Source organism: Cobetia crustatorum, assembly GCF_000591415.1.
Classification (GTDB): Bacteria; Pseudomonadota; Gammaproteobacteria; order Pseudomonadales; family Halomonadaceae; genus Cobetia; species Cobetia crustatorum.
Genome location: NZ_JEMF01000010.1, coordinates 1 through 57671 on the forward strand (window position 1 = coordinate 1; position 57671 = coordinate 57671).

Sequence of the window (57671 nt, forward strand, 5' to 3'; positions counted from 1 at the left end):
CGGATAGATCAGATGCGGGTTCTTGATCTGGGGATTGGCACGCCAGACTTCCGGCCACAGCCAAGGTTCACGCAGAAAGCGGCCTGAAATATCCCAGAGCGTGTCACCACGCACTACCACGTAGGTAGACGGTACGTTGTCACGTACCGTTGCCGCCTGTGCCTGCGACATCCCTGCGCTTGCCCCCAGCACCGTCATGCCGAGGAGTGCCGTGAAGACGGCATTGCCGACCAGTCGTTTCATGCCCATTCATGCGTCCCTTGCGTTATTGCCACCCGCCACTGTCGGTGGCGATGATCTTTTTCTGAAATCCGTACCGTGAACCCCGCCTAGCCCCGCATCCCTGCGCCTGCTGGCACATGAGATCAACCCTGACTATTGCCGCGATAGTAGCAGCATTGACGGCCATCGGTTCCGTTCCTCGCTTGTGCACACTACAATATCAGTCAAACCCTTACTGACAGCACAACGGTAATTACACCAGTCATGGCCAAGCGCGAAATTCTTGAATTCCCCGATGAGCGTCTGCGCAACGTTGCCGCACCAATCGAAGCGATTGATGCTGAACTGCAGACCCTGATCGACGACATGATCGAGACCATGTATGACGCACGAGGCGTCGGTCTCGCAGCCTCTCAGGTCGACGAGCATCGTCGTCTGATCGTCATTGACGTCAGCGAAGATCAGTCCCAGCCGCTGGTACTGATCAACCCTGAGTACACGCCTATCGGTGACGAGAAGGAGCCAATGCAAGAAGGCTGCCTGTCCATCCCCGAGTACTATGCCGAAGTGTCTCGCTACTTGAAGGTACGACTCAAGGCACAGGACCGCAACGGCGACGCTTACGAGCTCGAGGCCGATGGTTTGCTGGCGCACTGTATTCAGCATGAGAATGACCATCTGCAAGGCACACTTTTCGTCGACTACCTCTCTCCGCTGAAGCGGGACCGAGTGATGAAGAAGATGCAGAAGCGCCATAAGCTTCAGGAAGACTGATCCACTCTAGTCGGCGCCATTGCCGGCCTGGGTAGACATTCCGCACGGAGGCCTGAGATTTTTCTCTGCCTCCGTGCGCGTCATTACTGATCCGCTATTGCGGGTACATCATTACTGCTCCGCCAGCACCTTGAGCCCGGTATCAACCGCGCTCCCCATACGAGAGTTCTTGCATGTCGAAAGCCCTGCGTATCGCCTTTGCCGGCACCCCGGACTTTGCCGCCGAGTGCCTGACCGCCCTGCTGGGTAGCCAGCATCAGGTCGTCAGCGTCCATACTCAGCCGGACCGCCCTTCTGGCCGCGGTCGAAAGCTGACCCCCGGCCCCGTCAAGCAGCTGGCACTTGAGCACGAACTCCCCGTGCATCAGCCGCTCAACTTCAAGGACGATGCCGACCGTCAGGTACTGCGCGATCTCAACGTCGATATCATGGTGGTCGTGGCCTACGGGCTGATTCTGCCGCAAGCGGTGCTCGACATTCCTCGCCTCGGCTGTCTGAACATTCATGCTTCTCTGCTGCCACGCTGGCGTGGTGCTGCGCCGATTCAGCGTGCCATTGAAGCGGGCGACAGCGAATCCGGTGTCACTATCATGCAGATGGATGCCGGGCTAGATACCGGTGACATGCTGTTGATTCGTCGTACACCCATCACCGCTAGCACCACGGGTGGCGAGCTGCACGATGCACTCGCTGCTCAAGGCGGCGAAGCGATCGTCACGGCACTCAACGCGATTGCAGAGGGGAATCTGCCAGCCACGCCACAGCCCGAGGAAGGCGTGACCTACGCCGCCAAGCTATCAAAGGCTGAAGCTGAATTGGACTTCACTCGCCCGGCAGCTGAGCTGGATGCACGCATTCGTGCTTTCAACCCCTGGCCAGTAGCCTGGACGCGCCTTGAAGGTGAGCCACTACGCCTGTGGCTGTCACGTACAGGTGGACAACGCCTCGATACAGCCGTGACGCCAGGCGTGCTGCTTGCCCCCGGCAATGACTGCCTGCGTATCGCCTGTGGCGATGGTCATGAGGTGCTCGAGATCACACGAGCCCAACTGCCCGGTGCCAAGCCGCTCGCCGTCAAAGACCTGCTTAATTCCCGTGCTGCGCGCTTTCCCGAAGGCCTTGCCCTCGGCGCCAGCCACTCCCCAGATACTGATTCCCAGACCGAGACTTCCGCATGAGCCAGTCAGACCGTCCGACCGCCAAGGGTGCTGGCAAGAAACGCAACTCTCTTCCGCCTGCCCGCATCAAGGGTGGCGGACAAAAGCACGGCGGCGCCCGTCGCCAAGCCGACAATGCTCCTGCATCCCCGGGCGCGGCGGTTCGCGTCGCCGCCGCTCGGACATTGGCACCGGTTCTGGCTGCACGTACCTCACTGAACATGGACAGCCTGCCGTCTGGCGTTGCTGGCCGTGATCAGGGCCTCTACAAGGCGCTGTGCTTTGGTGTCTGCCGTCAGTTGCCACGTCTTGATGCACTGGCTGGCAAGCTGCTGAAGTCATCGTTCAAGTCGCAGGATCAGGACATTCATGCCCTGCTACTGCTCGGCCTGTATCAGCTGCTCTATATGCGCATCGCACCTCACGCAGCCGTCGGTGAAACTGCCGGTGCTGCACGTGGTCTCGGCAAGGGCTGGGCGACGGGCGTACTCAACGCCTGTCTACGTCGCTTCCAGCGTGAGCAGGAAGAGCTCGAAGCTGAAGTCGATAAAGATCCTGCCGTCGCGCTATCTCACCCGCAGTGGCTACTGGATACCTTCCAGCGCAACTGGCCGGACGACTGGCAGGCCATCGCCGAAGCCAACAATGCTCAGGCACCGATGACATTGCGCGTCAATGTCGCCGCCATCAGCCGTGAGGACTACCTCGTCCAACTGGCCGAGGCCGACATTGATGCCGTCGCCTGCCCGTTTGCCGAACACGGTGTCACTCTGACTGCTGCTTGCGATGTCAGTGCACTGCCGGGCTTCGAAGAAGGACTGGTCAGCGTGCAGGATGAGGCCGCTCAGCTAGCCGCTCAGTTGCTGGCACCGGCCGTGACCGCCATCAACCCCGAAGGCGAAGGTGTCCGTTTGCTCGACGCTTGCACCGCGCCCGGCGGCAAGCTGGCTGACATGCTGGAGCGTTTCTCGGCACTGGACGCGACTGCTATCGATATCGACGGCGAGCGTCTCGAGCGCGTGGAAGAGACGCTGGAGCGCCTGGAGCTGGGCGCCGGCGTCGTGTGCGCTGATGCTTGCGAGCGTGACTGGTGGGACGGCGAAGCCTTCGACGTCATTCTGCTCGACGCGCCCTGCTCCGGCAGTGGCGTCATCCGTCGTCATCCGGACATCAAGCTGTTGCGTCGCCCGAATGATATCGGCGATCTCGCGCGTCTGCAGGGCAAGCTGCTGGCCAATCTGTGGAGCATGCTCAAGCCGGGCGGCACACTGGTCTACGGCACCTGCTCCATCATCACGCAGGAGAATGCACGCGTGATGGACCGCTTCCTCGCGGGTACTCCGGATGCCAAGGCCGAGACCATCCGCGCCGATTGGGGCCGTGTCTCGGGCGCTGGTCGCCAGATGTTGCCGCAGGTAAATGGTCACGATGGCTTCTATCTAGCGCATATCACCAAGGCCAGTGTCTGATCTAGCACTTGTAGATCTAGCACTTGAGAGAGCCGCTGAGATAGCAATGGGCGCGCGGATCTAGCGTTCGCCCCAGTTTCACACAGCATCGTATCAGACAGCCGCGCCTCGACTCCGAGCCGCGGCTGTCTTCCGTCTTGGCACTGGTCTATCCTGTGCCGACTGAGAAACAGCGGACGAGCCGGACATGAAAATCATCATTCTGGGTGCAGGCCAGGTCGGCGGGACGCTCGCAGAGCACCTCGCCCACGAAGAAAATGACATCACGGTAGTGGACACCGATAGCGAGCGGCTGCGGGAACTGCACAACCGCCTCGACATCCGGACCGTGACCGGGGCTGCCAGCTATCCGCAGGTACTGCGTCAGGCCGGCGGTGAAGATGCCGATATGCTGATCGCGGTGACCAATTCAGACGAAGTCAACATGATCGCCTGTCAGATCGCGCATAGCTTATTCCACACGCCGACCAAGATTGCCCGTGTGCGCTCTACGGCCTACCTGACCCGCAAGGGGCTGTTCTCACACGATGCCATCCCGGTCGACGTGCTGATCAGTCCTGAGCAGGTGGTCACCGACCACATCCGCCGCCTGATAGAGTACCCCGGTGCGTTGCAGGTACTGGATTTTGCCAATGGCGTCGCTCAGCTGGTGGCAGTCAAGGCCTACTACGGCGGCCCATTGGTCGGTCAGGAGCTCGGTTTCCTGCGCCGCCACATGCCCAATGTGGACACACGCGTCGCAGCCATCTATCGCCGCAATCGTCCGATCATTCCGCGCGGTGACACGGTCATCGAAGCTGATGATGAGGTGTTCTTCATTGCGGCGCGCAAGGATATTCGTACCGTAATGGGTGAGTTGCGCCGTGTTGATCGCAACTTCCGTCGCGTCGTCATTGCTGGCGGTGGCAATATCGGCGAGCGCCTGGCGGAAACGCTGGAGCATACCCATCAAGTCAAGATCATCGAACACTCGCTGGCACGCTGTACTGACCTCTCCGAAAAGCTGGACCGCACTGTCGTCCTTCACGGCAGTGCCACTTCCAAGCGACTGCTGCTGGAAGAGAACATCGAGGACTGCGATATCTTCTGTGCGCTGACCAACGACGATGAGGTCAATATCATGTCGTCGATGCTGGCCAAGCGCCTCGGTGCCAAGAAGGTGCTGACCCTGATCAACAATGCTGCCTATGTCGACCTGGTGCAGGGAGGTGAGATCGATATCGCCATCTCGCCTCAGCAGGCCACCATCGGCGGTCTGCTGACTCACGTGCGCAAGGGTGACATCGTCAATGTCCACTCGTTGCGACGCGGTGCAGCAGAGGCCATCGAGGCGATTGCTCATGGTGACGAGCGCTCGTCGAAAGTGGTTGGGCGGCGCATCGAAGATATCAACCTGCCGGATGGCACCACCATCGGCGCCATCGTACGGGGCAAGGAAGTGCTGGTGGCTCACCATGATCTAGTGGTGAAATCCAATGATCACGTTATTCTGTTTGTGGTCGACAAGCGCCGCATTCGCGAGGTAGAGCGGCTCTTCCAGGTCGGGCTGACCTTCTTCTGATGCCGGCCATTACTCCTGACATTCGACGACATCTCCCCCTTCTCACGCGCAGCGGAGGCGACTCATGAGTTTGCGCGTGATTTATCGCATTCTCGGCATCCTTCTGATGCTGTTCAGCGTGACACTGGTGCCGCCGATGGTGATCTCGGTCGTGTTCGAAGATCGCACTCTGAGTGCCTTCGCCATCGCGATGGGCATCACTCTGCTGACGGGGTTTCTGCTCTACTATCCCAATCGACGAGCGCGTAAAGAGCTCAGAAACCGTGATGGATTCCTGATCACGGTACTGTTCTGGACCGTACTGGGGGCTTTCGGGTCACTGCCTTTCCTGCTGGCAGAAGACCCGAATCTGTCGGTCATCGATGCCATGTTCGAGTCCTTCTCAGGGCTTACCACCACCGGTGCGACGGTGATGACCGGTCTCGATCTGCTGCCTCACTCCATTCTCTATTATCGCCAGCAACTCCAGTGGCTAGGCGGCATGGGGATCGTGGTGCTGGCAGTGGCGATCCTGCCGACACTGGGCATCGGTGGCATGCAGCTCTATCGTACCGAGATCCCTGGCCCACTGAAGGATTCCAAGCTGACGCCGCGCATCACCGAGACGGCCAAGGCGCTGTGGTATATCTACGCTGCGCTGACGCTGGTGTGCTTTGCCAGTTACTGGGCAGCGGGCATGAGCTGGTTCGATGCGCTGGGCCACAGCTTCTCGACAGTCGCCGTCGGCGGTTTCTCGACACACGACGCCAGTATCGGCTACTTCGATTCCGCCACTATCGAGATGATATGCGTGTTCTTCATGGTGGTATCCTCGATCAGCTTTGGCCTGCACTTCGCCGCTTGGCGTGAAGGCCGCATCAGCCATTATCTGCGTGATCCGGAGACACGCTTCTTTCTGATTCTGCTGCTGATATTGAGCTGCGTAACCATCGCTGGCCTGCTACTCACCGGCAGCTACGATGACAGCAAGGCACTGCGCCACGGGCTCTTTGAGGCAGTATCAATAGCAACCACCACTGGCTTCGGTGTCGCCGACTTCACCGGCTGGCCTGGTGTACTGCCGATGATGCTGTTCATCGCCGCCTTTATCGGTGCGTGTTCCGGCTCGGCGGGCGGTGGCATGAAGGTCATTCGCATCCTGCTGATCCTCAAACAGGGCGCGCGGGAGATCTATCGCCTGATTCACCCCAACGCCATCCTGTCGATCAAGGTTGGCCGCATGCGCATCTCGGAAGGTGTCGCTGAGGCTGTATGGGGCTTCTTCTCCGTCTATTTATTATTATTTGTTCTGATGATGCTTGGCATGCTGGCGACAGGTCTCGATCAGGTCACTGCCTGGTCAGCGGTCGGGTCGGCACTCAACAATCTGGGGCCAGGCCTCGGTGGAGTCGCCACCCACTTCGGCGATATCCCGAGTGCTGCCAAAGGCATTCTGATAATGGCCATGTTGCTGGGCCGCCTCGAGATCTTCACCATTCTAGTGCTGTTCGCACCCGCCTTCTGGCGTCGCTGACACCAGCATTCAGACAATAAAAAATGCCTCGCCGGAAATTCCGACGAGGCATTTTTTATACGATGTCATCTGAAGCGCAGGGAGTTGTACACCGTATGTTACTCGCTGCTGTCGCTAGCTTCACGTCTGGCCAACAAGCGAAGCATCGGCGCTGTTGGCTCCAATACATAGTGAATACGGCTAGCACGATAACAATCGTTAAAAGCGTCAAAATAGTCATCCAGCACACTCGCAGCGGCCTCCTCCCCTGCCTGACGCAATAACTCTGCGGCCACCTCTGCCGTACATAGATGTGCTTCGGAAGCAGCCTTGCGCAAGTGATAGCGGGTGAGCCGTTGGGAGTGTAGCGGCAATACCGGCAAGCCATCCAGATAAGGGCTTCTGCGGAAGATGCGTCGCGCTTGACGCCAGGTGCCATCAAGCATGATGAAGACGGGTATACGGGGCTCGCCTGCCGACGTATGTGTCGGCACACCTTCACCCACCCCGGCAATCGCATTTATATCCACCACACGATCGGCATAATCGGGTTGGTCATCGGGGAAGATGATGAACGGCTGGTAACGATCATCCTCCAATAGCGCCAACAATCGTGGGTCTGGCTCGACGCGATACCAGCTGAAGACGTCAGTACCCTCAAGCACATCGCCAATCAAGCGTCCGGTATTGGTCGGCTTGTAGTGCTCCAGCGGATGCGTGATCAACCAGAAGCGAATACGTGACTCAGCCTTGACTCGATAGGGGCACAGGCAGTTGAGCTGCGGCAGACGGCAAGCCTCACAGCGAACTACCTGACTGCCGCGCGCCTTGAACTCACGCCGCGGATGGCTGCCTTGCCACTCCTCAGGCTCGCCGCTGGGCAGTGTAGTGATGCCACTCCTACCCTTCGTATCAAGGTCGTCAGGAAAGGGACGGTCTTCGGCCAGAGCGGTCGGCGCGGCATCTGCCAACGAGGAGCGGGAATCACACATGATGAGCGGTCAGAACCAAAGAAAAAGGGACGCGCATTCTAGCATGCGTGTCCCTTCTTTTATGGCCTCATAGGACCATGCCGCCATTGCCCAATACAGCCATCATCTCGGCTCGTACTGCATTCATCGTCGCAGTTACACCTCGTAGCGATGCTTGCTACCGGTGACAAACTTCGGTGGACGCCGCTTCCAGTAACCCGCCAGCAGCGAGCCCGACACGTTGTGCCAGATGGAGAAGATGGCGCCGGGCAGTGCTGCTGTCGACGAGAAGAACTGGCTCGCCAATGATGCTGCCAGCCCGGAATTCTGCATGCCGACTTCGATAGCGATGGTGCGTGAAGTGCGTTCATCCAACCCACACAGCCGCGACAGACCATAACCCGCACTTAGGCCAATGGCGTTATGCGCGACTACTGCCAGTGCCACTAGCGGGCCGAGCGTGGCGAGACGACCGACGTTAAGCGACACCACGATAGCGATGATGAGCACTATCGCCAGCATGGCCAGACTCGCCAACGCCGATTCCCATTCACGGATCGCGTCGCGAGCGAAGTGATGCACGATCACCCCGAGCACAATCGGCGCGACCACCAGCTTGGCAATGCTCAGCAGCATACCGGTGACAGGTACGTTGATATCGGCACCCAGCAACCACCAGGTCAGCAGCGGCGTCATCACGATGGAGAGCAGTGTTGAGGCCATGGTCATCGACACAGACAGTGCCACATGGCCACCCGCCAGCCAGGTCATCACGTTGGAAGAGGTCCCCCCGGCAGTCGCACCCACCAGCACCATGCCGACGGTCAGAGCTGGATCTAGCCCCAACATCCGCGCAATCAGGAAGGCAGCCAGCGGCATCACGGTGTATTGCAGCAGCAAGCCCAGTGCGATCGGCCATGGACGTCGTGCCACGCGCATGAAGTCTTCGCGTGACAGCGTCAGACCCATGGCAAACATGATCAACGCCAGCAGTGGCTGGATGAAGTCCTTGAGCGCAACAAAAGGCGTCGGCGCAATCACGGCGATGCCTGCAAAGACCAATGCCCACAGGGGGAAGAAGCGATTAAGCGTCTCGAACATACTCTGGATTTCCGGTCGCCGAAGGAGCCTCGCCCTTCAGAATGACTGGCCTCCCACCCACGGAAGGCCTGAGGCCGCGCATCATAACGTATCAGGCAGGCCAAGATGACCCTGATACAACCAATGGCGCACAAGACGCGGCAGTGCCTGACCAGCATTCTCGGCGAGCGGCAGTACACCGGGTTCGGCGAGTTCGTGAGCATCAGGATCGACCAAGATGATCGGCGCATCCAATGGTGCCGCTGCATACAGGTTGGAGGCCGGCATCACCTTGAGTGACGTCCCGACGATCAGCAGAAGATCGGCTTCGGCTGCAAGCTCCTCGGCAATTGCGTAAAGCGGTACTGCCTCGCCGAACCACACTACATCCGGACGTAGCTGACTTCCCTTGTCACACAGGTCTCCCAATCGAATGCCGCCACGAGGCAGCGGATAGCGCAGACCATAATCGACACTCGAACGCGACTTGAGAATCTCACCATGCAGATGCATGACCTCGCGGGAACCCGCACGCTCGTGCAGATCATCAATATTCTGAGTAATCACCGACACACGAAAGCCGGCCTGCTCAAGCTCTGCCAGTGCCTTGTGGGCAGCATTGGGCCGCGCACGCCTCACTTGAATACGGCGATCATCATAAAAGCGCAGCACCTGTTCCGGATCGCGCCGAAAGGCCTGTGGTGTCGCGATGTCCTCAAGCCGATGCTCCTCCCACAGGCCATCCTCGGCACGAAAGGTACGCAGACCACTTTCCGCACTGATGCCGGCACCACTGAGCACGACCAGATGACGTCCGTGCCGTGCTCCCGGGTCCTTGAAGCCTTCACTCATCGTCATTCTCTCTGCTGGTGAGTCACGTAAATGAATAGCGTGGATAATGACAGCTGGCAGCACCTCGCTCAGTCATCGATGAAATCCTGACTGCGATCAATGCCAAAGCGACGCTTGTTGCGATACGGATAAACATCAATCACACGACCAGCCAAGATGGCATCCTGCAGCCCTTGCCACCAGCTGGCTTGAAAGATTTCCGGATGTAACTCGTAGAAGAGCTTACGTAGATCCATATTCGCAAACAGAAAAGGACCGAACTCCTCGGGGAAGATGTCGTTGGGCCCGACTGAGTACCAAGCTCGCTAGCCAGTTCCTGTTCAGGGTAACGTGCCTCGGGAATCTCACGGAAATTGCACTCCGTCAGATAGTTGATCTCGTCATAATCATAGAAAACGACTCGCCCGTGACGGGTGACACCGAAGTTCTTGAGCAGCATGTCACCAGGGAAAATATCCGCCGCCGCCAACTGCTTGATGGCATTGCCGTAATCATTGAGTACTGCTCGCGTTTCCTCTGCATCGCACTGCGCCAGATAAAGATTGAGCGGCGTCATCATGCGCTCGGTATAGCAATGGCGGATCAGCACCTTGTTGCCGCGCAGGCTGATGGAAGAGCCACAGACCTCCAACAGTTCGGCCAGACACTCTGGGGCGAAATGGTCACGCCCCACCACAAAGTTGGAGAATTCCTGAGTATCCGCCAATCGCCCGACACGATCGTGACGTTTGACCAGTCGATACTTCTCACGCACCTGATCACGACTCATGTCCTTGCCGGGTGCGAAGCGGTCCTTGATCAGTTTGAACACTAATCGATAGCTGGGCAGCACAAATACCGCCATCACCATGCCACGCACACCTGGTGCGATAATGAACTGATCAGAACGGCTTGCGACATGTTCATTGAGGCCACGGAACAGCTCGGTCTTGCCATGTTTATAAAAACCGATAGCGGCATATAGCTCGCCGATGGGTTTGTCCGGCATCAGAGTCTGCAGGAAGCCCACCACCTCACCTGGTACCTCGATCTCCACTTGGAAATAGGCGCGAGTGAACGAGAAGATGATCGAGACTTCTTCTGGCTCGATAATAACGGTATCAAGATAGACACCGTCACGCTCGGTATGCAGCACAGGCAGTACTAGAGGTAGAGTTTCACCACTAGCCTCAATACGCCCCACCAGATAGGCGCCCTTGTTACGGTAGAACACGTTGCGCAGCACCTCGAAAGCTGCATCTGGTGCATCGCGGACATGTGCCGGTAGTGCATCGAGCAACATCTCGGCCCCGAGCGTGACATCACGCCCCTGATGCTCGAAAGCAATCCCTAACGGAGCCTCGCACAGCACGGATTCTAGCGCACAGGCCCAGTTACCCTTCACGGGGACGCGGTGGCTGATGCTCAATCCAGAATGACGGGCGGGCTCCTGCCGTGAAGACGACACAAACATCCAGTCATCACGAATGTGGCGGTGGGAGAACACATTACAGAAGATGGAATTGTAGAACGTCTCGGCCAGCTTGTAGTCAAGCCGCTGGTCAATCAGCGCCATGTAATGCTGCTTGGCGTCGGTCCACAACGTGCACTCGCTCAGCCGTTCAGGCTCGAAAGCACGTCCCAGCCGCTCCATGGTGGCAGCCACTTTCTCGTCATACAGGTTGATGCGCGCCGCGGAGGCTTGTTGCGCTTCTCGCCAATCAGCCTCAATGAAACGCCGCCGCGCGTCACTGGAAATATGCTTGAACCGCGAGCGATATTCATCGAAGCCATGCAGTACCGTCGCCGCTAGTCGCTGCCCTTGCTGTCCATTGCCCCGCTCGTCACTATCGTAATCGCTGCTCATGTCCAATCCCCCCTGCCCTGTCGACGCATCCACGCGCCGCGTCAGCCTCAAGCATGCGAGGTCGCGCGCCATCAGGCGAGACGACAATGGTCGCGGGCCTGTCACCGTTCAACGCATGGCAAAACGCCACCTCGCAGCAAGCGAGATGGCGTTTGATCAAGCGCAGACAGCAGCACCCTCAGTGTCATATCAGAACAAGAAACTTAAAGCTCGCGCCCCAGTGCCATATCGAGACCGACTGCCGGTTGAACACGACGTTCAGCCTCGAAGAGGTCCTCTTCCATGCTGGCCTGCTCGGAATTCATGTCCAATACATCGATACGCGAGGCATTGAAGCGATCGCGCTGGTCATCCAGGCCCGCGAAGTCGAATAACTCACGATCCGCCAGATGCGATGGCGCGACGGAGGTCACGGCATGGAACATGGTTTCCAGACGCCCCGGATACTGACGCTCCCAGTCCTGCAGCATATCCTTGACCACCTGACGCTGCAGATTCTCCTGAGAGCCGCACAGATTACAGGGAATGATCGGGAATTCACGCGCGGCGGAATAGGCCTCGATGTCGGATTCACGACAGTAGGCCAGCGGGCGAATGACGATATTGCGCTGATCATCCGAGAGCAGCTTGGGCGGCATGGTCTTGAGCTTGCCACCGAAGAACATGTTGAGGAACAACGTCTCGAGAATGTCATCGCGATGATGGCCAAGCGCGATCTTGGTCGCTCCGATTTCCTGAGCGAAGCTATAAAGTGACCCACGACGCAAGCGCGAGCACAGCCCACAGGTGGTTTTCCCCTCCGGCACCTTCTCCTTGACGATGGAGTAGGTGTCGCGCTCAAGGATGTGATATTCGACACCCACTGACTCAAGCCAAGCGGGTAATACATGTTCCGGGAAGCCAGGCTGCTTCTGATCAAGATTCACTGCTACCAGGCTGAATTCCACCGGCGCATTGCGCTGCAGGTTCATCAGGATATCCAGCATGGTATAGGAGTCCTTGCCACCGGACAGGCACACCATCACCTTATCACCATCACGAATCATGCCGTAATCAGTGATCGCGGTACCAACCTGACGACGCAGCCGTCGCTGCAGCTTGTTCAGGTCGCGCTTGTTGGTGGCACCGGATGTGCCACGGGAGTCCGCACAGGACTCGGTATCAGATGGGGGCATGGCAGTCAGGACAGGCAGTTTGGGAGGGCGCATAGTCTAGCACTCGCCAATGGTGCGTCACAGAGGCAGTCAGGCAGGAAGTCCAGCTTCTCACAACGCACAACGCCCGCCGAAGGCGGGCGTTGAACAGATTCATTGGCAACTATCTGAGGAGTGAAAGAAGGCGCAGAAGAGAATAATGCACCCTGCCTCAAAACAATCGCAGCACTTCCAGGTAACGAATCACCACACCGCCAAGCATTACGAGAATACCGAAGCGTTGCAGACGGAATTCAATAGAGGTCAACGCCAGTTTGCGAGACCAGAACATCAATACACCGCGTACATCCTGCGTACGACGGATGTAGTGGCTGTAGGAAAACAGCACAATGGCAAGACCGAGAATCAAAAGCGTGTTGGTCGCGATCAGCATGTCGCACCTCGTGGGCAAGAACCCTAAGTCGTCAATAAAGGCATCAGACATCTGAGGCCTTATCTGAAACCGGGCTTCGAGCACATGCCCGAAACCCGGTGGCCACCACCTGGCGCAGTGATGGCAATCCTGAGATGCCAAAGCATTCTCAGGCCTGACTGAAACTGACTGACAGCAGGTCCGTGTCGCGGGTGGCCTCTGCACACTGTCGCCGCTTCGTTATGATTATCAAGACTGCTCGGTGTTGCATCCTGCATGGCTGGCCGCGTTGCTGGCCTGATCGTGCACTGGCGTGTAATTCGGATCAACCTCACCCTCTTCAATGGGTGCGTTGTATAGCCTCAGTGTGGCCAAACCAACCATTTGTAGCCATTGGACATTCCGGCAACAGACCTTGGGTTAATATCCAAGAGGCTTATGCCAGCCCCTCCCGGGTTTTCATCGATGGCGCTGATAGCATCAGTCGCTGTGCTATCAACGCGCTGGTGACCGCATCACCCAAGGCGGTGTGCCGTCCGATTACCGGCACACCGAGTGCTTCAGCCATGGAATCAAAACGCAGATCAGGCTGAGACTCTGGCTGCACACGACGGCAACCTTGTAAATAATCACGTGCTAGATCGTGACGCTGATTAGGCAAATCAAACCCCAATCGCGGGCGTAGATGCCGATTGATTACAGCAACATCAAAATCTATACACCAGCCAACTAGAGGACGGTTGCCGATAAACAACAGCAGGCGCTTCAGCGCATCACCCAGAGCCTCACCACCGTGTAGATCAATACCGCGCAGACGATGAATACGAATCGAGTCGCCCTGCAGGCTATTGGGTCGCTGAAGATGTAACGAGAGTGCATCGGATGTTTGGATGCGCCGTGCATCGAAGCGTACCGCGGCTATCGATACCAGCTCGGCGCAGCCAATCTCCAGGCTGGTGGTTTCACAGTCCAGTGCCACCCGCTCTCCTCTTCGCTCATCGCCATGCCAAGGCCTGAACAATTCGGCAAACTCGCCATGTGCATGCCTGCGGCGATCAGTGGCGCGTCGTAACTGCTGAAACATGCAACCTCCTTGGGCCAGATGCCCAGTATCCCACTGAGGTATGAAGCCCAGCAGTCGATCAACAAGTCTCTTAATATTCGAGATGGTAACGATGGGTCAGGCGTTGCTTGAAGTCCTTCACTCGACTCAGGGCATCGCGCAACAGATCACGCTCCAGCGATGACAGCGACTGGGTGATGATCAGGTTGGCGCTACCTTCATCGACTTCACGAGCACGACTGTCTGATCGGTGACTCGCGTCCGCCTGAATGCCGCTTGAGCCTGATGTCATCGAAACTTCATCCAGATGGCGCAGCTGTTGACGCAGGCGTAGCTCAGCAAACAGCGATAGCGACTCGGTAAGGTCTTCACTATCGCGGGCCTCGATACTGCCGTCCGCGACCAGCGCGTCCAATCGAGAAAAGGTATTAGTGGCCATCACGCCACGCTCCAGCGCTATCGTGCGCACACCATGCACAATCGGAAAGATGCCGCCTTTCTTGATATCGATACCATGCCGCGGCGTGCGTAACGAGCCAAACAGTGTCAACGGCGTCGAAAAGCGCAGCGCCGCACGAGCGAAATTCGATAACAACAACTCATCATGGTTAACGTGACGCACCAGATGGCTGCGCAGGCTCTCGACCAGCTCACCATTGCCGCCGCTCGCGCGCGCATCAAAGACGATGGCCAGATTCATCAGCGCTTCGCCGTCTCGTCCCGCACACCAACGGGCGATCTTGCCACGCCAACGTGATTCCGTAGCAACCCAGTCCGGATTGGAGACCATCACATTGCCCGGACATGGTGGGTATCCCAACCGTGCGAGCGCAGCGCTGAAACTTTCCATGACCGCTTCGCACTCAGGCCACTGATCGCCATCGGCCAGAATCAATCCATTGTCCTGATCAGTCTTGAGCAGCTGCTCTGCACGCCCCTCACTACCCATCAGCATCAGACAGCACGATTCTCTCCGCACCTCGGCGACCGTCATCACAAAGGTACGCTCGACAAGGCGCCCATTGAGCGCGCTGAGGAGCGCCATCGCATGACGTAGATGTACGCCCTGCAGCACCAGCGCACGTACCAGCTCAGGTAGACGAGCACTGGCCAGTGCGAGCGCTTCCATATCGCTGGCACGCTCGATCTCCAGACTCACCAGCTGGCTACGATTGGAGAAGAACCCCAGTACATCAGTAAGCTCGATCACACCGACGACCGGTGAATCCGATGCCAGTGATTCCTGTACCACGACCCTCGCGACACGATGCCGCGTCATCTGGACCAACGCTTGAAAGAGGTAGTCCTCGGCCGTCACTGCCACCAACGAAAAACTACCCAAGGGTGCCAGTCGATGCGTCGAGGCGAGCCCTTCCAGCACGAGCGCGTTGAGCAAATCCGTGCGTGTGACAACACCGTAGCGCCCTTCAACCTCAATAATCAGGCTGTCAGCACGTGCTGCCTCCAGCGCCCTCACACCCTCATCTATGCTGCGGTTAGCCGCCATCACCAGTGGCGGTCGCATGCAGTCCATCACGCGAGCCAACATGAAGTCTGTCTGGTCATGGCTCGTTCCCAACCGCGTATCACGATAAGCGGCCAATAGCCGTGCCTTGTCACGCAGACTGTGCTGAAAGAAGTTGCCAAAATCGGGACTCTCGGCACACAGCTGATGAAAAAGTGCCGCTGGCACCTGATAGCACAGAGTTTCCTGTTCACAAACAAAGCGCGTGCGGCATTCACCGTTGAGCAAGGTCAACGCACCAAAGAGATCTCCCTGGCTGTAATGGCCAATGCGCAGACTCGCCCAGGCATCGCGCCCCTCATGAGCAGCCTGTTTCAACTCTGCAGCATCCGGAAGCGGCGTCTCGGACGCCAGCTCTACTACTTCACCCTTGTAGATGATGTAGACGGCGTCACCTACCGCGCCAGGCGTCAGCGGCTGTGCCAGTGTTTCGAAATAGCGCAGATCAACACTCTCGGCCAACCGCTGGCGGTTGCGTGTATCCAGCAGACTGAGCGGGGGTTCATTAAACGGGATATCAACAAGTGTGGCTTGCATGACACGAACTCCACCTATGCCCATCCAGCGCGGCGCTGCACAGGCCACCAAGCCACAAGGCCCACCTGCATAAGCACGGCGGGGCCTTGGGATACGTTCATGGGCCTGTCTTGTACGAATCACTCTGCATCGCATAGACAGGCCCTGCTACCGTCGATCAGTGATCCACTGATGCCCCTGCCCCGCGTGGGATACGGATATCCTCGACGATGTGCTGGATGTACTCGGGCGGTGGCGGTGTCGCCTTGCAGACCAGCACCGCGACGATGAAGTTGAGTATCATCCCCACAGTACCAATGCCTTCCGGCGAAACACCTAGCAGCCAATGCTCAGCCGTGTTCAGCTCTGGCGAGATGAACTTGAAGAACACGATATAGCTGAAGGTAAAGACCAGGCCGACCAGCATCCCTGCGATCGCACCTTCCTTGTTCATCCGTTTGGAGAAGATGCCCAGCAAGATGACGGGGAAGAAGCTCGATGCAGCCAACCCGAAGGCAAAGGCCACGACCTGGGCCACGAACCCGGGCGGATTGATACCGAAATAGCCGGCAATCACGACTGCCACCGCTGCTGCCAGTCGCGCTGCCAACAACTCCTGCTTCTCGGTGATATTCGGCTTGAGCGTCTTCTTCAGGAGGTCATGCGAGATTGCCGACGAGATGACCAGGAGCAACCCGGCCGCTGTCGATAGCGCGGCGGCCACACCACCTGCGGCTACCAGCGCAATCACCCAGGCCGGCAGATTGCCGATTTCAGGGTTGGCCAACACGATGATATCTCGATCGATATAGACCTCGCTCTCGTTGTCGGTGGGCGCATTGCTCAGCAGACGCTCGCCATACTCTCCGCGTGCTCCCTGACTGGCTGACGCGCCTCATAGGAGGGTTTGCCGACAAACGGATCACCACCGCGCATCTGGATGATGCCATCACCATTTTTGTCGACCCAGCCGATCAGTCCGGTGTTTTCCCAGTTGTAGAACCATCCCGGCAACTCTTCATAAGCAGTCTCATTGACGGTTTCAATCAGGTTGACGCGAGCAAAAGCCCCCACAGCCGGCGCAGTGGTGTACAGCAGTGCAATGAAGAACAGCGCCCAGCCCGCAGAGATACGCGCATCACGTACTGTCGGAACAGTGAAGAAACGCACGATGACGTGAGGCAGGCCTGCAGTACCGCACATCAGCGCAGCAGTAATGAAGAAGACATCAATAGTGGATTTTGAGCCCTCGGTATACTCGCGGAAGCCAAGGTCAGTCACCACTTGATCCAGCTTATGAAGCAAATAGACACCAGTATCGTTGCCCTGTGCATCTACCAATGTGCCGCCAAAGCCGGTTTGCGGAAGTACATGCCCCGTCATCATGATCGACAGGAATACTGCCGGCACCAGGAAGGCAAAAATCAGTACGCAGTACTGGGCGACCTGGGTATAGGTGACGCCTTTCATCCCACCGAGTACGGCATAGAAAAAGACGATCGCCATGCCTATCATCACGCCGACGTTCACATCGACTTCAAGGAAGCGGGCAAACACGATACCGGTACCGCGCATCTGACCTGCCACATAAGTAAAGGAAATGAAGATGACACAGACGACGGCAACAGTACGTGCGACGCTTGAGTAGTAACGATCACCCACAAAATCCGGCACGGTAAACTTGCCGAACTTACGCAGGTAAGGCGCCAGCAACATTGCTAACAGTACATAACCGCCGGTCCAGCCCATTAGATAAACGGAGGCGTCATAACCGGAGTAGGCAATGATCCCTGCCATGGAAATGAAGGAAGCTGCAGACATCCAATCCGCCGCCGTTGCCGCTCCGTTGGCAATAGGATGCACCCCACCCCCGGCGACATAGAATTCCTTGGTAGATCCGGCTCGCGACCAGACCGCGATACCGATATAGAGCGCAAACGAAGCGCCCACAAACAGATACGTCAGTAATTGAACATCCATTGGCGTTGTCCTTGGCGATATCGATCATCTTGTTATTGTGTAAGACGAGACGCGAAATATGCCCTATTGCTCATGCACGTCGAAGCGCTCATCAAGCTTGTTCATTGAGCGGGCATACATGATGATTAGCGCGAGGAAGAAGTAGATCGCTCCCTGCTGAGCGAACCAGAATCCCAGTTTGAAACCGAAGAAATGAATATTATTGAGCACATCGACCAGCAATATCCCACATCCATAGGACACGACAAACCAGACCACGAGGTACCCCATGATCAGCTTGATATTGGCAGCCCAGTAGGCCTTGGCATTCGCTTCTTTCATGACGAAATTCTCGCGTTGTTATTGTGGTTAGTGACAGATTAGCTAGCACCTTATCGGCACATTGCCGCTAGATGTCACTCACGGTGCTTTTTCTCGGTCGCTTGATATCCCCTGCCATTACCGTTGCTTTTTAAGAAACACGAAGACTCGTAATTGACAGTAGACAAGTCAGATGATGACTGCAGGCTGACTTTAGTCGCGAGCGTTAGCCATCTCTTCTTTATTACTTGGCAAAGCATATTAATTACACATATATCAATAAGTTACACTATAACCTAAAGGCGCAATCCCTTGGTCTATTGGCCAAATGAGTAAGCATGAAACCGAGGTCATCCCACACACTACTACTTGAGAGCGTGCTATCCCTTGGTAATCCTTACGTGAAACAAGCGCAATTTTCTGCCTGATATGCTCGAAGGCCCTGTCTCTGACTGATATGCGATGAAGCTGGCAGGCAAATACGAGCAGCTTCAGTGCCTTTGGTAGGATGCAATGCTTGGGCCTCGTGGCACGGCCTGCGTAGAATGGCGCTTCCAGAGAGGAGAGCGACATGTTCCAGGGGTGGTGGCTGATTGCAGTGGCACTCGCATATATTGCGGTGCTGTTCACGATTGCATGGCGCGGGGATCGTAACGCCAAGAAAAACGGGTCACCTAATCGGCGACCAGCGGTCTACAGTCTGGGGCTAGCAGTTTATTGCACCAGCTGGACCTTCTACGGCAGCGTCGGTCAGGCAGCGACCAGCGGCTGGGCCTATCTGAGCATCTTTATCGGGCCGATCCTGACCTGCCTGTTATTCTGGCCGATCCTGTTGAAGATGATTCGTGTCGCCAAGCGACAGAACATCACCTCGATCGCTGACTTCATTGCCTCGCGTTACGGCAAGACACAGTCGCTGGCCGTCTTTGCTTCATTAGTGGCACTCATCGGCACCCTGCCATATATCGCCCTGCAACTTAAGGCCGTTTCCAGCGCCTATCAGGTGCTGACAGACACCAGTGACGTGACGCGTACGCCGTGGCTAGGCGATACCGCCTTCTATGTTGCAGCGATCATGGCGCTGTTCGCGATCCTGTTTGGTACACGCCATACCGATGCCACCGAGCATCACGTAGGTCTGCTGCAGGCCATTGCCTTTGAGTCGCTGATCAAGCTGGTGGCTTTCCTGATACTGGGTTCCTATGTCACCTGGGGAATGTTCGATGGCCTGGGAGATCTGTTCACCAAGGCCGATACCTACCTGGCGCTGCAACAGCAACTGGAAACCCAGACCTTCGGCTCTGGCTTCTGGGCACAGACGCTACTCGCGATGCTGGCCGTCTTCTGTCTACCGCGCCAATTCCATGTCGCGGTCGTCGAGAACACACACCATGGAGATGCACGCCGCGCGCGCTGGCTATTCCCGATCTATCTGATCGCGATTTCCTTCTTTGTCCTGCCCATTGCCGCGGCAGGCCTGACGCTATTCCCGGATGGCTCTGTCTCACCGGATAGCTTCGTGCTCGCCCTGCCCATGGCGGCCGGCCAGACCTGGCTGACACTACTGACCTTCCTTGGTGGCTTCTCGGCCGCGACCGGCATGGTCATCGTCGCCGCTGTCGCCGTCTCGATCATGATCTCCAACGAGATCGTCATTCCACTGCTGTTCAGGCTGCGTTGGTTCGACACCGAAGCCCGTGACTACAGCCATATCGTGCTGCTGGCCCGGCGCCTGACCATCGTGATGATCCTGGGGCTGGCCTACGGCTTCTATCTGCTGATTGCTGAATACAGCACCCTCTCCGCCATTGGCCTACTATCATTTGCCGCCGTGGCCCAGTTCGCACCATCGCTGATTGGTGGCCTGTATTGGAAGCGTGGCAACCGCCTGGGTGTCATTGTTGGTCTGAATGCTGGCTTCGCAGTATGGGCATGGACGCTACTGGTCCCTGCGCTGTCACAAGCTGGACTGATGCCAGCAGAAATGGTCAATCATGGTCCACTCGGAATCGATTGGCTGTCACCGCATGGCCTATTCGGCTTTCCCTTCAGTGACCCGCTAACGCATGGCGTGATGCTGTCACTGGGTCTTAATCTATTCTTCTACATCTTTGTCTCTCAAATGACGCCACAGCGCGTGGTTGAACGCATACAAGCCTCATTGTTCGTCGACAGTGTCGAGACGCGCCAGACCAGCGTCTCACGCCCATGGACCGGCTCCACTTCTGTCTCTGACCTGCGCGTCCTGTGCGAACGCTTCCTGAGCGATGAACAGGTCGAGCGTGCATTTGAGGACTACGGCCGCCGCAGTGGGCAACCGCTGGAACTGCATGCACGTGCATCCATCGACTTGATCCAGTTCACCGAGCGCTTTCTGGCTTCCGTCCTCGGCGCCTCTTCGGCACGTATCGTGGTCAATTCGGCACTCCAGGGTCGTGGCATCGGCATCTCGGACGTCATCTCGATCGTCGATGAAGCCTCACAGGTACTGGAGTTCAACCGCGCACTGCTGCAGGCCACCATCGAGAATATTCATCAGGGCATCAGCGTGGTGGATCAGCACATGCGACTGGTGGTGTGGAACCAACGCTATCTGGACATGTTCCGCTTCCCGGACAATCTGATTCGGGTCGGTGCGCCGATTGACCGTATCTTCCGCTATAACGCCCACAATGGTGAATATGGCCCCGGCGACCCAGAAGAGCACGTCGATCAGCTGCTGGACGCCATTCGTGATGGTGTGCCACATCGCTATGTACGCTACCGCCTGGACGGCAGCGTGATGGAAATTCAGGGTAACCCGATGCCCGGCGGTGGCTTCGTTTATACCTATCAGGACATCACTCAGCAGAAGAGCACCGAAGAAGCGCTGATCCGTTCGGAAAACAATATCCGCATCTATACCGATAACGTGCCAGCGCTGATTGCCTACTTCGACAAAGAATGTCGTTATCTCTTCACTAACCGCGCCTACGAAGCGGTAATGGGGATCGATCGCACCGCCGTCATCGGCGAGCCAGCCGAAGCCGCGATGCCGGAAGACATCTATCGCCAGCGCGCCCCATGGATGACACGTGCACTGGCAGGTGAACGGGTATCGTTTGAAATCTCGCTGGAAGCACCGGAGGGCGGGGTGCGCTACATGCTGGTCACCTATACACCGCACTTCAGCACCAAGGGCAATATTCTCGGCTTCTTTGCACTCTATCAGGACATTACCGAACGGCGCCTGGCAGAAATTGCGCTCAAGGAAACCAACGAGAATCTGGAAGAGCGCGTCCGTGTGCGTACGCGTGAACTGTCACAGGTCAATGAGGCGTTACGTACCGAGAACCGCGTACGTGCTGAGGCCGAGCAGGCATTGCGTCAGGCCAAGAAGTTGGCGGAAGACGCCAACGCCTCAAAAACTCGCTTCCTCGCCGCTGCCAGCCATGACTTGCTACAGCCCTTGAATGCTGCGCGACTCTTCACCTCCGCGCTCTCGCAGCAGGTCGAGGGCGAGATGAAGACCACCACCAATCACATCGATAACTCACTGCAGGCTGCCGAAGAACTGCTGAGCACTCTGTTGGATATCTCCAAGCTGGATGCCGGCGCATTGGCTCCGCGCCGCAGCGTGTTCCGCCTTTCCGACATTCTCAAACCGCTCAAGGCGGAATTCGAGGTGATGGCAGAAAATCGCGGTTTGGACCTCAAGGTCGTGATGACGCAATTGGCCGTCGATTCCGATGGTCAGATGCTCAGGCGTATCGTCCAGAACTTCCTGTCCAACGCGGTGCGTTATACCCGCCAGGGGCACGTACTTCTGGGTTGTCGTCGTATTGGGGATCGTATCCGTATCGAAGTATGGGATACCGGCCCCGGTATTCCCGAATCCAAGCTGACCGAGATCTTCCAGGAATTCCGCCGCCTCGATCAGACCGAGCGCCACAAGGAAAGCGAGAAGGGGCTCGGCCTTGGATTGTCGATTGCCGAACGCATGAGTCGCGTACTGGACCACCCCATCACGGTACGCAGCTGGGTGGATATCGGCACCGTTTTCGCCGTCAGTGTACCGATCAGCAAGACACTGCCCGCTGCCGAGCATCCTGATGCCATACCGGCTCGCAAACGCGCAGGCAACAAACTGACCGGTTCACGCATCCTGTGTATCGATAATGAGAGTCTGATTCTCGAGGGAATGAAGGCGATGTTGTCCGGCTGGGGCTGTGAAGTGTTCACCGCCACCTCTATTGGGGGAGCTAAATCGGTTATCCGCAATCTGGATGGTGATCCCGATGCCATTCTCGCCGACTATCACCTCGACAATGAGGTCACTGGTTTGATGGCACTGGATGCACTGGATGAGCGCCTGTCCGGCTCGGTACCAGGTGTCGTGATCACCGCTGACCGCACTGATGAGGTCGCCGAGGAAGTGCGGCGTGCCGGCTATCATCTGCTGTTAAAACCGGTTCGACCTGCTGCACTGCGTGCTCTGTTGACGCGTACTCTGCAGGCCAACCGGGCCGAGAAGCATATCAGTAACGGTAGTGACGAAGCGTCGGATGCAACAGGTACCTCCGGCGCAGATGATATTTCGGAGACACCACCAACAGACTAGTCAGTGCACGCACGGCCGTAGCCTTATCGCTGCGGCCATTCCTCTTGATGGCAAGTCACCAACGATAGCCAATATCAGCGTGGGGAATGACTGCCAGTGAACGCAAAAATCCCGCCCTGTCAGTGACAGGACGGGATTTTTTCATGCTTTCAGCAACCTGCTGCTGCGGGCCTTACTTCAAGAACGAACCTGGGCTCAGGAACGAACCTTCGGCGGCTCGACTTCAAGACGCTGGGCCGCGATCACAGCCTGAGTGCGTGAGTGCACACCGAGCTTACGCAGAATGGCAGTCACGTGAGCCTTGATGGTAGCCTCAGAGACACTCAGCTCATAGGCGATCTGCTTGTTGAGCAGACCTTCAGTGAGCATGTTGAGCACGCGGAACTGCTGCGGCGTCAACGAGGCAATTGCCTCGGCAAAGCGTGACTCATCTTCAGTCGAATCGCCCATGGCTTCGGCGATATACGTCGGCAGCCACACCTCACCCTCAAGGATTTCGCCAATCGCTTCGGCAATCACATCAAGGCTTGCGGATTTCGGAATGAAACCGGAGGCTCCGTAATCGATGGCGCGGCGCACCACATAGGGCTCCTCGCTACCGGATACAACAGCCACCGGGATATCCGGAGTCTGGCCACGCAGCTGAATCAAACCAGAGAAGCCATGGGCTCCCGGCATGTGCAGGTCCAACAGGATCAAGTCAGCATCGGGATGGCGGGCAACAGCTTCGTTGGTCGCTTCCATGCTGTCAGCCTCAACGATCTCCGCCTGAGAGGCCACTTGCCTGAGCGCCTGCGTCAGTGCGGCACGAAAAAGCGGATGATCGTCTGCAACGATAAACTTCTGGGCAAAGGCCATTGAGTCTCCTCCAAAACCCCGATGGTGATCATCGTCGACCTTCCTGGCCGACCAACAATCGCCGTTATTTTCTAGCATGTTACCCCATGGAACGCGCGTTTAACAAAGCAGCCCACCATCGGGAGACATACTGATGTTTCGCTCGGGGAACACGAGTATCGCACGGATTGAGGCCCGATGAGCGATCAATCCATGCGCGAGTTCTGACAGCATCCTAGGGATGGCGAGTCAGACCACCCTACCCGCAACGCGACTGGCATGCCAGCCGACCAATGCCACACCAGCAATCAGCACAAAGCCGATCAGACTGGCCACATCCGGCACCTCCCCCCCACAGCGCCCAACCCGCCAACGCTGAAAAAACGATGGTCAGATAGGAATAAATCGAGACCTCTCCCGCCGGCGCCAATCGATAGGCCGTCGTCATCAGAATCTGGCCACCCGCTGCAAAAAGACCAATCCCTAACAACGCCAATGCTTGCGGGCCGCTCGGCATCACCGGATTCATCAGCATCGGCACCAACGTCACCACGCTCGATACCAGCGAGAAATGTAGCACAATTGTTGCCGAGGCTTCGCGCCCCCTGAGCGCACGAATCAATGTATAGGCCGCACCAGCCAACATCGCCGAACCAAGCCCAATCAATGCTGGCACCAGCGCTTCAGCGCCACCTTCAGCAAAGGCTAACTGGGGCTTGATAACCAGCGCTGCGCCGGTAAAAGCGACTAACATGCCGACAAGTCGCCAGCCACCAAGACGCTCAGCCAGAAACAGCCCTGCAAAAAGGCTGACGAAAAATGGTGACAGCTTGTTGAGGATGGTGGCATCCGCCAGCAGCAGATGGTCAATGGCATAGAAGAAACTCATTACTCCACCAAGCCCGATCAACGAGCGCGCCAGCAACAGCGGCTGATGGTGCCAATGGCCCAGCAAGCGAGCGCCCGCGATGCGCACCATCACCACTGCCACACCGAGACTGATCAGGTTGCGTACAAAGACTTTCTCGAACAGCGGCAGGTCACCGCTTAATTTGACCATCGCACCCATCAGTGCAAAAGAGATCGCCGACAGGCACATCAGCACCACAGCGCGTGGACGATTTTCACCGTCATCTGTCTGCAAGGAAGCCTGCTGCGAAGAGTCTCCAGACGCTATCTGTGGAGACGCCTCTGAAGGTGTCGAGGGTGCATCGGAATTACCTGCCGCTGCCATGGAGTTACCCTGATAGTGAGTTGAATATGGCTTGAATGTGAAAACCTCACACTCAAGCAGTCACATGCAGTGCCGCGTTAATAAAATCTTGCCCAAAGGTATCATTATCTGCGCTTCAAACTGTCCGTGCACTCCTCAGGAGGCCCTCCTCAACGGCAAACATGTCTTTTAGTGACACTTGACGTTTCTGGTACAAAAAAAGCGTGGGAGCCAGGCTCCCACGCTTCGGTCATGTCATTTCCACTTGCTACAGATCAGCTCACTGACTCAGCGATTAGCACGATGCTCAATCAATTCGTCCACCACGGATGGATCTGCCAGTGTCGAGGTATCACCCAGGCCATCGGTCTCGTTGGCAGCAATCTTGCGCAGAATACGCCGCATGATCTTGCCAGAGCGTGTCTTCGGCAACCCTGGCGCCCACTGAATGACATCCGGCGAGGCAATCGGCCCAATATCCTTGCGTACCCATTGTGTCAGCGCCTTCTTCAGCTCGTCAGTCGGTTCGATGCCGTCATTGAGCGTCACGTAGATATAGATACCCTGCCCTTTGATATCGTGCGGATAGCCAACCACTGCTGCCTCGGCAACCGCTTCATGCGCGACCAGTGAAGACTCGATCTCGGCGGTGCCCATGCGGTGCCCAGAGACATTGAGCACATCATCGACACGCCCGGTGATCCAGTAGTAGCCATCTTCATCACGGCGACAGCCATCACCCGTGAAGTACATGCCGTCATAGGTTGAGAAGTAGGTCTGGATATAGCGCTCGTGATTGCCCCAGATCGAGCGCGCCTGACCTGGCCAACTGTCGAGGATCGCCAGATTCCCTTCGGCGACTCCCTCCAGAATATTGCCCTCGTTGTCAACCAGTGCCGGCTGCACGCCGAAGAACGGGAGCGTCGCAGAACCAGGCTTGAGGTCAGTGGCGCCAGGCAGCGGTGCAATCATGATGCCGCCGGTTTCTGTCTGCCACCACGTGTCTACCAGCGGGCAGTTGCCCTTGCCGATCACGCGATGGAACCACTCCCAAGCCTCGGGATTGATCGGCTCGCCCACCGACCCCAACAGTCGCAGACTATCTCGGGAGCTGGAGTCCATCACCGCATCACCATGCGCCATCAAGGCACGTACAGCAGTCGGTGCGGTGTAGAGAATATTCACCTGATGCTTATCGATGATTTCACCGATACGGCCATGAGTCGGATAGCTAGGCACGCCCTCAAACATCAGTGTGGTAGCGCCATTCGCCAGCGGGCCATAGACGATATAGCTATGCCCCGTCACCCAGCCGACATCGGCGGTACACCAGTAGATATCGCCATCGTGATAATCGAATACATAACGATGTGTCATCGCCGCATACAGCAAATAGCCGCCAGTGGTGTGCTTCAGCCCCTTGGGCGTGCCGGTAGAGCCTGAGGTGTAAAGAATGAACAGTGGGTCCTCTGCCCCCATCGCCTCAGCCGGACACTCACTGGATTGACGATCAACCAGCTCATGGAACCAGCAATCACGGCTACCCCACTGGACATCACCACCTGTGCGCCTTACCACCAAGACGTGATCGACGCAGTCGGTGCCGTCGCGTTCCAGTGCTTCATCAACGTTCTCTTTGAGCGGAACACGCTTGCCACCGCGCAGCGATTCATCAGCAGTAATCACGATGCGTGAACTGGAATCACTGATACGACCCGCCAGCGCATCTGGCGAGAAGCCGCCGAAGACGATCGAGTGCACCGCGCCGATACGAGTACAGGCCAGCATCGCCATCGCAGCCTCAGGAATCATTGGCATATAGAGCGTGACGACATCGCCACGATTGACGCCCAATTCCTTGAGACCATTGGCAAACTGACAGACACGCGCATGCAGCTCGCGATAAGTGATTGACTGGGATTCGTTGGGGTCATCGCCCTCCCAGATAATGGCGACCTGATCGCCACGCGTCGCTAGATGCCGATCGAGACAGTTGTGCGACACGTTGAGCTGTCCATCCTCGAACCAGCGCACATCGACATTGCCGGGGCCAAAATCGGTATTGCGAATGATCGAAGGTGCACGGAACCAGTCCAGCGTCTTGGCCTGCTCGGCCCAGAAGTCGTCGGGAGCCTCTACCGACTGCTTGTACATGGCCTGATAGCCTTCGCGGTCTACCCAGGCACGGGCAGCGACGTCGGATGCGACCGGATGGAGCTTGGCATGTTCGCTCATGATGGTACGACCTCTGACAAGTTGGCGGGCGACGCAGGTATCGACATTGTTATTGTCGGGAGCGGATGGCTTGCATGGCGAGACGCTTGCCATGGCAAAGCTGCCCTATGGAGCATTCATATGCTCTTGAAGACGACACCTTGCGAGTCGATCAAAGTCAGATCCAGCTTAAACCCAAGCATGGGGGGGCTACACACTAGACCTTGGTAGAAAAATTTTTACTAACAATTTCAACTGATTATCAACAAACAGAACCAAGGTCACAGCGACTTTCGGAGGGGAAGAACACGCCTTTGGGAGGAGGAAAACCTGATCTTGCGCGAAAGTAGACCTCAACGGAGGAAGTGAGAAAATAAAAATGGCATGCAAATGGCCTTACGACGATACCAATGGCCCTATCAGCATTTCACCACAGCGGCGACAGCGGTAACGGTGGCCACGGCATGCGTTGGCATGACGCCGATGGCTGAAGTAATGCGGCGCATCGCAGGCGCAACCATAGGCCCACGGCATGGGACTGGCTGCCGAGACATCCATGCGGTGGGTCACCTCAGGCGAGACGCCATAGAGATTCGTCATCACCTGCTGCCACTCCGGGCCATGCGGCTTGACCCGCTGGCCGCTCGCGCGCTCCACCACTTCCATCACCACCCAGTGCGCCACCTCATGAGGGACGGTCTGGGACAGAAAGTGCTGGCGATTCTCGCTGAGCAGCTGCCAGTTAAAGCGTAGCCGTTGACGCGTCGAATCCGCCGTACCCGCAGTACGTCCCTTGAGGCGACAGGAAATGGAAGGCATGCGCAGTGCGGGGAATAACACTCGGGCGCGCGCCAGACAGGCTAGCACCTGGGCCTCTAGCGTGGCATGTAACGACGGGGCCGTTAGTGCTGCCAGCGTAGCCTCATCGGCCAAGGGCAGCGGCGTAGCCGGCGCTTCTCCCAGACAGGCCAGTACATGGCCAGCGGGAAAGCGGTAGCGGCTAACGACAACGCGAGGCGTAGGAGAAGAAGGCATGACACGAACACCAAAGTGCAAGAAAGATAGCTGAACCGAACCGCTCCGGCTCAGGTGTAGACACCGAGCGTCACAAAATACTCAGGCACGGAATGATACACTAACGTCATTCGCAGTTGCCTGAAGGCACTGCCTGACTCCTACCCTTTGCACACGAGACTTTCCCCCATGGCCGAGCCTGTCCAGACCCAGCCGCTGCTGGATGATGAATCCCTCGATATCCTCGACGAATTCCTCGAATCCGACCTGGTCGGCCCGGAGGCGCTCGACATTATCAGTGCACACGGATTCATGTTGGCGCTAGCCATTGCGCCGCGTGAAGTGCCATCCAGCCTGTGGTTGCCAGAACTGTTCCAGGGTCAGCCGGCCTACGAAAACCCACAACAGGAAGCCGACGTCGTCGCCCTGTTCGAGAAGATGCGCAGCAATGCCATCGAGGCGCTTGAGCACGGCATACTGCCAGAGCTGCTGTTCGAGCTGGATCTTGGCGGCAGCGATCCGGTCGAGACGCCGATTGGCGATTGGTGTGCAGGCTTCATGGAAGGCGTTTTCATGGACGAAGAGGCATGGTTTGGCACACAGGAAGAGTCTGCTGCTGAGCTGCTGCTACCCTTCATGGCCATTTCCGGTGTCTTCGATGATGAAGACGCTGAAATCGGCGAGCTCATTGCTGACCCGATCGGCGCTCAGCGCTTCGTCAACCAGCTACCCGAGTTACTGCTGGATCTGTACCTGTTATATCGCGTGCCGCCGGAAAGCCCCAAGCCGTCACCACGCCGCAAGGGCTCTGCTGTTCCGGGTACCGTTGCACCTGGGGCTGCCGGTATTCCGCGCAGCAAACACGCTGGTAACAAGGCCAGTGGCAAGGGGAATAAAAGCGGCGGAAAAAAGCGTTAAGATTTTGATATTTAGCCATATCTGCAAGAACGGGCGGCCTTTAGGGGCCGCCCGTTCTTGCATGTTCGCTCAGATGATTAGCCGTGCGAGACAGAAAACACTCAACGTAAACGCGTCACGAGACTATCAAGGGTGCCATAGCCCCATTCACGACAGCGCTGCAGCCAAGGCCGCTTCAGCCAGGCGGCCTGAGTAATCTCGACGCTATGTGTGAAGTGGTTCTCGAACAACGCCGCCACATCAGCAGCAAAGCGATGGTCCTGCACCTCCTGATTGGCCTCGAGATTCCATTGCAGGCTCCAGTGATCGAAGTTGCACGAGCCAATCGTGACCCAATCATCCGCCAGCGAAAATTTGGCATGCAGAAAGCTTGGCTGGAACTCATGAATACGCACTCCCGCCTTGAGCAATCGCGTGTAGAAGCGCTGACCCGCTGAGCGCACACCGGGATGATCGTGATAATTACCGGCGATCAACAGGCGTACATCGATACCACGCCGTGCAGCACGCCGCAGACGACGTCGCATGCTGTAGGTTGGTACAAAGTAAGGCGTACATATCCATAGCCGCTTGCGGGCACTGCTGGATTGATGCTGCAAAGAGTGTCGAATGGCCTGATAGCGGAAACCATGTCCCCAGACAACGCGTCCACGCATGCCGAGATAGCCATCGACACGGGTCGCGCTGACATTTACACCGCATACCGCCTGACGACTCCCCGGCCCAGCGCTGGCTGGCGAATCCCACACGCGTGCGAAGAGACGCACCCAATCACGTATGCAAGGCCCCTCGACGCGTACCGCCACCTCAGACCAGGCCTCGGCGAACACATCCACGGCACCAAATCCGCCCGTGAATCCGATCTCCCCGTCCACGACCAGCAACTTGCGATGATCACGCGTCAAGTTACCGCTTAACCGCCACCAGCGGAGTGGATTATAGATACGCAACTGAATACCGGCCTCAATCATGATCTGCCGATCTGCCTCATTGAGTCCTAGCGATCCGAAGCCATCCAACAGCACCAGCACATTGACGCCACGTCTGCGGGCCGTACATAGGGCATCAATCAATACGCGACTTAAATGTCCGCTCTCGGCCAGGTAGAGTTCAAGCAGAATCGACTGCCGTGCTTCATCCACTGCCTTGAGCATGCCAGGCAGGAAGCGTGCGCCTTCCGGCAACAAGGTAAAACGATTGCCTGATCGCCACATCCCCAGCATACCCAGCCTCCTGTAACGACAACACCCTGACATGACAACCGAGGTCGGCGTCACCAGACAGAATGCGTATAATGATCAATATCATGCACACGGCTGCGCGCACCAGCCAGACCCTGTAAAAGTACCAGTAAACCCTGATTCATCGCCTCTGACACATTACCTCTGATACCTATCGCGATGCTGTGTCCCTCAGCTGATCGTCTTCGAGCACACCTGCGAGACTCTCCCATGTCGCCAGTCACCCTGCTAGTGCGCCCCTTGCGCAACCTCAGCCGCCGTCTACTGGACAAGTGGGTAGAGTTGCGCGCGGTAGAACCCGACATCAATGCGCTCGATCACAGTGCACTGAATCTCGATCCTGATCTGCCAGTGGTCTACGTCTTCCCTTATCAGGCGCTGTCGGATGAGCTGGTCGTCGAACAACTCTGTGAGGCTCGCGGTCTGCCCTCACCGACGCTGTCCTTGAGCATAGGTGACCTGAGGCTGCATCACTCACGCCTGCGGCTATTGCGTCGCTCACGCAACGACAAGAGCTTGCTCTCACGCCGTTTGGCGCAGCTGATCGAGGCACTGGAGACCGCACCAGATGACGTTGAAGTGCAGCTGGTACCGGTCAGTGTGTTCTGGGGACGCGCACCGGGTAAGGAATTCGGCTTCTGGAAGTTCATCTCAGCTGACAGCTGGCGTGTCACAGGTGTACTGCGGCGTGCAATTGCCATCATTGTGCACGGTCGCTCGGTAGATGTTCACTTTGGTCAGCCGCTGAACCTGCACGAGGTGTTACGCGAAGGCCCCGAGGATAAGGCGCTGGCACGTCGCCGTGTTGCGCGGCTGCTGCGCGTGCATTTCCGTCGTGTGCGCACCCGTCTGCTCGGGCCAGACCTCTCTCATCGCCACACCATGATCCGCAATCTACAAAAGGCTCCCCCCGTACAGGATGTCATCGCCGAGCTAGCGCGTGAGCAGGATCAACGACCAGCACGGCTGGAAAAACGCGCACTGAAATATGGCCGTGAAATCGCCTCGAACATGGGCTATCCGGTTCAGCGCTTCCTGGCACATGCCCTCAAGCGACTGTGGAACAAGCTCTACGATGGCGTTGAGGTGCGCGGCATGTCGCGCGTCAAGGCAATTGCCGGTGACTGCGAGCTAATCTATGTTCCCTGCCACCGCAGCCATATCGACTACCTGCTACTGTCCTACGTGCTGTTTCACGAAGGCTTGATGACACCACATGTCGCGGCTGGCAAGAATCTCGACATGCCGATCATCGGTCCGATTCTACGGCGCGGCGGTGCCTTCTTCCTGCGCCGTAGCTTCCGTGGCAATCGTCTGTACGGCGCGGTCTTTGATGAATATGTTCATCAGCTGATTACCCGTGGCCACCCGCTGGAATACTTCATCGAAGGTGGACGCTCACGCACTGGCCGTATGCTGCCGCCACGTCCGGGCATGCTGGCGATGACGCTGCGCTCCTTCTTGCGTGATACCCGTCGCGAAGTGGCTTTCGTGCCGGTCTATATCGGTTACGAGAAGGTGTTCGAGAGTGTCAGCTACCAGCGAGAGCTATCAGGAGCGAGCAAGAAGAAAGAGTCGCCGCTGGACCTGTTCCGCGTACTGGGCCAGCTCAAGCAACCCTTCGGCAAGGTCTACCTGAATATCGGTGAGCCACTCAAGTTGGGTGCTTGGCTGGATGAGAGCACACCTGACTGGCAGGCGAGTCGCCATCAACGTCGCCCCGAATGGCTAACGACGGCGGTGCCACAGCTGGGCCACGAGATCGCGACGCGCATCAATGCCGCCGCCGCCCTCAATCCTGTCTCGCTGACAGCGCTGGTGCTGCTCTCCACTGCGCACCATGCGATCGAGGCGAGCCTGATGCAGCGTCAGCTCGCCATGTTGGTACGCCTGGCAAGCAAGCTGCCGGGCCGTCAGGACCATACCCTACCCGATGGCGACCCTCAGGATTGGCTGGCACACTGCCAACACTTGGGATTGATCACCTTGCGCCCACAAAGCCTCGGTGAGCTGGTGATCGCCACGCCAGAGCAGGCCAGCCTGCTGACCTGGTATCGCAATAATGTCCTGCATCTGTTGGCGCTGCCGGCGTTGATCGCCTTCGCTTTCCGCAACAACCCGCAGTTCACGCTCGAGACGCTCTCCGATCAGATCAGCCCCGCCTGGCCGGTGCTGGTACGAGAGCTGTTCGTGCCGGAATCCGCCGACCTGACGGCAGATATCGCCACGACACTGGCATTACTGAGCGAAGAGGGCCTGCTAGAGCATCAACCGGCTACTTGCGACACGCCTGCTCGCTGGTCACGTCCTGTCGCCAGCAAGGAGCCTTCCGAGCAGCTACGCCTACTCGCTCAGCCAGTCCAACCCACGCTGGAGCGCGGCTATCTGTTGCTCGCCGTGTTGTTGCAGCATGGCAGCGGCACACTGGATCGCGAGGCACTGGAGAATCACTCTGGCGCGCTGGCAGAGCGCCTGACGCTATTGTCAGGGCTCAATGCACCAGAGTTCTTCGACAAGCGCCTGTTTAGCGGATTGCTTGATACGTTACTGGAGCTGGACTTCATCTGGCTGGAAGACGGCAGACTGTGCTTCAGCGAAGCGCTTGAGGAGCTGCAACTGCGGGGCCGTGACCTGTTCGACCCCGCGCTACGCCATCGCCTGCAGCATGTGCGCCTGCGCAACAAGGAGACCGAGGGTGAATCTGAGAGTGAGCCTGAGAGCGAGGATAGTCCTGCCAGCGAGTAATGATTGCCCCTTCATCATGCCAGCCAGATAAAAAGACCCCGCTTGCGACTCTCATCGCAAGCGGGGTCTTTAGGTTTCTTAAGGCTTGACGCCGGCCTAGCGCAGCGCCTGCTTCACATAGACATCGTAGCGACTGGTCTTCTCTTCCACCATGTGACTCGGCGCGATGCCGCCAATCGGTTCAGCCTTGCGCGGGCGCTTGACCACTACACGATGCGTGGCGACCTCAAGCGCTGCCGCAAGCAAAGCGGGGGCATCGGCATCATCGCCTGCCAGCGTGCGGAAGACGCGCATCTCCTTCTTCACCAACGCCGACTTGTCCCGGTGCGGATACATAGGATCCAGATGCACCACCTGCGGCGGGTGATCCCACTGCGCGACCAGCTCCCCCAGTTCCTGCGTGGCGTCCCCGTGCAAGGCTTGCATGCGCAACACTATCTCACGCACCTCCTCGTCCCAGCAGCCCTGCGCCCGCGTCAGTCCATCGACCAGGATCGCTGCAGTGGCCGCAACACGCTCCACCATCAGCACCGGTGCCCCAAGGCTTGCCAGCACGAAGGCATCGCGCCCAAGACCTGCTGTCGCGTCGACAACACTGGGTAGCGCACCACGATTCAGGCCACAGGCGCGGGCAATCAGCTGATTGCGACCGCCACCGAAGCGGCGGCGATGATCGACACGCCCCGCCACGAAATCCACACACAGCGGCTTGCCGTATTCACGCTCATCACCAGCAATCACCAACCGCAGCGCCCCCTGCTCATCCAACTGTACATCCAGCAACAGTGACGGCAGGGCGTCGTCATCACGAATCGCAATGCCGAAGTGGGCGGCCAGTGTCGCAAGCTCCGGACGCGCGTCAACACGAGAGCGAGCAATGGCAATTACGGGGGCCGTGGCATCAGGGGCAACGATAGGGCACATGAAACAGACTCGGTGAGTGACGAAAGAAAAAGATTCAGGCGCTCGGGCACCTTGATGACAGGCTGACAGAAACGCTGACGGCGCCGCAAGTGCGACGCCGTCAGTAGTCAAGCTTACGCCATCCAGCGTAACGCTTACAGCAGCAACATGCCGAACAGCAGGCCACCCAGCAGCAAGCGATAGATCACGAACGGCAACATGCCGATGCTATCGATTGCCTTGAGGAACAACTTGATGCAGACCAGTGCCGACAGGAAGGACAGCAGGACACCCAGCGCCACATCAAATAGCTGCGCCTCGGTACCCGTCTCGATCAACTCCAGCCCCTTGAGCCCCCCGGCCGCCAGAATCAGCGGAATCGACAGCAGGAAAGAGAAGCGCGCAGCGCTCTGGCGTTCGAAGCCCAGAATCAGTGCAGCAGTGATGGTGATACCGGAGCGAGACGTACCGGGAATCAGCGCCAGCGCCTGAAACAGGCCAATGATCAGCGCACCTTTCAAGGTCAGCGTCGCCAGATCACGCGTACGTGTCCCCTTGGCATCCGCCCACCACAGCAACAGACCAAACACGATGGTCGTCGTCCCGATCACGGCAATGGAGCGCCCAGCCGTTTCTACCACATCACCGAACAATCCCCCGAAGATGACGGCCGGCAGCGTCGCCAGCAATACTGCCCACCCGAGGCGACTATCTTCCGTCTGACGAGTGGCTAGCGTGCCAGAACCACTGAACTGACCAAACCAGCCACCCAGAATATTGATGACATCCTTGCGAAAGGCCATCACCACGGCGAGCAGCGTACCGATGTGAACTGCGACATCGAAGGCCAACCCTTGATCTGGCCAGCCAAACACCTGAGACGGCAGAATCAGGTGAGCCGAGGACGAGATCGGGAGAAATTCCGTCAGCCCCTGAATGATGGCCAATGCCACCACATGCATGAGTTCCATGAAAAATCCTTTTTAAACATCGGGCCTCAGATAGCCCACACGGACGACAAGAGTGGCGTCACGCTTGATAGAACAGTTTGACGATAAAACCTTGTACCAATCTTATGAGGCGATCAGCGCCACGCGACTTCATTGCGCAGATAAACCGGCTGCGCCTCGACGGCAGGTACGGCCTCACCACGGGCAAACGCCTGTGCTGCCAGCATCACCATGTCCTCGGCATCTGGCTGGGGCTCTGGCAGACGCTGCGCCAGGCTGGCACGCAGCACTTCAGGCAGTTCGTCATGCATGACCAGACCAGAGCCAATCGCCAACCAGTCATGCTCACGCAGGTCTGTCGGTAACTCGAGCAGTCCCGGTGCACAGACTTGCTCTGGCAGCACCTGCTCGATATTCAACTCGCCATCACTGCGCGTCATGACGCGGTAAGCGCCGGTGTAGAGTTCACCCATGCGAGCATCAAGCATCGGCAACACGAAGCGTGCGTGGTGATGACGATGGGCCTGCAGCGCCAGCGCCTTGAGCGTCGAGACCCCAATGACGGGGCAGTTGAGCCCGAACGCCAGCCCTTGAATAGTGCCGGCAGCGATACGCAGGCCGGTAAAAGAACCTGGCCCGTGGCCGTAGGCCAGTGCGTCGAGGTCATTCAAGGCGACATCAGCCCTCGCGAGGAGTGCCTCAATCATCGGCATCATCAGCTGGGTATGCTGACGAGGGGCCTCACAACGCTCGGCAGTAACAACGCCGTCTTGCCATAGGGCAACGGAACAGGCGGAGGAGGATGCATCAATGGCCAGAAGCGTGGTCATGGGCGGTTCGTCGTCAGAAAAATGTGACGCGATTCTACCTGTCCGCCGTAAGCAGCAAAAGACGCAGGCTGTCCACGGCAGGTGTCGGCAGCGGGCGTCAGTCGTGCCGTACCCCCCGCAGCCACGCTGGAGAGTGAAATACCGCAACTCACGATTTCTTTTTCATACCCCTAAAAAAACGCCCGCAGACAATGTCTGCGGGCGTTTTCGAATCGCGTCAGTCATGCAATGTTGCAATGACGGGTAGCGGCGCTCAGTGCTCCAACGCACTGACCAGCTGACCACGAATGTCATCGACAGAGCCGATGCCTTCGATACGATGGTAGGCGGGCGCTTGCGCAGCACCAGTGGCAGCCCAGCTGGAATAGTACTCGACCAGCGGTTCGGTCTGCTCATGGTAGACCGACAGACGGTTGCGCACGGTAGCTTCGCGGTCATCCTCACGCTGGATAAGCGCTTCACCAGTGACGTCGTCCTTGCCCTCTTCGCGCGGCAGGTTGTACTCGATGTGATAGACGCGACCGGAATCCGGATGCACACGACGGCCAGACAAACGTTTGACGATTTCTTCATCGGCCACCGCAATCTCGACCACGTGATCAAGCTTCACACCGGCTTCCTTCATGGCGTCCGCTTGCGGAATCGTCCGTGGGAAACCATCAAACAGGAAGCCATTCTCGCAGTCAGACTGGCTGATGCGTTCCTTGACCAAGGCGATGATGATCTCGTCGGACACTAGCCCGCCAGTATTCATGATCTCCTTGACCTTGAGTCCCAGCTCGCTGCCGGCCTTGACTGCGGCGCGCAACATGTCCCCGGTGGAAATCTGCGGAATGTTGAAACGCTCGCAGATGAACTGGGCTTGGGTGCCCTTGCCGGCGCCGGGGGCGCCCAACAGGATCAAACGCATCGGTACTGCTCCTTGAATGTGCAAACGAAAAATATGAAACAGGTGTCAAAAAAGTCATCTGACGCTTGCGCGCCCCGCCCTCGGTAGCAGATGGCCATCCGAGGCGCTCTGATCGTCGACGCTATCGATGTCGTTGAAATAACCGAAATCGTCGATTACCAGAATGAAAACAGGTATTGGACCGACTGGTGACGAGCACTCACTATTTGCCCGCACTTGCGATCTCATTATGTCATTGGCATGCAATGTATAACCCGACGATACCGCTCACACGGCAATGGCACAAGCACACCAAAGGCGCGTATGCCGCCTCGCGCGGCCGTAGTGCTCGGGACATCAGGGAGCGCTATCAACTGTTGCTATCAATGCATGCCATCAGTGCAATGCTACAAACAAAAGTGCCCCTGCGACTCTGAGTCGCAGGGGCACCGGAAAATTCAAGCGGTTTGCACGTGAACGCTTATTCGGTCGTCTTTTCTGCCTGGCTACTCCGACGCAGATGCACTGCCTTGGCGCGCTTGCCGCGCAGACGGATATTGAGCATCTCCACCGCCAGCGAGAAAGCCATTGCCACATAGATATAGCCCTTGGGAACGTGAACCCCAAAGCCTTCCACCATCAGCATCATGCCGACCATGATCAGGAAGGACAGCGCCAGCATCTTGATGGTCGGGTGGCTATCGACGAAGTCGCCAATCGGCTTGGCGGCTACCATCATGATGCCCACCGAGATGACGATGGCGATGATCATGACCATGAGCTGATCTACCATTCCGACGGCCGTGATCACCGAATCCAGCGAGAAGACGATGTCGATCAGTGCAATCTGGAGCATGATCGCCATGAAGCTGGCCCCCCCTTTCTTCGCACCCTCTTCCGCGGGATCCTCCCCTTCCAGATTGGCATGAATCTCATGGGTACTCTTGCCGAGCAGGAACAGTCCGCCGAAGACCAGAATCAGATCACGCCCGGAGAAACTGAAGTCCGCCACGCTGAACAACGGCGCGGTCAGTGACATCAGCCACGACAACGACAGTAGCAACACGATACGCATGCCCATCGCCAACCCAAGCCCGATCATGCGGCCACGTTGACGCTGAGACTCCGGCAGACGTGCCACCAGAATCGACAGGAAGATGATGTTGTCGATACCCAACACGATTTCCAGTGCGGTCAGGGTTGCCAGGGCCACCCACGCCGAAGGGTCCATCAGCCATTCCATTGCCTTGCTCCTTGACCGATCCAATAGGGTTCAGTGAAGCGCGCCTGCTGACGCCCGTCCCCCATCATCCGATGAGTCGCGCCACGGCACTCTTCCTGGCAGGAATCATGGCATGTTGCGTGAATCAGCAACAGATATGCCGTCATTGACGCGCCAACGCTCTCGAGATGCGCCAGACACAAAAAAAACGGCCTCCCGAAGGAGGCCGTTCTGTCAGTGAGCAATACGTCGCTCACAGAGATGACTGCATCTGTCGTTACAGCAGCATACGACGCACGTCAGTCAGCACCTGAGCCAGATAGGCGGTGAAGCGCGCCGCATCTGCTCCGTTGACTGCACGGTGATCGTAGGACAGCGACAGCGGCATCATCAGACGCGGCTGGAAGGCAGCGCCATCCCACATCGGCTTCATCTGCGCCTTGGAGACACCCAGGATGGCGACTTCCGGCGTGTTGACGATCGGCGTGAAGGCAGTCCCACCAATCGAGCCAAGGCTCGAGATGGTGAAGCAACCACCGGTCATCTCTTCGCGCTTGAGCTTCTTGGTCTGTGCCTTCTTGGCCAGCTCAACGGATTCGCGAGCCAGATCCAGAAGGCTCTTCTGATCCGCATTACGGATCACCGGCACCATCAGGCCATCCTGCGTATCCACTGCGATACCAATGTGCACGTACTTCTTGTGCACCAGGGTCTCGCCGTCAGACTTGAGGCTGACGTTGAACTGCGGGTACTTGGCCAGCGCATGCGCTGCCGCCTTGATCATGAACGGCAACGGCGTGAGCTTGGCACCCGCGGCTTCCGCCTCGGCCTTCATGGACTTGCGGAAGGCCTCAAGTTCGGTGATATCGGCTTCGTCAAACTGAGTCACGTGCGGGACGTTGAGCCAGCTGCGATGCAGATTGGTGGCACCAGCCTTCATCAGGCGGCCCATCTTCGACTCTTCGATCTCACCGAACTGGCTGAAGTCCTGATCCGGCACCTGCGGGATACCGGCACCGCCGGTGGCCTGCGCAGCGGAAGCTGCCGGTGCGGACTTGGCCTTCTTCATCACTTGCTTGACGTAAGCCTGGACGTCTTCCTTCACCACGCGACCTTTCGGACCGCTTGGCGTGACGTCAGCAAGATCAACCCCGAACTCGCGGGCCAACAGACGGACAGCCGGGCCAGCGTGTGACTTGGCGCCCTTGCTCGGCTTCTGTGCCGCCATCTGCGCTTCCGGACTCGGTGTTTCAGCCGGCGTCGGAGTCGGCTTCTTCGCTTCGGCAGCCTTGGGAGCGGCCGGAGCTTCTGCCTTGGCAGCTTTCGGCGCCGGAGCAGCACCTGCCACTTCGATGTAACCGATCAGGTCGCCTTCAGAGACCGAGTCACCTTCCTTGACGGAAAGCTCGACGATCTTGCCCGCATACGGGCTGGGCACATCCATCGTCGCCTTATCGGATTCGAGCGTGATCAGCGCATCTTCTTCGCTGACCTCATCACCGACTGCCACGCCCATCTCGATGATCGGCACAGCATCGCTGCCAGAGATGTCAGGCACACGCAATTCCTTGCGCTGCGGCTCGCCGGACGTCTGCTCTTCTTCGGCTGGCGCTTCAGCTGCCTGCTCTTCAGACGCTTGTTCTGCCGGGGCTGACTCGGTAGAGGCCGCATCGTTGGAGGAGGCACTGTCACCGCCTTCACCTGCGATTTCCATCTGACCGATGACATCACCGGAAGCGACGCTGTCACCTTCCTTGACGGTCAGCTTGACGATCTTGCCCTTGTGCGGGCTCGGGACGTCCATGCTGGCCTTGTCAGATTCCAGCGTGATCAGCGCATCTTCGGCGTCAACTTCATCGCCTTCGGACACACCCATCTCGATGATTGGCACAGCTTCGGAATCACCCAGATCCGGCACGACGATGTCGACGGTCTGTGTGCCACCGGCAGCGGCCTTCTGAGGGGCTGCCTGCTGCGGAGCTCCTCTTTCGAAGCTTCCTGCTTGGGAGCGTCAGCTTTCGGCGCTTCCTGAGCAGGCTCGGAAGCTTCCTCAGCAGGAGCATCGCTCTCGCCTTCCGCTTCCAGCTCCAGAATGTCATCGCCTTCGGAGACGGTATCGCCTTCCTTGACGAGAATTTTTACCACCTTGCCGCCCTTCGGTGCCGGCACATCCATGCTGGCCTTGTCGGACTCAAGCGTGATCATGGTGTCTTCGGCAGAGATCACATCTCCCACCGCCACCGTTACCTCGATGATCTCGACATCGGAGCTACCGCCAATGTCGGGAACCTTGATGATTTCGCTGCTCAAGATCGTGCTCCTTCCAAAACGTGCACGGGGAGCGGCACTATTATCACCGTCATCTTGATAGGTGAAGTGCCGCTCGCCTGTTCCGCGATCTCCGCTTAGACGTTCAGCGGATTCGGCTTATTGGGGTCGATGCCATAGGTTTTGATCGCTTCCGAGACGACCTTGCGGTCAATCTCACCGCGGTCCGCCAGCGCCTTGAGGGCCTGAACGGTGACGAAGTTACGGTCCACTTCAAAGAAGTGACGCAGCTTCTCGCGGGTATCGGAACGGCCGAAACCATCGGTACCGAGCACGTGATAGTCAGTCGGCACCCAAGCGCGTACCTGGTCGGCGAACAGCTTCATGTAATCTGTCGCTGCGATGGCCGGTCCATCACGCCCTTCCAGGCACTTCGTGATGTGCGGCTTGGCCGGGGTCTCTTCCGGCTTGAGGAAGGACTGACGTTCAAACTCAAGCGCTTCACGACGCAGCTCATTGAAGCTGGTGACGCTCCAGATGTCAGCATCGACACCGTAGTCATCCTTCAACATCACCGCAGCCGCTTCGACTTCACGCAAGATGGTGCCGGAGCCCATCAACTGAACGCGTGCCTTACCGTCTTTCGCGCCTTCCTTGAGCAGATACATACCCTTGATGATGTCGTCTGCGGGCACCGTTTCAAGCACGGGTTGCTCGTAGTTTTCGTTCATCACTGCCAGATAATAGAAGATCGGCTCGTGCTGCTCGAACATGCGCTTCATGCCGTCCTGCACGATGACCGCCACTTCATGCGCATAGGTCGGATCGTAGGTACGGCAGTTCGGAATGGTCGAGGCCAGGATATGGCTGTGACCATCCTGGTGCTGCAGGCCTTCGCCATTCAGCGTTGTTCGACCCGCGGTACCACCGACCAGGAAGCCACGCGCCTGCAGATCGCCTGCGGCCCACGCCAGGTCACCGATACGCTGGAAGCCGAACATCGAGTAATAAACGTAGAACGGCATCAGCGGCAGGTTGTGGTTGGCATACGACGTTGCCGCCGCGATCCATGCTGACATGGCGCCCGCTTCGGTGATGCCTTCCTCGAGAACCTGACCTTTCTGGTCCTCGCGGTAATACATGATCTGACCCTTGTCGACCGGCTCGTACTTCTGACCCGCCGCCGTGTAGATCCCCAGCTGACGGAACATGCCTTCCATACCGAAGGTACGTGCTTCATCAGGGATGATCGGGACGACACGCTCGCCGAGAGTCTTGTGCTTGACCAGGCCATTGAGCACGCGCACGAAGGCCATGGTGGTGGACACTTCGCGGCCGTTGGAACCCTTGAGCTGGGACGCGAAGATCTTGTCGTCCAGCGGCGGAATTTCCAGCGTTTCGTACTCGGTGCGGCGCTGCGGCAGATAGCCGTTAAGGCGCTCACGCATCAAGTGCATGTACTTCATTTCCGGGCTGTCATCGGCCGGCTTGTAGTACGGCACTTCTTCCAGCTGTTCATCGGTCAACGGGATACCGAAGCGATCACGGAATGTCTTCATCGCCTCGTATTCCATGGTCTTGACCTGGTGGGCTTCGTTGGCGGCTTCGCCATCGCCCATGCCCATGCCGTAACCCTTGACGGTATGCGCCAGGATGACGGTCGGACGACCATTGGAGTTGTTGACCGCTTCGTGGTACGCCGCGTAGACCTTGTACGGATCGTGACCACCACGGTTTAGACGCCAGATGTCGTCATCTGACATGTCCTTGACCAGATCGGCTGTCTCCGGATACTTGCCGAAGAAGTGCTCGCGCGTGTACGCGCCACCGTTAGCCTTGTAGTTCTGGTAGTCACCGTCGACGGCTTCATCCATGCGTTTTTGCAGGATGCCTTTCTTGTCCTGCTCGAACAGCGGATCCCAGAAACGGCCCCAAGTGACCTTGAGCACGTTCCAGTCGGCACCACGGAAGACGCCTTCCAGCTCATCCATGATGCGGCCGTTGCCGCGAACCGGACCGTCAAGACGCTGCAGGTTGCAGTTGATGACGAAGATCAGGTTGTCGAGGTTCTCACGGCCAGCCAGCGAGATGGCCCCCAGAGATTCCGGCTCATCACACTCGCCGTCACCCATGAAGCACCATACCTTGCGGTCGTACATGGACTTCAACTCACGCGAGTTGAGGTACTTCATGACGTGCGCTTGGTAAATCGCCTGAATCGGACCCAGCCCCATGGAAACGGTCGGGAACTGCCAGTAATCCGGCATCAGCCACGGGTGCGGGTAGGAAGACAGGCCATTGCCGTCAACTTCCTGACGGAAGCTATCCATCTGTGTTTCGGACAGACGGCCTTCCAGGAAGGAACGTGCATAGATACCCGGCGCCACATGGCCCTGGATATACAGCAGGTCGCCTTCAAAGTCCCCTTCCGGCGCACGGAAGAAGTGGTTGAAACCTACGTCATAAAGCGTCGCACTGGACATGAAACTCGAGATGTGACCGCCCAGGCCCTTATGGGCACGGTTATTGCGGATCACCTGAGCGATGGCGTTGTAACGGATAAGCGAACGGATACGACGCTCCATGAACAGGTCGCCTGGCATGCGCGCTTCGCGATGCACAGGGATACTGTTGCGATGGGGCGTGGTCACCGAGAAGGGTACCTGATGGCCATCACGACGCAGACGGTCGGCCAGGCGTGACATCAGGTACTGGGCACGATTTTCGCCCTCGCGATCCAGAACCGATTCCAGGGAGTCCAACCATTCCGTGGTTTCGATCGGATCGAGATCTTCTCTTGCCTCCAGACTCATAGACGTCTCTCCGAGTGAAGAAATTTTTTGTCAGATGTTCCGACGAAATGCTACGTCGGAACCAGTGGCGCTCTTCAGTGTGGGCGTAGCTTCTGAGTGGGCTACATCTCCGATAAAGCGTCTGAGGCGGCATTGACCGACCGTCAGGTGCGACATGCGTTGTGCGCCAAAGCGGGGCACAAGATGCCGTCATTTGGCGTGAAAGATACCGCAAACACCCCCCCGTGCCAATTCGGAGAGCAGAGTCCTCACGCAATAATGCAGGTAATGCCTTCCCCGCCTCACCACTGGCTTGCGCCACTTTTCGGCAGGGATTCACACCCCGTTCATATAAGGCTTGTCGACCGAGCGTGTAATAAAACTACCAACATGCCCCGCCACAGCGCACTTCGTCGACCATCAGTAAAAATCTGCATCTACGATGCTGCAATGCACCATTGCGGCGCGACCACGACCTTAGCCCTGAATGTCATCCAATAACCGATCAAAATACGCCCAATCAAACGCAGGACCAGGGTCCGTCTTGCGCAACGGCGCAATCCGCGCATGCGAAGTAATCCGATCGCGCGTCAGTGCTGGGTAACGTTGCAACAGCCCTGCGACAGCGCGTGCCAAGGTGCGGTACTGCACATCGCGATACGGGTGAACCTCATCACCTTCCAGCTCGATACCAATACTGAAATCATTGAGCTCGACCCGCTCACGCTCACCGTCATGCCAACGTGAGCGACCGGCATGCCAGGCACGCCGGTCAAAAGGCACAAACTGCACTAGCCGCCCATCGCGCTGGATCAGCACATGTGCAGAGACACGCAATTGATGGATGTCGGCGAAGTAGGGATGTGCGTCGGGGTCGAGCTGATTGGTGAATAGCTGTTCGATGGCAGGCCCACCGAAACGCCCTGGCGGCAAACTGATGGAATGCAACACCAGCGCCGACACTTCTCCCTCAGGGCGGGCATTATGATTGGGCGAGGGCACGCAGCGGGCGCTCTCCAGCCAGTGCTCGGCGGTGACCGACAGGCGTGCCAACTGGCCCGACCGTGGGAAGGAAGAAAAGGGGGGCATCAAGAACTCCAGACGGGAACGGCATCGCACGTAGGGCGGGCAAGGTTGAGCAATAGCGCATATTGTCCTCGCACCAGACGAACAGTGACTGACCGCTCGCGTGGCTTTTCCTATAATGGCTCTCATTATGGCATGCTCGGCAGCTATGGGTCTGTGTCAGCGGCGTTCCGCCGCCAACAGCCCTGCTCCGGCAGCACTTTTTGCACAAGGACCCGATACGCATGCACTTCCACGACGCCCTCGCCGAAGATATCCGTACCAGTGCCGCCCGCCTGCTTGCCGAAGATGTCGGCGGTGGCGATATCACTGCCGAACTGATTCCGGAGCGCCAGTGGGCCAAGGCCCGCGTCATAAGCCGTGAGCCAGCAATACTCTGCGGAGTACCGTGGGTCGATGAGCTATTTCGTCGCCTCGATTCGCGCGTCAGCCTCAAGTGGCTTGCCAGCGATGGTGACCGTATCGACGCCGATCAGCCCTTCCTTGAGCTGGAAGGCCCGGCGCGCTCACTGCTGACTGGCGAACGCGCAGCGCTCAACTTGTTGCAGACTCTGTCCGGTACTGCCACTCGCGCCAATCACTATGCGACGCTGGTAAAAGGCAGCGATGTACGCCTGCTGGATACTCGCAAAACCCTGCCCGGCATGCGGGTTTCCCAGAAATACGCCGTCAGCTGCGGGGGTGGCCACAATCACCGCATCGGTCTGTATGACGCCTTCCTGATCAAGGAAAACCACATCGCCGCCTGTGGCAGCATCGCGGCAGCCGTGCGTGAGGCACGCGACATCGCCTCTGACCTGACCTGCGAAGTGGAAGTCGAGAATTTCGAGGAGCTGGCCCAGGCGCTGGATGCCGGTGCCGACGTCATCATGCTGGATAACTTCGATAACGCGCAGCTGATCGAAGCCGTCGCCCGCAACAAGGCACATGCCACGCCGGCAGTGCTGGAGGCGTCAGGCAACGTCAACGAGACTACTTTGCCCGGCATCGCTGCCACCGGCGTGGACTGCATCTCAATAGGCGCGCTGACCAAGGATGTAACCGCCATCGATCTGTCGATGCGCGTCTACACTGTCGAAACCCGCTAGCCAACCGGCAGGCTCTGCCTCCTTGAGGGGGCATCCTGCTTGCCATGCCGCCAGGGAGGCGCCCATGTCCCCTTTTTCTCCCGTCACGCCTCCACCTGCCAGTACCTCCAAAGCACGCAGAGGCTGGAAGACAGCTCGCTGGAGTCTTTACGCACCGATTTACGATCAGGTAGCAGCGCGCGCACTGAAGTCGGCACGCCGTGAGGCACTTGCCACACTGGACCTGAAAGCCGGGACGCGCGTACTGCTACTTGGGGCAGGTACGGGGCTCGATCTGCCCTTCCTACCGCGCGATATCGAACTTGAAGTCATCGATGCCTCTCCCGCCATGCTGCGCCGTTGCCGTGAACGTGCCGAGACGCTGGGCTTTGATGCCAACGTAAAACAGGGCGACGCCATGGCACTCGATTTCCCTGACGGTTACTTCGATGTAGTGATCGCCCACCTGATCATTGCCGTGGTACCTGAACCACAGGCTGCCCTGAATGAGGCGTTGCGCGTGCTGGCCCACGATGGGGAACTGTCACTGCTCGACAAGGGCTTGCGCGGTCAGCAGCCGGCCGGTGTGATCCGGCGGCTGCTCAACCCACTGGCACGGCTGATCGCCACCAACCTCAGCGTACCATTGGACAGCCTGCTGCAAGAGCATGCCGTAAAGCGACTGGGTGATCGTGACCTGGGCCCCGGTGGGCTGTTGCGTCATATGCACCTGCGCAAGATCTGATCCGCATCGCCTTCACCCTTGTTTTACCTGTCTCCCGACATCATGCCTTGCAGAGTGTCAGGACATTTCTACTGTCACGTGAAGCTTCCCGCTTTGTGAAGGAGGATGCATGCAAATCGATCTCACCGGACGTAGTGCCATCATCAGTGGCTCCACCGCGGGTATCGGCTACGCCATTGCCTCGGGCCTTGCCCATGCAGGCGCCAGCGTCACTCTCACTGGCCGCCAGCAATCACGGGTTGATGAGGCCGTGGCTAGTCTTCGACGAGAGCTGCCAGATAGCAGAGTACAGGGCGTAGCGGCAGATCTTGGTACTCGCGAGGGCTGCGACACGCTGATTCGCGCCGTGCCGGACACCGACATTTTGATCAACAATGTCGGTATCTTTGCGCCACAGGACTTCTTCGAGACGGATGACGACACCTGGGAGCAATTCTTTCAGGTCAACGTGATGTCAGGCGTGCGCTTGTCGCGCCATTACGCTCGCGGCATGAAAGAGCGCAATTGGGGCCGTATCCAGTTTCTCTCCAGCGAATCCGCGCTCAACATTCCCAGTGAAATGGTCCACTACGGCATGACCAAGTCTGCCGTACAGTCCGTCTCTCGAGGCCTGGCCAAGGTCCTGGCCGGAACCAATGTCACCGTCAATGCTATCTTGCCGGGGCCGACACGCTCCGAAGGTGTGGTGGAAATGCTCAGGAAGAGTGCCGAGGAGCAAGGCAGCACGCTCGAAGAGGTTGAGGCCAACTTCGTCAGGCAAACCCGTCCGTCCTCCATCATTCAGCGCATTGCGACAACGGAGGAAGTGGCCAACATGAGTGTCTATGCCGCCTCTGAGCAGGCCAGTGCCACTACGGGCGCTGCATTGCGTGTGGAAGGCGGAATCGTCGATACCATGGCCTGACACCCGCCACATTCATCACGTCATAGCTATCATGCCGGTGATCCTGCGCCCAGATGACTGACGCAAAGCGCCCCCAGCGAGCGATCGCTGAGGGCGCTTTCTTGTCACGAACTTGCACTCACTCGTCGAGACGCTTCTCGAAACGCTCACGCTTGAGGCAGATTCCATTACGCTTGACGTGCTCCAGCCCTAAACTCTCCCAGCCACGGCGCACCAGTCCCGGTGATAGCATCAGACTGGCTTCAAGACTCACCACGCGCACACTACGTCGACGCAAGTCACTCTCGGCAGCAGCAAGCAATTGTGAGCCGATACCCTGTCCCGTCAGGCCTGGATAGACATATAGCATCTCGATGCGTGCCAACGGCCACTCGGGGGCGTACTCGCAAAAGCCGATGCAACGACCATCACGCTCAGCCACCAATACCTCGAAGCGGTGCTGACGTGCAGCCCAGCGCTCTGCATCACGCGGTACACGTCCTGCCCACTGTTCACGCTGTGCCAGATCATAAAAGCCTGCTGCCCCCTGCATGACAGCCTGATAAAACACCTCGGCCTGATCTGCCGCATGCTGGGTGCACGCCGGCACGATACTGATGCGAACGTCCTGTACTTCGCTGCTATCTGTCTGACTGTGCAATCGTTCGTCCCCCTTATGCCCTCCCGAAAGAAAGCCTGCCAATGTCCCTGCAAGCCAATGCTATTGACTCAACCGCTGAAGGATATCTCATCAAATCTACTAGCCTGCGGATGGTCACCGGTAACCATGTTCGGCTCGCGCACTAGCTGCCATGTCTGAAAGTCGGCAGCGGCGGCGGCGTCCAGCTCAGCGACGACATCGGACAGGAATAGAATCTCGGCACCCGGTATCCCGAGTTGACCAGCAATGCGGCGATAACTATCGGCTTCCTGCTTGGGACCAGTAGTGGTATCGAAGTAGCCAGCAAACCACGGTGTCAGATCTCCCCCATCAGAATGACCGAACAACAGCTTCTGCGCCTGAATAGAGCCTGAAGAGTAGACATACAAGGACAGTCCGCGTTCCTTCCAATCGCGAAGCCCCTTCACCGCATCAGGATAGACATGTCCCGTGAAGTCACCAGCCTCATAGCCCCGCGCCCACACCATCCCCTGTAGAGCCTTGAGCGGCGTGGCCTTGCGGTCCGCGTCAATCCAGCCTTCCAGGATAGCGATCACGCCTTCGACACTGGCCTCGGGTGCTTCGGCCAGCGCGCGGGTGGCGGCGATCTGCTCCGCCACGTCGGCACGTTCGGCATTCTCGCGCAGGAAATCGCCAAGATGCTGGCGTGCATAAGGGAACAACACCTGATGCACGAAGCGGATCGAGCCGGTAGTGCCCTCGATATCGGTGACGATGGCGCGAATCATGCGGACTCCTCGGAATGTGGGGCTGCTGTCTGGGTGAAGTGCTCAGCCAATGACTCGTGACGCGGAAAACGGCTCGCGATGTCACTGGAGGTAAAGTTGGCGACCCAGCCTTCTGGATTGGTGAACAGGCGGATGGCGGTGAAATCCGGCGTCGGCCCCATATCAAACCAATGCGGTGTACCTGCCGGTACCGCAATCAGATCATTCTGCTCACAGCCGACCGCGAAGACGCGCTCACCCAGATGCAAATAGAAGATGCCGCTGCCGCGTACGAAAAAGCGTACTTCGTGCTCAGCATGACGATGCTCATCGAGAAACTTGCCGCGCAAGGCCGCCCGCTCAGGATGATCAGGCGTCAAGCCGATCACGTCAGCAGTAACGAAACCGTTCTCGGCCTTGAGGCGTGCCACATCATCGGCATAGGCCGCCAGCACCTGGGTCTGATCGGTCGGGTCACTCATCTCACAGCCCGCCGTCCAACGCTCGAAGCGAATACCCTCGGCTTCAAGCTCACGGGCGATCTGCGCACCATCGGTGGTGAGCAACTGCGGACGCGAGGCGTCCTGTTCGGCGTAGATCGCTAGAAAGCTCATCGCTGTCTCCTCAGTTCCAGTTCACAGCCCATCAGGAAATCGAGTGCTTCGATATGACGGCGGCAGGCAGTCATGCTGCTGGCCCAGGTGTAGAGGCCATGGCCACGGATCAGGTAGCCGTGAAGATTGGCATCCACTTGCAGCCGTACCCGAACATCAAGCGCCAGCGCCGCGATGTCCTGAGTATTGTCGAATATTGCCAGACGTACCGGTGTCTCGTGGCTTTTGACACCCTCCAGCGCCTTGTTGAGTTCAAAACCCTCAAGACTCAGCGTATCGCCGACGTGACACAGCGACAGCACCGTGGCCGCACGGGAGTGGGTATGCAGAATCGCGTGAGCCTCAGGCAGGTCTTCATACAGCTGACCATGCAGACGCGCCTCATCAGAGGCCTTGCGGGAGGTGCCCAGCAACCTGACGGCGAAATCGCTGACCAGGACATCAGCTGTCGTCAAACGGCCCTTGTGGCAGCCCGAGGCGGTCACTGCCATCAAGGTGTCGCTCAGACGACAAGAGAAATTACCACCGGTCGCGGGTACCTGGCTTGCGGCGTCCAGCGCTCGCCCAGCCTCAATCAACTGCTGGCTCGCCTGCGCAAGACGGTCCAGGTCCAACATCGACTGTACGCCCGAAGAAGTGGCGGCAATGGTGATAGGGTCTGACATGATGAAAGTGGCCCTCAAGAGTCCCGTGGGGCAATCAGCCCATACGTCAGCATCACGATGCAGCGCTGCGAGGCGATGCTCTCGCGGCAGACTACACAAGCCGGCAAGGCGAGACCAGTCATGGCGCGCGGCAATCATGGGATGAGGCCGTCATGGCGCAAGACATGCCACGCGCTACCGAGCGTGGCATCATGGCGTCTACGACTCTTTTTTTGCGCTGCTTTTCTTGTTTTCTATCGAGTGCGCTTTTCTCACGCCCATTGTCGACGACTTATCATGACTCCCTCAGATCACATGGATCACTCCCCAGTACCAGACGCGACTGGCGAGGCTACTGCGCTGGCACGTCGGTTGCCGCGGCTTCCCGTGCATTTATGCGAACAAGCAGCCGCCCTGAGCGAACAGGCCATGCAGCCGGTGGGTATCATCGAGAGCTGCTATCCGGACAAGTTCGGCATTCCCCGTCAGCCGGGATTGGCACGTCATGCCACCGCCATCCTCCATCTACTGCCGCCCTTCGATGACCCGGATTGCGTACGCGACATTGAGGGGTTCAGCCATCTATGGATCCACTTCCTGTTTCACGCAAGCCCTACCCGCTGGACGCCGCTGATCCGACCACCACGCCTTGGCGGAAACGCACGTACCGGCGTGTTTGCGTCACGCAGCACGCACCGCCCTAATCGTCTGGGTCAGTCTGTCGTTGAGCTGGCCGGCGTCGAAACCGGGGCACGCAAGAGCGGGGCCAGCTCGAGCGACAATGGCGTGCGCTTGCTGCTACGCGGACATGATCTGCTCGATGGCACGCCAGTCATGGATATCAAGCCGTATCTGCCGTGGGTCGATGCTGTTCCCGATGCCCAAGCCGGTTATGCACCGGCAGCGCCTGCTCGTCATGCAGTCGTCTTCAGCACAGCCGCCACCGAGACACTCCAGCAGCGGGCCGATCACGCCACCCTGCGCGCATTGATCGAGGAAGTACTCGCACAGGACCCACGCCCGGCTTATCACGCTGCCAAGCCAGCCGATGGTCAGCGTCAGTATGGCGTACGTCTGGTGGATGTAGATGTACGCTTTACTGCGCTCACTCAGCCGGACGACCAATTGTTCATGCAGGTTCAATCCATCGTCACTGCGTAACGCTTCCTATCGATCACTCTCATCAACACCACCGCTTGAGCAGATGAACGCAACGGCATATTCCTCTGAACTACATCAGGCAAGACGAATTGCGGGATGGCAGATAACCTCGCTGACTGCCCATACTGGGCAGGTATGTCGACTACTTGCTGTTTATCCGCCATCTCTCGGGAGTCTGCCGTATGAGCGTCCGCCTACTAGCCTTCGCCGCCAGTACCCGCAAGTCCTCTGTCAATCGCCGCCTGATCACCCGTCTGGCGCATCTGGCCGGTGAATCAGGTGCCGAGATTACTCTGCTCGACCTCAACGATTTCCCGATGCCACTCTACGATGGCGATAGCGAAGAGGTCAGCGGCCGGCCTGCCAGCGCTGATCACCTACAAGCGCTGTTCGCCAGTCATCAAGGGCTACTGCTGGCGACACCGGAATACAACGGCTTCTTTAGCCCGCTGCTCAAGAACACCTTCGATTGGCTATCGCGTCCCGCGACTGATGGTCAGAGCGGCATGGATGCACTGCGCGGCATGCCGGTCGGCATCGTCTCCGCTTCACCGGGGGCCATGGGTGGCATGCGCGCCCTGCCCTTCGTACGCCTGTACCTGAACAATCTCGGCATGCTGGTCACGCCACAGCAGATCGCAGTGTCACGTGCGGGGAGCGCCTTCCGCGAGGATGGCAGTCTGGATGACGAAGGTCAGGACCACGCGCTGGCGAGCGTCGCGCGGCAGGTAATCGAACTGGCAAGCCTGCGCTCTTCGTAAGCGACGTTTTTGACAACATCATTCTGGCCCCTGCCCCATCAACAACAACGCTCCCTCTACCAATGGCAGAGGGAGCGTTTTTTCATGCACTTTACAGCGTGACGACGAATCGTCAGGCCGCCATCACGCAGTGAAGTCGATACCGATACGGCGACCGACTTCTTCATAGGCTTCGATCACGCCACCCAGCCCCTGACGGAAGCGGTCCTTGTCGAGCTTCTCGCGCGTCTCGGCATCCCACAGACGGCAACCGTCCGGTGAGAATTCATCACCCAACACGACTTCGCCATTGAAGACACCGAATTCCAGCTTGTAATCGACCAGCAGCATGCCGCCGTCGAGAAACAGCTTCTTGAGAATGTCGTTGACCTGGAAGGTCAGTTCCTTGGCGCGCGCCAGGTGTGCAGGCTCTGCCCAGCCGAAGGTCTCGACCAGCGATTCATTGATCAGCGGGTCACCCATCGCATCGTTCTTGAGGAACAACTCAAAGGTCGGCGGTGTGAGCTCGAGGCCTTCCTCGATGCCTAGACGACGTACCAGCGAACCCGCGGAAATGTTACGCACCACACATTCCACCGGCATCATGTCGAGGCGCTTGACTAGACATTCGTTATCGCTGACCAGACGCTCGAAGTGAGTCGGGATACCGGCCGCCTTGAGCTTCTGCATGATGAAGGCATTGAACTTGTTGTTCACCATGCCCTTGCGCGCCAGCTGCTCGATACGCTTGCCGTCGAAGGCGCTGGTATCGTCGCGGAATTCCAGCAGCAGCAGATCCGGGTCGTCAGTAACGAAGACAGACTTGGCCTTGCCGGCGTAGAGCGCTTCACGCTTTTCCATGAGGTTCCCCCTGATGACGCACACAGCGTCGAGTGTTTAGGCGGTCGAAATTGGCTCGATCACGCTTGAATCTTTGATAGCCACGTCGTTGGCCGAATGAAAGACCCACCACATGACGGAATACGTTGAGAGCTGTCCGTCTGGTCAGCTAGTCCTGAATCACAAACGCCGATCGCAGAGCGACCGGGCGTTTGTGATTCAGGCAATGGCCTGCCAACCAAAGCCGCTGTCCTGCGCGGCGATGATCAGGCGGCTATCGTCACCCTCAAGCCAAGGCGCAAGCGCCTCACGGGCGAGTGACGGATGATTATTGTGCTCTGACAGATGTGACGCTACCAGTCGTTGCAGACGTGCCAACCCAAGATATGGCAAGGCAGCACAGGCCTGTGCATTAGCCAGATGCCCAAAACGCCCGCCAACACGCCGCTTGAGACTAGGCGGATACGGGCCCTTCGCCAGCATCTGCGGATCGTGATTGAACTCCAGTACCAAGGCATCGCAATCCGAAAAGCACTGCAACACATGCTCACTGACATGACCAAGGTCCGTCAGCACACCCAGTCGACGCGCCGTTGTCTCACCACGTCGACTGAACACGAATTGCACTGGCTCACGTGCGTCGTGTGGCACGGTGACCGGCAGAATCTCGAGATCCTTGATCGCGAATTCCAGCTGAGGTGTGATCAGGTGACGAGTCGGCAATATCCCAAGCTTCTTCGCACGTCCAGCAAGCCAGGTGCCCACCGTCAGATGCACAGGAATTTTATGTCGACGCGCCAACGGGCCAACCCCACTCAAGTGATCACCGTGCTCATGCGTCACCAATACGGCGTCCAGCTGAGAAGGATGCACTCCAAGGCGCGCCAGACGTGCCTCGGTATCCTTGAGCGTAAAGCCGCAATCGACCAGCACCAGCGCCTCACGCGTTCTTATCAACGTGCCGTTGCCCTTGCTGCCACTGCCAAGCGACGCCATCGCCATTACGCCCTGACGCCCCTCAACCAGCAGACCAGAGGCTATTGCACCGCCCTCGGGTGCGGGAAAGAGGGACTGAAACGACGCGACCGCCTCATCCGACGAAACGTCAGATGAGGCGGCGCAATGCGTATCAAGCAGCATGCTCAGCGCAGTGTCGACGCCACGGCGTCGAGCAACTCGCGCGCCAGTGCCGGCGAGGTATCTTCACCGTCGGCACGATGTGCAGTGACCAACGTGTGATCATCTTCGCCACGCAGTGTCAGCACCATCGGCAACGGATCACCGTCACCACCGATACCCAGCCAGCCACCATCACGATCTTCGCGCGGAATATAATCGACCATGAATTCACCTTTGGAGCGATTCTGGTCGGTCAGCTTCTGGTATTCGGTATTGAAGTTCTTCTGCAGCTGATACAGCAGCTCAGCCCAGCTGCGCTCGGTATCCAGTGCCAGATCGACCTGCCAAGTGCCGTCACGGCCTTCAAGGCGTACACGGTCATCACGGCTCAGCGACTGCGCTGCCAGCGATACACCACTGTCAGAAGAAGAAGCAGACAGATAGCCGCGCAGGGCATTCAGACAGCTACCGGACACACCGGCACCTTGCTGACAGCGCACTTCGGAAGCGTCGGAACGCAAGCCCTGGCTGACACTGATCACGCCTTGACTGGTCGTGATCTCGCCTTTGCCGGCATCGATATTCTGCACGTCGAGACCCTGGTCACGCGCAAAGGATTGCAGTCGTGTCCAGACAGCTGCCGGCGCAGCGTTCACTGCCAGCCAGCGGGCATCACCGCTCTGACGCAGAGCGACGAATTCACGTTCGCCCTGCTCACTGGTCGCCAGCGGCTGAGGGCGCGGTGCCTCAAAATCTTCGCTGGCAAGGAAGTCACTGCTGGCCTGCGGCACCGGCATGGAATCCTGGTAATCCGCTGCATTACGGGTCGCCGGCAGCTCGAGCGGCGGCGCAATGCTCGCATCCCCATATTCGCTGTTACGGTCGTAGTAATAGCCATCACTGGAGCAGCCCGCCACCGCAAGTGCGGTCAACAGGGCCAGTGGCACAATACGCTGACTCATTGGTTAAGCACCTTGGCCAATTGCAGCGCCTCATCAACCGTGGAGTGATACTGATCGGACAACCAGGTCATCGGCAGACGCATGCCAGCTTCCGGTGCGATCCCCATGCGATGCATGGCGTATTTGACCGGAATCGGATTGGATTCGACACCCAGCGCGGAGTGCAGCGGCATCAAGCGCGTGTTGATCTGATGGGCACGCTCTGCATCGCCGGCAACCGCAGCAGTACACATGTCGTGCATCAAGCGTGGCACGACGTTGGCCGTCACGGAAATATCGCCATGCCCGCCCATCAGGATGAAGTCACAGGCTGTCGCGTCATCGCCGGAGTAAAGCGCAAAGTCAGTATCCTTGAGACGATCGATCAGCTCCTGACCACGCTCCAGATTACCGGTGGCGTCCTTGAGGCCGACAATATTGTCGAGCTCAGCAAGACGGAAGACCGTCTCGTTGTAGATATCGGAGCAAGTCCGGCCCGGCACGTTGTAGAGAATGACCGGAATACCGGCCTGCTCTGCGACGGCCTTGAAGTGCTGATACAGCCCTTCCTGGGTCGGCTTGTTGTAGTACGGCGCGACAGACAGGCAGTAATCAGCGCCGACTTCCTTGGCGTAGCGTGCCAGCTCAACCGCTTCAGAGGTGGCGTTGGCACCCGTACCGGCAATGACCGGAATCTTGCCAGCAACCGTCTCGACCACGCAGCGAATCACATCGAAATGCTCCGCAAAAGACATGGTGGTGGGCTCGCCGGTGGTACCGGCAGCCACAATGGCATCGGTGCCGTTATCGAGGTGAAAACCGACCAGCTGGCGCAGGGCGTCCCAGTCGATCTCGCCGGTGGCTTTCATCGGGGTCGCCAGTGCGACAATGCTACCTGTGATCATCCCTCGATCTCTCCTCTGGTGCCTGATGCGCCAGCCGCTCTTTCTACCTTCTGGACGAGGGCAGACAAGAGCCAAACTCTGGCATAAGTGGTAAACGCAAGACCATGAATGCGTGAGCACGACATCACGCGAACCGTATCAATGATGTCGATGTTACAAAGACCATCGAAGCCTGTACAGGCGCCATCTGCACAGGTTCATGCCAACAAGGGGCAATCGCTGTGATCGATGGCTTGCGTACGGGGCTGTAGCACGCACCGTAACGCGGACTTTGACAAGCTGCGACACCCTGCGTGTAATGCAGGACAGGGCACGAAAAACTCGCGCGACGGCCCGTTTCTCGCCCGCGTGTTTCGACCCGCCCCGTTTTTAGCCATCCTTCCTTCTGCCACCCGCTTTCACGCGTGGCACCTTTTCTGCCAGGAGAACACGATGAGCGTCAGCGTCGGTCAGCCAATCCCCGATTTCACCTCTCAAGCCACCAGCGATACCGTGGTCACGCCCGAAAGCCTCAAGGGCAAGCAAGCCGTCATCTATTTTTATCCGAAGGATCACACCCCGGGCTGCACCACCGAAGGCGGTGACTTCCGCGACCATCTGCAAGCGTTTGAAGCCACCAACACCATCATCTTCGGCGTTTCTCGCGACAGCTTGCGCACCCACGAGAACTTCCGTGAGAAGCAAGGCTATCCGTTCGAGCTGATCAGCGATCCGGACGAAGTGCTGTGCGGCGTCTTTGACGTCATTCACCTCAAAAAATTCATGGGCAAGGAGAGCATGGGCGTCGTGCGCTCCACTTTCCTGATCGATGCTAATGGCAATCTGGCACGCGAATGGCGCGGAGTTAAGGTCAAGGGCCACGTCGAGGAAGTACTGGAAGCGGCTCGCGAATTGAACTCAGCAGCGTGAGACTTCGTGCTGGCGCTTGATGCACCGAACCCGAAAATGAACAAAAAAAGCCCCGCCAGATGGCGGGGCTTTTTTCATCTTCAAAGGTCACATCAGACCATGTTCTCCGCGGCACGCGCTCGGCGTGGCCAGGCATACAGCAATGACTTCATCAGGGTTGCCAGCGGGATGGCGAAGAACACGCCCCAAAAGCCCCAAATGCCCCCGAAGAACAGCACGGCGAGAATGATCGCTACCGGGTGCAGGTTGACTGCCTCGGAAAACAGCAACGGTACCAGCACGTTGCCATCCAGTGCCTGGATAATGCCGTAGGCACCATCACGTACATGAAGGTATCGCCCAACCCGAAATGGAAACCTGCGACGGCTGCGACCGGCAGCGTTGCGCCTGCCGCGCCGATATAAGGGATCAGCACCGAGAAGCCGACCACGATCGCCAGCAACGCCGAGTACGGCAGCCCGAACACCACGAAAGTGACATAGCTGATACCGCCGACAATGACGATCTCGATCACCTTGCCCCGCACGAAGTTGGCAATCTGGTCATCCATCTCGTTCCAGACGCGACTCATCAGCAGGCGCTTGTTCGGTAGCAGGGCCAGCGTAAAATCGACTAGCCGTTCGCGGTCCTTGAGCATGAAGAACACCAGAATCGGCACCAGCACCAGATAGATGATCACGCCCATCAGATTGCCCAACGACGCTAGTGACAACGAGACGGCACGCTGACCGAATTGCGTCAACTCGCGTCCAGCGGCCCCAATCCACTGCTGAACCTGCTCTGGCGTAATCAATCCCGGGAAGCGCGTTTGCAGCTCACCCAGCCAACGCTGGCTGGAAGCAAACATGCCGGGTATCTCTTGAATCAGGTTGGCTAACTGGTGCCAGACCAGCGGCAACAAAATCAACGCGCTAGCCAGCATGATGCCCATGAAAACCAGTGTCATCAGGCTAACGGCGGCCAAGCGCGGCAGGCCGCGGCGCTCCAGCCAGCTAACACCGCTTTGTAGCAAGAAGGCTACGACCAGCGCAGTGAAAAAAGGCGCCAGCATACTGCCCAGCAAGATGACGGCGGCAAAAACCAGCACTAGCACCAGAAACAGGACCACCGCCTCCTCATCGGAGAAATAACGCTCGATCCAGCCGCGCAACAGGGTCTTCATGGTCATGATGGGGTTTCCTCGGACTGCACGGCGATCAGAAAACGATAGTCACCGCTCGCGGTTTCCTCGCGAGAGATGAGCGCATGATCACTCAGCGCGAGATAAGCCGGAATATCCCCCCAGGCACCGGCGTCGCTGGCCAATACTTCAAGCTGCTCGCCAGCAGCCATGCTGGCCAGCGTGAGCTTGGTGCGCAGCAGCGGCAGCGGGCAATGAAGACCGCGAGCATCGAGCTGTTGAGCGTCGGTACCTGATTTTGGGTCTATCATCGGATTCGCAGTCTCAGCGGTAGGTCGTTCGGATGCCATCTGCCCTTCCGTTATCGTTGTGATGTTCTGCTACGTGCCATGAAGACCGTAGCTTGAAAACGCCCCGATTTAAGGGCACCTTGCCTGACAAAGCAACTTTCCGCCCCATCAGCTAATAACAGCGGGGTTGCCAATGCCAGTCTGGCCC

44 protein-coding genes and 4 pseudogenes are annotated in these 57671 nt (G+C 58.1%); 14 read left to right on the forward strand and 34 right to left on the reverse strand.

The window, feature by feature from the left end:
- Positions 1-171 (reverse strand): LysM peptidoglycan-binding domain-containing protein (locus BF12_RS18260; protein ID WP_439644459.1); only part of this gene is annotated, 171 nt, incomplete at its 3' end.
- A 315-nt stretch (positions 172-486) separates the two neighbouring features.
- On the opposite strand from BF12_RS18260, the gene def reads away from it, so the two are divergent.
- The 5 genes from def to BF12_RS0102020 all read left to right on the forward strand — a co-directional run bounded on the left by def (position 487) and on the right by BF12_RS0102020 (position 6696).
- Positions 487-996 (forward strand): peptide deformylase, encoded by a 510-nt coding sequence (gene def, locus BF12_RS0102000; protein ID WP_024950807.1) that lies wholly within the window; start codon positions 487-489, stop codon positions 994-996.
- Positions 997-1169: 173 nt separating this feature from the next.
- Positions 1170-2174 (forward strand): methionyl-tRNA formyltransferase, encoded by a 1005-nt coding sequence (gene fmt / locus BF12_RS0102005; protein WP_024950808.1) that lies wholly within the window; start codon positions 1170-1172, stop codon positions 2172-2174.
- Positions 2171-3622 carry a 16S rRNA (cytosine(967)-C(5))-methyltransferase RsmB gene (rsmB, locus tag BF12_RS0102010; protein ID WP_024950809.1) on the forward strand — a complete coding sequence of 484 codons (1452 nt, stop codon included), beginning with the start codon at positions 2171-2173 and terminating at the stop codon, positions 3620-3622. The genes fmt and rsmB overlap by 4 nt, the downstream gene beginning before the upstream one ends.
- A gap of 187 nt (positions 3623-3809) precedes the next feature.
- Complete coding sequence (gene trkA, locus BF12_RS0102015; RefSeq protein ID WP_024950810.1) at positions 3810-5183, forward strand: Trk system potassium transporter TrkA; 1374 nt, start codon at positions 3810-3812, stop codon at positions 5181-5183.
- Positions 5184-5247: 64 nt separating this feature from the next.
- The gene (locus tag BF12_RS0102020) at positions 5248-6696 is read left to right on the forward strand and encodes a TrkH family potassium uptake protein (protein ID WP_024950811.1); all 1449 of its coding nucleotides are present in this window, start codon (positions 5248-5250) and stop codon (positions 6694-6696) included.
- 98 nt (positions 6697-6794) lie between these two features.
- On the opposite strand, the gene BF12_RS0102025 is transcribed toward BF12_RS0102020, so the two are convergent.
- The 10 genes and pseudogenes from BF12_RS0102025 to BF12_RS0102070 all read right to left on the reverse strand — a co-directional run bounded on the left by BF12_RS0102025 (position 6795) and on the right by BF12_RS0102070 (position 18395).
- Positions 6795-7667, reverse strand: coding sequence for a tRNA-uridine aminocarboxypropyltransferase (locus BF12_RS0102025; RefSeq protein WP_024950812.1), 873 nt, complete (start codon positions 7665-7667; stop codon positions 6795-6797).
- 135 nt (positions 7668-7802) lie between these two features.
- A complete protein-coding gene (locus tag BF12_RS0102030; protein WP_024950813.1) occupies positions 7803-8747 on the reverse strand; it encodes a bile acid:sodium symporter family protein in 945 nt (314 codons plus the stop codon).
- Positions 8748-8828: 81 nt separating this feature from the next.
- The gene (locus tag BF12_RS0102035; RefSeq protein ID WP_024950814.1) at positions 8829-9578 is read right to left on the reverse strand and encodes an SIR2 family NAD-dependent protein deacylase; all 750 of its coding nucleotides are present in this window, start codon (positions 9576-9578) and stop codon (positions 8829-8831) included.
- Between the two features lie 68 nt (positions 9579-9646).
- A pseudogene (gene aceK, locus BF12_RS18265) lies at positions 9647-11424 on the reverse strand (bifunctional isocitrate dehydrogenase kinase/phosphatase).
- A gap of 203 nt (positions 11425-11627) precedes the next feature.
- Positions 11628-12599: a tRNA 2-thiocytidine(32) synthetase TtcA gene (gene ttcA, locus BF12_RS18270; protein WP_084487929.1), complete on the reverse strand. Its 972-nt coding sequence runs from the start codon at positions 12597-12599 to the stop codon at positions 11628-11630.
- Between the two features lie 190 nt (positions 12600-12789).
- Positions 12790-13011, reverse strand: a complete 222-nt coding sequence (locus BF12_RS0102050) for a hypothetical protein (protein ID WP_024950816.1) — start codon at positions 13009-13011, stop codon at positions 12790-12792.
- A gap of 415 nt (positions 13012-13426) precedes the next feature.
- Positions 13427-14074 carry a 3'-5' exonuclease gene (locus BF12_RS0102055; RefSeq protein WP_024950817.1) on the reverse strand — a complete coding sequence of 216 codons (648 nt, stop codon included), beginning with the start codon at positions 14072-14074 and terminating at the stop codon, positions 13427-13429.
- 70 nt (positions 14075-14144) lie between these two features.
- A complete protein-coding gene (locus BF12_RS0102060) occupies positions 14145-16115 on the reverse strand; it encodes a DUF294 nucleotidyltransferase-like domain-containing protein (RefSeq protein ID WP_024950818.1) in 1971 nt (656 codons plus the stop codon).
- Between the two features lie 157 nt (positions 16116-16272).
- Positions 16273-18074, reverse strand: a pseudogene (locus BF12_RS18275) (sodium:solute symporter family protein).
- A 63-nt stretch (positions 18075-18137) separates the two neighbouring features.
- Positions 18138-18395, reverse strand: coding sequence for a DUF4212 domain-containing protein (locus tag BF12_RS0102070; RefSeq protein WP_024950819.1), 258 nt, complete (start codon positions 18393-18395; stop codon positions 18138-18140).
- 550 nt (positions 18396-18945) lie between these two features.
- On the opposite strand from BF12_RS0102070, the gene BF12_RS0102075 reads away from it, so the two are divergent.
- The gene (locus tag BF12_RS0102075) at positions 18946-22974 is read left to right on the forward strand and encodes a hybrid sensor histidine kinase/response regulator (protein ID WP_024950820.1); all 4029 of its coding nucleotides are present in this window, start codon (positions 18946-18948) and stop codon (positions 22972-22974) included.
- 195 nt (positions 22975-23169) lie between these two features.
- On the opposite strand, the gene BF12_RS0102080 is transcribed toward BF12_RS0102075, so the two are convergent.
- From BF12_RS0102080 to BF12_RS0102095, 4 genes are all read right to left on the reverse strand, one after another.
- Entirely contained in the window at positions 23170-23832 is a 663-nt protein-coding gene (locus BF12_RS0102080) for a response regulator (RefSeq protein ID WP_024950821.1), read from the reverse strand.
- Positions 23833-24070: 238 nt separating this feature from the next.
- The gene (locus tag BF12_RS18280; RefSeq protein ID WP_211242367.1) at positions 24071-24955 is read right to left on the reverse strand and encodes a DMT family transporter; all 885 of its coding nucleotides are present in this window, start codon (positions 24953-24955) and stop codon (positions 24071-24073) included.
- A 357-nt stretch (positions 24956-25312) separates the two neighbouring features.
- Positions 25313-27259 carry an acetate--CoA ligase gene (gene acs, locus BF12_RS0102090; RefSeq protein WP_024950822.1) on the reverse strand — a complete coding sequence of 649 codons (1947 nt, stop codon included), beginning with the start codon at positions 27257-27259 and terminating at the stop codon, positions 25313-25315.
- A 375-nt stretch (positions 27260-27634) separates the two neighbouring features.
- Positions 27635-28273, reverse strand: coding sequence for a SprT family zinc-dependent metalloprotease (locus BF12_RS0102095; protein ID WP_084487930.1), 639 nt, complete (start codon positions 28271-28273; stop codon positions 27635-27637).
- 168 nt (positions 28274-28441) lie between these two features.
- Between BF12_RS0102095 and BF12_RS0102100 the strand changes: the two genes are divergently transcribed.
- Entirely contained in the window at positions 28442-29170 is a 729-nt protein-coding gene (locus BF12_RS0102100) for a YecA/YgfB family protein (protein ID WP_024950824.1), read from the forward strand.
- A 101-nt stretch (positions 29171-29271) separates the two neighbouring features.
- Here the strand turns inward: BF12_RS0102100 and BF12_RS0102105 are convergent, their stop codons facing one another.
- Entirely contained in the window at positions 29272-30393 is a 1122-nt protein-coding gene (locus BF12_RS0102105; RefSeq protein ID WP_024950825.1) for a phospholipase D-like domain-containing protein, read from the reverse strand.
- 228 nt (positions 30394-30621) lie between these two features.
- Between BF12_RS0102105 and plsB the strand changes: the two genes are divergently transcribed.
- On the forward strand, positions 30622-33156 hold the full coding sequence (plsB, locus tag BF12_RS18285; RefSeq protein ID WP_024950826.1) for a glycerol-3-phosphate 1-O-acyltransferase PlsB: 2535 nt from the start codon (positions 30622-30624) through the stop codon (positions 33154-33156).
- Between the two features lie 96 nt (positions 33157-33252).
- Here plsB and BF12_RS0102115 read toward each other — a convergent pair whose 3' ends face one another.
- From BF12_RS0102115 to ampD, 8 genes and pseudogenes are all read right to left on the reverse strand, one after another.
- On the reverse strand, positions 33253-34080 hold the full coding sequence (locus BF12_RS0102115) for a class I SAM-dependent methyltransferase (protein ID WP_084487927.1): 828 nt from the start codon (positions 34078-34080) through the stop codon (positions 33253-33255).
- 134 nt (positions 34081-34214) lie between these two features.
- Positions 34215-35030, reverse strand: a complete 816-nt coding sequence (locus BF12_RS0102120) for an undecaprenyl-diphosphate phosphatase (RefSeq protein ID WP_024950828.1) — start codon at positions 35028-35030, stop codon at positions 34215-34217.
- A gap of 113 nt (positions 35031-35143) precedes the next feature.
- Complete coding sequence (gene tsaB, locus BF12_RS18290; protein ID WP_035158653.1) at positions 35144-35839, reverse strand: tRNA (adenosine(37)-N6)-threonylcarbamoyltransferase complex dimerization subunit type 1 TsaB; 696 nt, start codon at positions 35837-35839, stop codon at positions 35144-35146.
- A 253-nt stretch (positions 35840-36092) separates the two neighbouring features.
- Complete coding sequence (gene adk / locus BF12_RS0102130; RefSeq protein ID WP_024950829.1) at positions 36093-36749, reverse strand: adenylate kinase; 657 nt, start codon at positions 36747-36749, stop codon at positions 36093-36095.
- A 460-nt stretch (positions 36750-37209) separates the two neighbouring features.
- Positions 37210-37971 carry a TerC family protein gene (locus BF12_RS0102135; RefSeq protein WP_024950830.1) on the reverse strand — a complete coding sequence of 254 codons (762 nt, stop codon included), beginning with the start codon at positions 37969-37971 and terminating at the stop codon, positions 37210-37212.
- Between the two features lie 256 nt (positions 37972-38227).
- Positions 38228-40260 (reverse strand): annotated as a pseudogene (gene aceF / locus BF12_RS18295) (pyruvate dehydrogenase complex dihydrolipoyllysine-residue acetyltransferase).
- Between the two features lie 95 nt (positions 40261-40355).
- Positions 40356-43031, reverse strand: coding sequence for a pyruvate dehydrogenase (acetyl-transferring), homodimeric type (gene aceE / locus BF12_RS0102145; protein ID WP_024950831.1), 2676 nt, complete (start codon positions 43029-43031; stop codon positions 40356-40358).
- Positions 43032-43487: 456 nt separating this feature from the next.
- Complete coding sequence (gene ampD, locus BF12_RS0102150) at positions 43488-44099, reverse strand: 1,6-anhydro-N-acetylmuramyl-L-alanine amidase AmpD (RefSeq protein WP_084487928.1); 612 nt, start codon at positions 44097-44099, stop codon at positions 43488-43490.
- A gap of 221 nt (positions 44100-44320) precedes the next feature.
- On the opposite strand from ampD, the gene nadC reads away from it, so the two are divergent.
- From nadC to BF12_RS0102165, 3 genes are all read left to right on the forward strand, one after another.
- The gene (gene nadC / locus BF12_RS0102155) at positions 44321-45184 is read left to right on the forward strand and encodes a carboxylating nicotinate-nucleotide diphosphorylase (RefSeq protein WP_024950833.1); all 864 of its coding nucleotides are present in this window, start codon (positions 44321-44323) and stop codon (positions 45182-45184) included.
- A gap of 64 nt (positions 45185-45248) precedes the next feature.
- The gene (locus BF12_RS18305; protein ID WP_024950834.1) at positions 45249-45908 is read left to right on the forward strand and encodes a class I SAM-dependent methyltransferase; all 660 of its coding nucleotides are present in this window, start codon (positions 45249-45251) and stop codon (positions 45906-45908) included.
- 109 nt (positions 45909-46017) lie between these two features.
- Positions 46018-46812 (forward strand): SDR family NAD(P)-dependent oxidoreductase, encoded by a 795-nt coding sequence (locus BF12_RS0102165; protein WP_024950835.1) that lies wholly within the window; start codon positions 46018-46020, stop codon positions 46810-46812.
- Positions 46813-46930: 118 nt separating this feature from the next.
- Here the strand turns inward: BF12_RS0102165 and BF12_RS18310 are convergent, their stop codons facing one another.
- From BF12_RS18310 to BF12_RS0102185, 4 genes are all read right to left on the reverse strand, one after another.
- Complete coding sequence (locus BF12_RS18310) at positions 46931-47452, reverse strand: GNAT family N-acetyltransferase (protein ID WP_035158659.1); 522 nt, start codon at positions 47450-47452, stop codon at positions 46931-46933.
- A gap of 68 nt (positions 47453-47520) precedes the next feature.
- A complete protein-coding gene (mtnC, locus tag BF12_RS0102175; protein ID WP_035158662.1) occupies positions 47521-48201 on the reverse strand; it encodes an acireductone synthase in 681 nt (226 codons plus the stop codon).
- Complete coding sequence (locus BF12_RS0102180; protein WP_024950837.1) at positions 48198-48794, reverse strand: 1,2-dihydroxy-3-keto-5-methylthiopentene dioxygenase; 597 nt, start codon at positions 48792-48794, stop codon at positions 48198-48200. Before BF12_RS0102180 ends, mtnC begins: the two co-directional genes overlap by 4 nt.
- Entirely contained in the window at positions 48791-49459 is a 669-nt protein-coding gene (locus BF12_RS0102185) for a methylthioribulose 1-phosphate dehydratase (protein ID WP_248623590.1), read from the reverse strand. Before BF12_RS0102185 ends, BF12_RS0102180 begins: the two co-directional genes overlap by 4 nt.
- Before the next feature lie 408 nt (positions 49460-49867).
- On the opposite strand from BF12_RS0102185, the gene tsaA reads away from it, so the two are divergent.
- Both tsaA and BF12_RS0102200 read left to right on the forward strand, forming a co-directional pair.
- Positions 49868-50599 (forward strand): tRNA (N6-threonylcarbamoyladenosine(37)-N6)-methyltransferase TrmO, encoded by a 732-nt coding sequence (tsaA, locus tag BF12_RS0102190; protein ID WP_024950839.1) that lies wholly within the window; start codon positions 49868-49870, stop codon positions 50597-50599.
- Between the two features lie 182 nt (positions 50600-50781).
- Complete coding sequence (locus BF12_RS0102200; RefSeq protein ID WP_024950841.1) at positions 50782-51360, forward strand: NADPH-dependent FMN reductase; 579 nt, start codon at positions 50782-50784, stop codon at positions 51358-51360.
- A 123-nt stretch (positions 51361-51483) separates the two neighbouring features.
- On the opposite strand, the gene purC is transcribed toward BF12_RS0102200, so the two are convergent.
- The 4 genes from purC to dapA form a co-directional block, all read right to left on the reverse strand.
- Entirely contained in the window at positions 51484-52200 is a 717-nt protein-coding gene (gene purC, locus BF12_RS0102205; protein WP_024950842.1) for a phosphoribosylaminoimidazolesuccinocarboxamide synthase, read from the reverse strand.
- 198 nt (positions 52201-52398) lie between these two features.
- Positions 52399-53181, reverse strand: a complete 783-nt coding sequence (locus tag BF12_RS0102210; protein ID WP_024950843.1) for an MBL fold metallo-hydrolase — start codon at positions 53179-53181, stop codon at positions 52399-52401.
- Positions 53182-53321: 140 nt separating this feature from the next.
- Complete coding sequence (locus BF12_RS0102215; protein WP_024950844.1) at positions 53322-54260, reverse strand: hypothetical protein; 939 nt, start codon at positions 54258-54260, stop codon at positions 53322-53324.
- A complete protein-coding gene (dapA, locus tag BF12_RS0102220) occupies positions 54257-55144 on the reverse strand; it encodes a 4-hydroxy-tetrahydrodipicolinate synthase (protein WP_024950845.1) in 888 nt (295 codons plus the stop codon). The genes BF12_RS0102215 and dapA overlap by 4 nt, the downstream gene beginning before the upstream one ends.
- A 432-nt stretch (positions 55145-55576) precedes the next feature.
- Here dapA and BF12_RS0102225 point away from each other — a divergent pair, with 432 nt between their 5' ends.
- Positions 55577-56053 carry a peroxiredoxin gene (locus tag BF12_RS0102225; RefSeq protein WP_024950846.1) on the forward strand — a complete coding sequence of 159 codons (477 nt, stop codon included), beginning with the start codon at positions 55577-55579 and terminating at the stop codon, positions 56051-56053.
- 92 nt (positions 56054-56145) lie between these two features.
- Here BF12_RS0102225 and BF12_RS18315 read toward each other — a convergent pair.
- Together BF12_RS18315 and BF12_RS0102235 are read right to left on the reverse strand one after the other, a co-directional pair.
- Positions 56146-57221: pseudogene (locus BF12_RS18315) on the reverse strand (AI-2E family transporter).
- Positions 57218-57523, reverse strand: a complete 306-nt coding sequence (locus BF12_RS0102235; RefSeq protein ID WP_248623591.1) for a sulfurtransferase TusA family protein — start codon at positions 57521-57523, stop codon at positions 57218-57220. Before BF12_RS0102235 ends, BF12_RS18315 begins: the two are co-directional and overlap by 4 nt.
- Positions 57524-57671 lie beyond the last annotated feature (148 nt).

Bases quoted from the DNA above. Each gene is read 5' to 3' on its own strand.
- adk (WP_024950829.1), bottom strand. From the start codon at position 36,749: ATGCGTTTGATCCTGTTGGGCGCCCCCGGCGCCGGCAAGGGCACCCAA.
- nadC (WP_024950833.1), top strand. From the start codon at position 44,321: ATGCACTTCCACGACGCCCTCGCCGAAGATATCCGTACCAGTGCCGCC.
- dapA (WP_024950845.1), bottom strand. From the start codon at position 55,144: ATGATCACAGGTAGCATTGTCGCACTGGCGACCCCGATGAAAGCCACC.
- BF12_RS0102020 (WP_024950811.1), top strand. From the start codon at position 5,248: ATGAGTTTGCGCGTGATTTATCGCATTCTCGGCATCCTTCTGATGCTG.
- BF12_RS0102200 (WP_024950841.1), top strand. From the start codon at position 50,782: ATGAGCGTCCGCCTACTAGCCTTCGCCGCCAGTACCCGCAAGTCCTCT.
- tsaB (WP_035158653.1), bottom strand. From the start codon at position 35,839: ATGACCACGCTTCTGGCCATTGATGCATCCTCCTCCGCCTGTTCCGTT.
- acs (WP_024950822.1), bottom strand. From the start codon at position 27,259: ATGAGCGAACATGCCAAGCTCCATCCGGTCGCATCCGACGTCGCTGCC.
- BF12_RS0102105 (WP_024950825.1), bottom strand. From the start codon at position 30,393: ATGCTGGGGATGTGGCGATCAGGCAATCGTTTTACCTTGTTGCCGGAA.
- purC (WP_024950842.1), bottom strand. From the start codon at position 52,200: ATGGAAAAGCGTGAAGCGCTCTACGCCGGCAAGGCCAAGTCTGTCTTC.
- ampD (WP_084487928.1), bottom strand. From the start codon at position 44,099: ATGCCCCCCTTTTCTTCCTTCCCACGGTCGGGCCAGTTGGCACGCCTG.
- BF12_RS0102215 (WP_024950844.1), bottom strand. From the start codon at position 54,260: ATGAGTCAGCGTATTGTGCCACTGGCCCTGTTGACCGCACTTGCGGTG.
- rsmB (WP_024950809.1), top strand. From the start codon at position 2,171: ATGAGCCAGTCAGACCGTCCGACCGCCAAGGGTGCTGGCAAGAAACGC.
- BF12_RS18305 (WP_024950834.1), top strand. From the start codon at position 45,249: ATGTCCCCTTTTTCTCCCGTCACGCCTCCACCTGCCAGTACCTCCAAA.
- aceE (WP_024950831.1), bottom strand. From the start codon at position 43,031: ATGAGTCTGGAGGCAAGAGAAGATCTCGATCCGATCGAAACCACGGAA.
- BF12_RS0102180 (WP_024950837.1), bottom strand. From the start codon at position 48,794: ATGAGCTTTCTAGCGATCTACGCCGAACAGGACGCCTCGCGTCCGCAG.
- trkA (WP_024950810.1), top strand. From the start codon at position 3,810: ATGAAAATCATCATTCTGGGTGCAGGCCAGGTCGGCGGGACGCTCGCA.
- BF12_RS0102225 (WP_024950846.1), top strand. From the start codon at position 55,577: ATGAGCGTCAGCGTCGGTCAGCCAATCCCCGATTTCACCTCTCAAGCC.
- BF12_RS0102060 (WP_024950818.1), bottom strand. From the start codon at position 16,115: ATGCAAGCCACACTTGTTGATATCCCGTTTAATGAACCCCCGCTCAGT.
- BF12_RS0102095 (WP_084487930.1), bottom strand. From the start codon at position 28,273: ATGCCTTCTTCTCCTACGCCTCGCGTTGTCGTTAGCCGCTACCGCTTT.
- ttcA (WP_084487929.1), bottom strand. From the start codon at position 12,599: ATGCCCCCATCTGATACCGAGTCCTGTGCGGACTCCCGTGGCACATCC.
- BF12_RS0102075 (WP_024950820.1), top strand. From the start codon at position 18,946: ATGTTCCAGGGGTGGTGGCTGATTGCAGTGGCACTCGCATATATTGCG.
- BF12_RS0102235 (WP_248623591.1), bottom strand. From the start codon at position 57,523: ATGGCATCCGAACGACCTACCGCTGAGACTGCGAATCCGATGATAGAC.
- plsB (WP_024950826.1), top strand. From the start codon at position 30,622: ATGTCGCCAGTCACCCTGCTAGTGCGCCCCTTGCGCAACCTCAGCCGC.
- BF12_RS0102115 (WP_084487927.1), bottom strand. From the start codon at position 34,080: ATGTGCCCTATCGTTGCCCCTGATGCCACGGCCCCCGTAATTGCCATT.
- def (WP_024950807.1), top strand. From the start codon at position 487: ATGGCCAAGCGCGAAATTCTTGAATTCCCCGATGAGCGTCTGCGCAAC.
- BF12_RS0102210 (WP_024950843.1), bottom strand. From the start codon at position 53,181: ATGGCGATGGCGTCGCTTGGCAGTGGCAGCAAGGGCAACGGCACGTTG.
- mtnC (WP_035158662.1), bottom strand. From the start codon at position 48,201: ATGATTCGCGCCATCGTCACCGATATCGAGGGCACTACCGGCTCGATC.
- BF12_RS0102165 (WP_024950835.1), top strand. From the start codon at position 46,018: ATGCAAATCGATCTCACCGGACGTAGTGCCATCATCAGTGGCTCCACC.
- BF12_RS0102050 (WP_024950816.1), bottom strand. From the start codon at position 13,011: ATGCTGATCGCGACCAACACGCTTTTGATTCTCGGTCTTGCCATTGTG.
- BF12_RS0102100 (WP_024950824.1), top strand. From the start codon at position 28,442: ATGGCCGAGCCTGTCCAGACCCAGCCGCTGCTGGATGATGAATCCCTC.
- BF12_RS0102080 (WP_024950821.1), bottom strand. From the start codon at position 23,832: ATGGCCTTTGCCCAGAAGTTTATCGTTGCAGACGATCATCCGCTTTTT.
- tsaA (WP_024950839.1), top strand. From the start codon at position 49,868: ATGCAGCCGGTGGGTATCATCGAGAGCTGCTATCCGGACAAGTTCGGC.
- BF12_RS0102135 (WP_024950830.1), bottom strand. From the start codon at position 37,971: ATGGAATGGCTGATGGACCCTTCGGCGTGGGTGGCCCTGGCAACCCTG.
- BF12_RS0102030 (WP_024950813.1), bottom strand. From the start codon at position 8,747: ATGTTCGAGACGCTTAATCGCTTCTTCCCCCTGTGGGCATTGGTCTTT.
- BF12_RS0102185 (WP_248623590.1), bottom strand. From the start codon at position 49,459: ATGTCAGACCCTATCACCATTGCCGCCACTTCTTCGGGCGTACAGTCG.
- BF12_RS0102025 (WP_024950812.1), bottom strand. From the start codon at position 7,667: ATGTGTGATTCCCGCTCCTCGTTGGCAGATGCCGCGCCGACCGCTCTG.
- BF12_RS0102070 (WP_024950819.1), bottom strand. From the start codon at position 18,395: ATGAAAGAAGCGAATGCCAAGGCCTACTGGGCTGCCAATATCAAGCTG.
- fmt (WP_024950808.1), top strand. From the start codon at position 1,170: ATGTCGAAAGCCCTGCGTATCGCCTTTGCCGGCACCCCGGACTTTGCC.
- BF12_RS0102120 (WP_024950828.1), bottom strand. From the start codon at position 35,030: ATGGAACTCATGCATGTGGTGGCATTGGCCATCATTCAGGGGCTGACG.
- BF12_RS0102035 (WP_024950814.1), bottom strand. From the start codon at position 9,578: ATGAGTGAAGGCTTCAAGGACCCGGGAGCACGGCACGGACGTCATCTG.
- BF12_RS0102055 (WP_024950817.1), bottom strand. From the start codon at position 14,074: ATGTTTCAGCAGTTACGACGCGCCACTGATCGCCGCAGGCATGCACAT.